Source organism: Streptococcus henryi DSM 19005 (genome assembly GCF_000376985.1).
Classification (GTDB): domain Bacteria; phylum Bacillota; class Bacilli; order Lactobacillales; family Streptococcaceae; genus Streptococcus; species Streptococcus henryi.
Window position 1 is genome coordinate 1 of record NZ_AQYA01000026.1, and the last position, 57,671, is coordinate 57,671.

Annotated in this window: 46 protein-coding genes and 1 pseudogene (1 of these 47 running past the window's edge); 44 read left to right on the plus strand and 3 right to left on the minus strand. The window is 37.9% G+C overall.

Features of this window, described 5'->3' with window-relative positions; translation table 11 throughout:
• Positions 1 to 279: 279 nt before the first annotated feature.
• The gene (locus tag F601_RS0102780; protein ID WP_018164147.1) at positions 280 to 1,344 is read right to left on the minus strand and encodes a PTS sugar transporter subunit IIC; all 1,065 of its coding nucleotides are present in this window, start codon (positions 1,342 to 1,344) and stop codon (positions 280 to 282) included.
• 321 nt (positions 1,345 to 1,665) lie between these two features.
• On the opposite strand from F601_RS0102780, the gene F601_RS0102785 reads away from it, so the two are divergent.
• From F601_RS0102785 to F601_RS0102880, 20 genes are all read left to right on the plus strand, one after another.
• On the plus strand, positions 1,666 to 2,958 hold the full coding sequence (locus F601_RS0102785) for an adenylosuccinate synthase (RefSeq protein ID WP_018164148.1): 1,293 nt from the start codon (positions 1,666 to 1,668) through the stop codon (positions 2,956 to 2,958).
• A 226-nt stretch (positions 2,959 to 3,184) separates the two neighbouring features.
• A complete protein-coding gene (locus F601_RS0102790; RefSeq protein ID WP_018164149.1) occupies positions 3,185 to 3,565 on the plus strand; it encodes a PH domain-containing protein in 381 nt (126 codons plus the stop codon).
• 171 nt (positions 3,566 to 3,736) lie between these two features.
• Positions 3,737 to 5,338 carry a degradosome RNA helicase CshA gene (gene cshA, locus F601_RS0102795; RefSeq protein ID WP_018164150.1) on the plus strand — a complete coding sequence of 534 codons (1,602 nt, stop codon included), beginning with the start codon at positions 3,737 to 3,739 and terminating at the stop codon, positions 5,336 to 5,338.
• A gap of 220 nt (positions 5,339 to 5,558) precedes the next feature.
• Entirely contained in the window at positions 5,559 to 7,517 is a 1,959-nt protein-coding gene (gene ligA / locus F601_RS0102800) for an NAD-dependent DNA ligase LigA (RefSeq protein WP_026183077.1), read from the plus strand.
• Positions 7,518 to 7,530: 13 nt separating this feature from the next.
• Positions 7,531 to 8,556: a diacylglycerol kinase gene (locus tag F601_RS0102805; protein WP_018164152.1), complete on the plus strand. Its 1,026-nt coding sequence runs from the start codon at positions 7,531 to 7,533 to the stop codon at positions 8,554 to 8,556.
• A 6-nt stretch (positions 8,557 to 8,562) separates the two neighbouring features.
• Positions 8,563 to 10,863 carry a type I pullulanase gene (gene pulA / locus F601_RS0102810; RefSeq protein ID WP_026183078.1) on the plus strand — a complete coding sequence of 767 codons (2,301 nt, stop codon included), beginning with the start codon at positions 8,563 to 8,565 and terminating at the stop codon, positions 10,861 to 10,863.
• A 157-nt stretch (positions 10,864 to 11,020) separates the two neighbouring features.
• Entirely contained in the window at positions 11,021 to 12,907 is a 1,887-nt protein-coding gene (gene glgB / locus F601_RS0102815) for a 1,4-alpha-glucan branching protein GlgB (protein ID WP_018164154.1), read from the plus strand.
• A 21-nt stretch (positions 12,908 to 12,928) separates the two neighbouring features.
• Positions 12,929 to 14,068: a glucose-1-phosphate adenylyltransferase gene (locus F601_RS0102820; RefSeq protein ID WP_018164155.1), complete on the plus strand. Its 1,140-nt coding sequence runs from the start codon at positions 12,929 to 12,931 to the stop codon at positions 14,066 to 14,068.
• Positions 14,058 to 15,191: a glucose-1-phosphate adenylyltransferase subunit GlgD gene (glgD, locus tag F601_RS0102825; RefSeq protein WP_018164156.1), complete on the plus strand. Its 1,134-nt coding sequence runs from the start codon at positions 14,058 to 14,060 to the stop codon at positions 15,189 to 15,191. Before F601_RS0102820 ends, glgD begins: the two co-directional genes overlap by 11 nt.
• Positions 15,188 to 16,615, plus strand: a complete 1,428-nt coding sequence (gene glgA, locus F601_RS0102830; RefSeq protein ID WP_018164157.1) for a glycogen synthase GlgA — start codon at positions 15,188 to 15,190, stop codon at positions 16,613 to 16,615. The genes glgD and glgA overlap by 4 nt, the downstream gene beginning before the upstream one ends.
• Positions 16,616 to 16,798: 183 nt before the next feature.
• Positions 16,799 to 19,195 (plus strand): glycogen/starch/alpha-glucan phosphorylase, encoded by a 2,397-nt coding sequence (locus F601_RS0102835; RefSeq protein WP_018164158.1) that lies wholly within the window; start codon positions 16,799 to 16,801, stop codon positions 19,193 to 19,195.
• Between the two features lie 360 nt (positions 19,196 to 19,555).
• Positions 19,556 to 19,759: a F0F1 ATP synthase subunit C gene (locus F601_RS0102840; RefSeq protein WP_026183079.1), complete on the plus strand. Its 204-nt coding sequence runs from the start codon at positions 19,556 to 19,558 to the stop codon at positions 19,757 to 19,759.
• A 41-nt stretch (positions 19,760 to 19,800) separates the two neighbouring features.
• A complete protein-coding gene (gene atpB, locus F601_RS0102845; protein ID WP_018164160.1) occupies positions 19,801 to 20,514 on the plus strand; it encodes a F0F1 ATP synthase subunit A in 714 nt (237 codons plus the stop codon).
• Positions 20,515 to 20,537: 23 nt separating this feature from the next.
• Complete coding sequence (gene atpF / locus F601_RS0102850) at positions 20,538 to 21,044, plus strand: F0F1 ATP synthase subunit B (protein ID WP_018164161.1); 507 nt, start codon at positions 20,538 to 20,540, stop codon at positions 21,042 to 21,044.
• Between the two features lies 1 nt (position 21,045).
• Positions 21,046 to 21,582: a F0F1 ATP synthase subunit delta gene (locus F601_RS0102855; RefSeq protein WP_018164162.1), complete on the plus strand. Its 537-nt coding sequence runs from the start codon at positions 21,046 to 21,048 to the stop codon at positions 21,580 to 21,582.
• Between the two features lie 14 nt (positions 21,583 to 21,596).
• Entirely contained in the window at positions 21,597 to 23,102 is a 1,506-nt protein-coding gene (gene atpA / locus F601_RS0102860) for a F0F1 ATP synthase subunit alpha (protein ID WP_018164163.1), read from the plus strand.
• 15 nt (positions 23,103 to 23,117) lie between these two features.
• Positions 23,118 to 23,993, plus strand: a complete 876-nt coding sequence (locus F601_RS0102865) for a F0F1 ATP synthase subunit gamma (RefSeq protein WP_018164164.1) — start codon at positions 23,118 to 23,120, stop codon at positions 23,991 to 23,993.
• A 172-nt stretch (positions 23,994 to 24,165) separates the two neighbouring features.
• The gene (atpD, locus tag F601_RS0102870; protein ID WP_018164165.1) at positions 24,166 to 25,572 is read left to right on the plus strand and encodes a F0F1 ATP synthase subunit beta; all 1,407 of its coding nucleotides are present in this window, start codon (positions 24,166 to 24,168) and stop codon (positions 25,570 to 25,572) included.
• A 12-nt stretch (positions 25,573 to 25,584) separates the two neighbouring features.
• A complete protein-coding gene (locus F601_RS0102875; RefSeq protein ID WP_018164166.1) occupies positions 25,585 to 26,010 on the plus strand; it encodes a F0F1 ATP synthase subunit epsilon in 426 nt (141 codons plus the stop codon).
• A 253-nt stretch (positions 26,011 to 26,263) separates the two neighbouring features.
• A complete protein-coding gene (locus F601_RS0102880) occupies positions 26,264 to 26,992 on the plus strand; it encodes a pseudouridine synthase (protein ID WP_018164167.1) in 729 nt (242 codons plus the stop codon).
• Between the two features lie 151 nt (positions 26,993 to 27,143).
• On the opposite strand, the gene F601_RS0102885 is transcribed toward F601_RS0102880, so the two are convergent.
• A complete protein-coding gene (locus tag F601_RS0102885) occupies positions 27,144 to 28,385 on the minus strand; it encodes an aminopeptidase (protein ID WP_018164168.1) in 1,242 nt (413 codons plus the stop codon).
• A 320-nt stretch (positions 28,386 to 28,705) separates the two neighbouring features.
• Here F601_RS0102885 and F601_RS12810 point away from each other — a divergent pair, with 320 nt between their 5' ends.
• The 14 genes from F601_RS12810 to F601_RS0102960 all read left to right on the plus strand — a co-directional run bounded on the left by F601_RS12810 (position 28,706) and on the right by F601_RS0102960 (position 47,906).
• Positions 28,706 to 28,834 carry a DUF4044 domain-containing protein gene (locus F601_RS12810; protein WP_018164169.1) on the plus strand — a complete coding sequence of 43 codons (129 nt, stop codon included), beginning with the start codon at positions 28,706 to 28,708 and terminating at the stop codon, positions 28,832 to 28,834.
• Positions 28,835 to 28,902: 68 nt separating this feature from the next.
• Positions 28,903 to 30,216, plus strand: a complete 1,314-nt coding sequence (gene obgE / locus F601_RS0102895) for a GTPase ObgE (RefSeq protein WP_018164170.1) — start codon at positions 28,903 to 28,905, stop codon at positions 30,214 to 30,216.
• A 464-nt stretch (positions 30,217 to 30,680) separates the two neighbouring features.
• Entirely contained in the window at positions 30,681 to 30,845 is a 165-nt protein-coding gene (locus F601_RS13290) for a hypothetical protein (protein ID WP_018164171.1), read from the plus strand.
• Between the two features lie 215 nt (positions 30,846 to 31,060).
• Positions 31,061 to 32,350 (plus strand): metallophosphoesterase, encoded by a 1,290-nt coding sequence (locus F601_RS0102905; RefSeq protein ID WP_248678563.1) that lies wholly within the window; start codon positions 31,061 to 31,063, stop codon positions 32,348 to 32,350.
• A 307-nt stretch (positions 32,351 to 32,657) separates the two neighbouring features.
• Positions 32,658 to 33,872: an FtsW/RodA/SpoVE family cell cycle protein gene (locus F601_RS0102910; protein WP_018164173.1), complete on the plus strand. Its 1,215-nt coding sequence runs from the start codon at positions 32,658 to 32,660 to the stop codon at positions 33,870 to 33,872.
• A 336-nt stretch (positions 33,873 to 34,208) separates the two neighbouring features.
• The gene (locus F601_RS0102915; protein WP_018164174.1) at positions 34,209 to 34,538 is read left to right on the plus strand and encodes a helix-hairpin-helix domain-containing protein; all 330 of its coding nucleotides are present in this window, start codon (positions 34,209 to 34,211) and stop codon (positions 34,536 to 34,538) included.
• A gap of 267 nt (positions 34,539 to 34,805) precedes the next feature.
• Positions 34,806 to 35,219 carry a cupin domain-containing protein gene (locus F601_RS12225; protein WP_018164176.1) on the plus strand — a complete coding sequence of 138 codons (414 nt, stop codon included), beginning with the start codon at positions 34,806 to 34,808 and terminating at the stop codon, positions 35,217 to 35,219.
• 4 nt (positions 35,220 to 35,223) lie between these two features.
• Positions 35,224 to 36,099 carry a hypothetical protein gene (locus F601_RS0102930; protein WP_155979147.1) on the plus strand — a complete coding sequence of 292 codons (876 nt, stop codon included), beginning with the start codon at positions 35,224 to 35,226 and terminating at the stop codon, positions 36,097 to 36,099.
• Positions 36,100 to 36,111: 12 nt separating this feature from the next.
• Positions 36,112 to 38,760, plus strand: coding sequence for a valine--tRNA ligase (locus tag F601_RS0102935; RefSeq protein WP_018164178.1), 2,649 nt, complete (start codon positions 36,112 to 36,114; stop codon positions 38,758 to 38,760).
• 122 nt (positions 38,761 to 38,882) lie between these two features.
• A complete protein-coding gene (locus F601_RS0102940) occupies positions 38,883 to 41,069 on the plus strand; it encodes an ATP-dependent nuclease (RefSeq protein WP_018164179.1) in 2,187 nt (728 codons plus the stop codon).
• The gene (locus F601_RS0102945; protein ID WP_018164180.1) at positions 41,039 to 43,012 is read left to right on the plus strand and encodes a UvrD-helicase domain-containing protein; all 1,974 of its coding nucleotides are present in this window, start codon (positions 41,039 to 41,041) and stop codon (positions 43,010 to 43,012) included. The genes F601_RS0102940 and F601_RS0102945 overlap by 31 nt, the downstream gene beginning before the upstream one ends.
• A gap of 91 nt (positions 43,013 to 43,103) precedes the next feature.
• A complete protein-coding gene (locus tag F601_RS13605; protein WP_018164181.1) occupies positions 43,104 to 43,229 on the plus strand; it encodes a hypothetical protein in 126 nt (41 codons plus the stop codon).
• 467 nt (positions 43,230 to 43,696) lie between these two features.
• Positions 43,697 to 44,938 (plus strand): DUF5677 domain-containing protein, encoded by a 1,242-nt coding sequence (locus F601_RS0102955; RefSeq protein ID WP_018164182.1) that lies wholly within the window; start codon positions 43,697 to 43,699, stop codon positions 44,936 to 44,938.
• 94 nt (positions 44,939 to 45,032) lie between these two features.
• Positions 45,033 to 47,906 (plus strand): DUF3427 domain-containing protein, encoded by a 2,874-nt coding sequence (locus F601_RS0102960; protein WP_018164183.1) that lies wholly within the window; start codon positions 45,033 to 45,035, stop codon positions 47,904 to 47,906.
• A gap of 24 nt (positions 47,907 to 47,930) precedes the next feature.
• Here F601_RS0102960 and F601_RS0102965 read toward each other — a convergent pair whose 3' ends face one another.
• Positions 47,931 to 48,323 (minus strand): (deoxy)nucleoside triphosphate pyrophosphohydrolase, encoded by a 393-nt coding sequence (locus F601_RS0102965; RefSeq protein WP_018164184.1) that lies wholly within the window; start codon positions 48,321 to 48,323, stop codon positions 47,931 to 47,933.
• 315 nt (positions 48,324 to 48,638) lie between these two features.
• On the opposite strand from F601_RS0102965, the gene F601_RS0102970 reads away from it, so the two are divergent.
• The 10 genes and pseudogenes from F601_RS0102970 to F601_RS12240 form a co-directional block, all read left to right on the plus strand.
• Entirely contained in the window at positions 48,639 to 50,303 is a 1,665-nt protein-coding gene (locus F601_RS0102970) for a sensor histidine kinase (protein WP_018164185.1), read from the plus strand.
• Positions 50,291 to 50,485 (plus strand): response regulator, encoded by a 195-nt coding sequence (locus tag F601_RS13455; RefSeq protein WP_248678565.1) that lies wholly within the window; start codon positions 50,291 to 50,293, stop codon positions 50,483 to 50,485. The genes F601_RS0102970 and F601_RS13455 overlap by 13 nt, the downstream gene beginning before the upstream one ends.
• Position 50,486: 1 nt before the next feature.
• Positions 50,487 to 51,050, plus strand: coding sequence for a response regulator transcription factor (locus F601_RS12230; RefSeq protein ID WP_248678567.1), 564 nt, complete (start codon positions 50,487 to 50,489; stop codon positions 51,048 to 51,050).
• A 66-nt stretch (positions 51,051 to 51,116) separates the two neighbouring features.
• Positions 51,117 to 52,151 carry an extracellular solute-binding protein gene (locus F601_RS0102980; protein WP_018164186.1) on the plus strand — a complete coding sequence of 345 codons (1,035 nt, stop codon included), beginning with the start codon at positions 51,117 to 51,119 and terminating at the stop codon, positions 52,149 to 52,151.
• A gap of 10 nt (positions 52,152 to 52,161) precedes the next feature.
• A complete protein-coding gene (locus tag F601_RS0102985; RefSeq protein WP_018164187.1) occupies positions 52,162 to 53,241 on the plus strand; it encodes an ABC transporter ATP-binding protein in 1,080 nt (359 codons plus the stop codon).
• Positions 53,242 to 54,906 (plus strand): ABC transporter permease, encoded by a 1,665-nt coding sequence (locus F601_RS0102990; protein WP_018164188.1) that lies wholly within the window; start codon positions 53,242 to 53,244, stop codon positions 54,904 to 54,906.
• A gap of 260 nt (positions 54,907 to 55,166) precedes the next feature.
• Entirely contained in the window at positions 55,167 to 55,853 is a 687-nt protein-coding gene (locus tag F601_RS0103000) for a Fic family protein (RefSeq protein ID WP_018164189.1), read from the plus strand.
• Between the two features lie 177 nt (positions 55,854 to 56,030).
• Positions 56,031 to 56,330 carry an AbrB/MazE/SpoVT family DNA-binding domain-containing protein gene (locus F601_RS0103005; RefSeq protein WP_018164190.1) on the plus strand — a complete coding sequence of 100 codons (300 nt, stop codon included), beginning with the start codon at positions 56,031 to 56,033 and terminating at the stop codon, positions 56,328 to 56,330.
• Positions 56,314 to 56,712 carry a type II toxin-antitoxin system VapC family toxin gene (locus F601_RS12235; RefSeq protein ID WP_018164191.1) on the plus strand — a complete coding sequence of 133 codons (399 nt, stop codon included), beginning with the start codon at positions 56,314 to 56,316 and terminating at the stop codon, positions 56,710 to 56,712. Before F601_RS0103005 ends, F601_RS12235 begins: the two co-directional genes overlap by 17 nt.
• A 3-nt stretch (positions 56,713 to 56,715) precedes the next feature.
• Positions 56,716 to 57,671 (plus strand): annotated as a pseudogene (locus tag F601_RS12240) (TOTE conflict system archaeo-eukaryotic primase domain-containing protein); it runs 1,743 nt beyond the window's last position.

Genomic DNA, 57,671 nt, shown 5'->3' on the forward strand with positions numbered 1-57,671 from the left:
CAGTATGAGACTTTTCTTCCAGTAAAACATGATTAGGGATACTGTCCACGAAAAGACTGATGAGTCTAACTTCATGGTTCATGGGAATATCGTAAGCAAGATTTAGTTCCAAACTTAACTGATTTGTGTTATACTCTTTATACATAGTCATGGCTTTCTAATTGTTTTGTCGTTATTATAATTATAAACCATGACATAGGAAAACGAGCATCTCCAACTGCGGAAATGCCCGTTTTTTTTGTGTTCTGAAGCTAGTTTTTGCCCAGCCTCTTTTAAGAATCACAAATCCAATTTTAAGTCTTGGTCACTAAAAAGTCCTTTTTTCTGGAATAGCTCAGCGATAAACCATGTGAGGATAGCTGGGAGGATGAAGGAAATGAGGAACATACCTATCCAGTCCATTGCAGTAATGGCAACCTTATCTCCTGAGGCTACTTCAGCTACCCAACCTGAATAGAGTCCCAGCTGGCCAACAAGCCCACTGGTTCCCATGCCAGAAGAGATAGCGGCACCATTCATTTCCATTTTGAAGATGAGTGTAGCGATTGGTCCGGTAATGGCTGATGTGATGATTGTTGGTAGCCAGATAACTGGTTTTCTTACAATATTTCCCATTTGTAGCATACTGGTTCCTAGTCCTTGAGCCACAAGTCCTCCCAGACCGTTAGCGCGGTAACTCATGACTGCAAAACCAACCATTTGAGCGCAGCAACCTGCAAGTGCAGCTCCTCCAGCCAGTCCAGTCAAACCAAGTGCAGCACAGATAGCAGCTGAACTAATTGGTAATGTCAGAGTAATTCCTACAATGACAGAAACTAGGATGCCCATGAGCAGGGGCTGCAAATCCGTTGCCCACATGATAAGACTGCCTAGTGCTATAGCAGCGCGTCCAATCTGACCAGCGACAGCCATTGCCAACAAAACCCCAGAAAAAATAGTAACTGCTGGTGTGACGATGATATCCAGTTTGGTTTCCTTGCTGACCGCTTTTCCGATTTCACAAGAGATAAGTGCGATAAGGTAAACTGCCAAGGGACCGCCAGCGCCTCCTAAGGAATCGGCTGCCTGACCAACTGCAAGAAGAGAGAAGAGGACTAAAGGCGGAGCTTGCAAGGCGTAACCTATAGCAACTGCCATGGCAGAGCCTTTAATACTTGAAGCAAAGGTCCCGATATCTGTGAAAAGGTTAAGTCCGCTTTGTTGTCCTATAGTTGAAAAAATAGTTCCAATCAGGAGGGATGCGAAGAGTCCATGAGCCATAGCCGAAAGAGCTTCGATGGCATAACGCTGGCCTGTGATGATAATATTTTTACGAATTAGAAATTTTTTGAGAGAATTTGACATGCTTATTTCCTTGTTTTTGATGCCGTGAGACTTGGTGTACAAACTATATTGTATACAAAAATATCGAAAAAGCAAATATATTCTAAATAAAGTTCGGATTTTACTGATATTTCTATTTTTCAGAAGAAAATATCAATTTTTTGCAGTAATTTTACAGAATATTGAACATAAAAGATAAGATTTTGCTGTCAAACATTGAAAATCAGGGTAAAATTTCGTATAATAAAGTGTAAAACAAAACTTGTGGGTGAAATTCCCGCCGTGACGTTTTTTCAGAAAGGATGGGAAGCTCTGCTATTGGGCTTGCCCGAACAGTAAGATATGACATCAGTAGTAGTTGTTGGTACCCAGTGGGGTGATGAAGGTAAGGGGAAAATCACTGATTTCCTCAGTCAAGACGCTGAAGTAATCGCACGTTACCAAGGTGGTGACAATGCTGGCCATACTATCGTTATTGACGGTAAAAAGTTTAAATTGCACTTGATTCCATCAGGAATTTTCTTCCCGGAAAAGATTTCTGTTATCGGTAACGGTGTGGTTGTCAATCCAAAGTCTTTGGTTAAAGAAATCAACTACCTCCACGAAGAAGGTGTGACAACAGATAACCTTCGCATTTCTGACCGCGCCCACGTTATCCTTCCTTACCACATCAAACTTGACCAGCTTCAAGAAGATGCTAAAGGGGATAATAAAATCGGTACAACGATCAAAGGTATCGGTCCGGCTTATATGGACAAAGCTGCGCGTGTCGGTATCCGTATCGCTGACCTCCTTGATAAAGAGATCTTTGCTGAGCGCTTAAAAGTTAATTTAGCAGAGAAAAATCGTCTCTTTGAAAAAATGTACGACAGCACACCACTTGAATTTGACGACATTTTTGAAGAGTACTATGAATACGGACAACAAATTAAACAATATGTGACAGATACTTCAGTTATCCTTAATGACGCTCTTGATGCAGGAAAACGCGTCCTCTTTGAAGGAGCTCAAGGTGTTATGCTGGATATTGACCAGGGGACTTATCCATTTGTAACTTCCTCTAACCCTGTTGCCGGTGGTGTTACTATTGGATCTGGTGTCGGCCCATCTAAAATCAACAAGGTTGTGGGTGTATGTAAAGCTTACACTAGTCGTGTTGGAGACGGTCCATTCCCAACTGAACTTTTCGATGAAGTTGGTGAACGTATCCGTGAAGTTGGTCATGAATATGGTACAACAACAGGTCGTCCACGCCGTGTTGGTTGGTTTGACTCAGTTGTTATGCGCCACAGCCGCCGTGTATCTGGTATCACAAACCTTTCTCTTAACTCAATTGACGTTCTTTCAGGACTTGATACCGTTAAAATTTGTGTAGCTTATGATCTTGATGGAGAGCGCATCGATCACTACCCAGCAAGTCTTGAACAACTTAAACGTTGCAAACCAATCTACGAAGAACTTCCAGGTTGGGAGGAAGACATTACAGGAGTTCGCAGCTTAGATGAGCTTCCAGAAAATGCCCGTAACTACGTTCGTCGCGTTGGTGAGTTAGTAGGTGTTCGCATCTCTACCTTCTCAGTAGGACCAGACCGTGACCAAACTAATATCCTTGAATCAGTTTGGGCAAATATTTAATTTAAGACTTTTTTAATAGAATAAAGACTTGGGATTTTTCCCAGGTTTTTTGTTTGGATAAACCATCATCGGTTGGAAACTGACTAAGGTGGCAAAAAAAGCTATAATATAGGTAAGAATTTGTATATGTAATAAAGGAAATAAGGTTGAGTAGTGATAATTATATGATAGCTTTGCTTGATTTCATGAATGGCTTTTTAATTTTTTAACAATGAAAGGAGTTGTTATGGGACTATTTTCTGGTTTAATTGGTAATGCATCGCAGAAAGATGCGACTAAAGTTGAGCGTCAGTTGGAAGATATTTTAATAGAAGGAGAACAGGTTGAACTAGCTTTTGTTTTAATTCGAGATCTAATTGTTTTTACAGAGAAACGCTTGATTTTAGTGGACAAACAAGGAGTGACTGGTAAGAAAACATCATATAAATCATTCCCTTATCGTTCAATTTCACGCTTCTCAGTTGAAACTTCAGGTCATTTTGATTTGGATGCTGAGTTGAAAATTTGGGTATCATCAGCATCAGAACCAGCTGAAGTCTTACAATTTAACAGTGATAACAATGTGGTGGAAATTCAACAAGCATTAGCGGCGGCAGTATTGAAGTAAGATTAATAGCTCTGCTATGTTCCAAAAACTTATGAAAACGTGTTTTTGAGAAAATCAAACTTATATCCTATCTTTTTAAAGGGCTTTATGTTAAACTAGAAAAGTTGTGAAAATGTCGCAACAATAAGTTTAATAAGGCAGCTTCGCACTGCCCTTTAGAAAAGAGAAACATTGAAATTTACAGAACTTAATTTATCTGAAACTATCCTTACAGCCGTGGAAAAAGCAGGCTTCGTTGAGCCATCACCAATCCAAGAATTAACGATTCCATTGGCGCTTGAAGGTAAGGACGTTATCGGACAAGCACAAACAGGAACAGGGAAAACAGCCGCTTTTGGTCTACCTACCCTTAATAAAATTAATACAAACCATAACTATGTTCAAGCACTTGTAATCGCACCAACACGTGAATTAGCAGTGCAATCACAAGAAGAACTTTTCCGTTTTGGCCGTGATAAGGGTGTTAAAGTCCGCTCAGTATACGGTGGATCTTCTATTGAGAAACAAATTAAAGCCCTTCGTTCAGGTGCCCACATTGTTGTTGGTACGCCAGGTCGCTTACTTGACTTGATCAAACGTAAAGCTTTGAAACTTGAAAATGTTGAAACATTAATCCTTGATGAAGCTGATGAAATGCTTAACATGGGATTCTTGGAAGATATTGAAGCAATCATCAGCCGTGTGCCAGAAAGCCGTCAAACTCTTCTCTTCTCAGCAACTATGCCAGATCCAATCAAACGCATTGGGGTTAACTTCATGAAAGAACCTGAGCATGTTAAGATTGCTGCAAAAGAATTGACAACAGATCTTGTTGATCAATACTATATCCGTGTTAAAGAAAATGAAAAATTTGATACTATGACGCGTCTTATGGACGTTGATCAACCAGAATTGTCAATCGTCTTCGGTCGTACCAAACGTCGTGTAGATGAGTTGACACGTGGTTTGAAATTGCGTGGTTTCCGTGCTGAAGGTATCCACGGTGACTTGGATCAAGGGAAACGTCTTCGTGTCCTTCGTGACTTCAAGAATGACAATCTTGATATCCTTGTAGCAACTGACGTTGCTGCGCGTGGACTTGATATTTCAGGTGTTACCCACGTTTACAACTACGATATTCCACAAGATCCAGAGAGCTATGTTCACCGTATTGGTCGTACGGGTCGTGCTGGTAAACATGGTCAGTCTATCACTTTCGTTTCTCCAAACGAAATGGGCTACCTTGCAATCATCGAGAACTTGACTAAGAAACGCATGAAAGGCATGAAACCTGCCACTGCAGAGGAAGCCTTCCAAGCTAAGAAAAAAGTTGCTCTTAAGAAAATTGAACGTGATTTTGCGGATGAAAGCATTCGTTCAAACTTTGATAAGTTCAAAGGCGATGCTGTTAAATTAGCTCAAGAATTCACACCAGAAGAATTAGCACTTTACATCTTGACTTTGACTGTTCAAGATCCAGATACTCTTCCAGAAGTGGAAATTGCGCGTGAAAAACCATTACCATTTAAACCATCAGGTTCAGGTTTTGGTGGTAAAGGCGGACGTGGTCGTAACGATCGTAACCGTGGCGGACGTGATAATGACCGTCGTCGTGGTGGCTATCGTGGAGATCGCAACCGTGATCGTGACGATCGTGATGGCGGACGTCGTGACTTTAAACGTAAGTCTAACAAAAACCGTAAAGACTTCGAAAATAAAGATAATAAACGTCCACACCGCACATCAAGTGAAAAGAAAAACGGCTTTGTTATCCGTAACAAAGGCGAAAGATAAGCACTGAACATCCTGCAAGCGCAGGGTGTTTTTTCTTATTCAAACTTACGCTTAAAATTCAAGAAAAATCAAAAATGATAGATCGTCAGTTTTAATTTGTTCTAGCCTAGTACTGCCTTTGTCACACTCGTTGTCTGATTTTAATTTTATTTGATTTTCAATGAGTATTAGATGTTCTCTAATCATGCCATCTGACCTAAATTGTGGTAAAATTAAACATATGGAGAAACGTATTAAAGAGCTGGTTGCATTGCTCAATCAGTACCGAAATGAATATTACACTTTGGATAATCCCTCTATTTCAGATAGTGAATATGACAAGCTTTATCGTGAGTTGCAAGAGCTTGAAAAACAGAATCCAGAGTTTGTTTTAGCAGACAGTCCCACTCAGGCAGTTGGTGATATCATCTTAGAAGGTTTTGAAAAGTATCAGCACGAAACCCCACTTTATAGCTTACAGGATGCTTTTTCACATGAGGAATTGCTGGCTTTTGACCGTCGAGTTAAAGGTGAGTTCCCTGATGCCAGTTATATGGCAGAATTGAAAATAGATGGCTTATCAGTATCCCTAGTTTATGTTGACGGTAAATTAATAACTGGAGCCACTCGTGGTGATGGTTCTGTTGGTGAAAACATTACCGAAAACATCAAGCGAATTAAGGATATACCTCATCAACTTGAAGAACCTCTTACCATAACTGTTCGTGGGGAAGCCTATCTTCCTCGTGCATCCTTTGATCGTATCAACCAGGAGCGCAGAGATACTGGCCAGGCAGAATTTGCAAATCCGCGTAATGCAGCAGCAGGAACATTACGTCAGTTGGATACATCAGTAGTTGCCAAGCGTGGTTTAGCCACCTTCCTCTATCAAGAGGCCAGTCCGACAAGTCGCTTGACCCAAGATGATGTCCTTCGAGAACTGACTGACTATGGCTTTTCTGTCAATTCAAGACGAATTGTCACGGCATCAATGGATGACATTTGGACATTTATTGAGGAAATTGCCGCTGAAAGGGATAGTCTCCCTTACGATATTGATGGCATTGTTATCAAGGTTAACAGCCTAGCCATGCAAGAAGAACTTGGTTTTACGGTCAAAGCTCCCCGCTGGGCTATTGCTTATAAATTCCCTGCCGAGGAAAAAGAAGCAGAGCTTCTATCGGTTGATTGGACAGTTGGGCGTACTGGAGTCGTAACGCCAACTGCCAATCTGAGTCCAGTTCAGTTAGCTGGGACAACAGTCAGTCGAGCAACGCTTCATAACGTGGATTATATTGCTGAAAAAGACATCCGTATAGGTGATACGGTAGTTGTCTACAAAGCGGGTGATATCATTCCAGCTGTGCTACACGTAGTAGCAAGCAAGCGTGATCAGCAGGAACCAATGCCAATTCCTGCTACATGTCCGTCCTGTCAAAGTGATTTGATTCATTATGAAGATGAAGTTGCCCTTCGTTGTATTAACCCACTTTGTCCTGCACAAATTTTGGAACGTTTGGCTCATTTTGTTAGTCGTGATGCCATGAATATTGCGGGGCTTGGTCCATCAGTCATGGAAAAATTGTTCAAGGCTGGTTTAGTACATGACGTTGCTGACTTGTATAAGCTGAAAGAAGAAGATTTCTTGACATTAGATGGTATCAAGGAAAAATCTGCTGAAAAATTCTATGCTGCAATTCAGGCTTCAAAAGGAAATTCAGCTGAAAAATTATTGTTTGGTCTGGGGATTCGTCATGTCGGGGCTAAAGTCAGCCGTCAACTTTTGGAGAGCTTTGGTGACATTGACAGCTTGGCTCAAGCGGATACTGAAGCAATTGCTGCAATCGATGGACTTGGCGGTGCAGTTGCACAATCCCTGCGTAGCTATTTTGCCAAAGAAGAAGCAGAGAAACTCCTAGAGGAGTTTAAGACTGCGGGTCTGAATCTAGCCTTCCTTGGTCAAAGAGCGCAAGCTGACGCTCAGTTGTCAGGCTTGACGGTTGTTTTAACAGGGAAGTTAGAGCGATTGACTCGAAATGACGCTAAGGAAAAATTGCAAAATCTAGGAGCAAAAGTAACGGGCTCTGTTTCTAGGAAAACAGATATCCTTGTTGCGGGCAGTGATGCAGGTTCAAAATTAGATAAGGCCCAAGCACTTGGAATTGAAATTCGAGATGAGGCTTGGTTAGAAAGTTTATAATTGAGGAAATAATATGGTAAGTCATCAAAAACGTGCACGTTTAATCTACAATCCGACCTCTGGCCAGGAAATTATGAAGAAAAATGTTGCGGAAGTGTTAGATATTTTAGAGAGCTACGGCTATGAAACATCTGCCTTTCAGACAACTCCAGAACAGAATTCGGCTAAAGATGAAGCAACACGGGCAGCTCTGGCTGGATTTGACTTAATCATCGCTGCTGGGGGAGATGGAACAATCAATGAGGTTGTCAATGGGATTGCTCCTCTTGAGAAACGACCTAAAATGGCCATTATTCCAACAGGTACAACTAACGATTTCGCCCGCGCTCTTAAAATTCCACGCGGAAATCCCATTGAAGCGGCTAAAATTATTGGTAAGAACCAACGTATTAAAATGGATATTGGTAAAGCATATGACAATACCTATTTCATCAACATCGCAGCAGCTGGGTCCTTCACAGAATTGACCTATAGTGTACCAAGCCAACTCAAAACAATGTTTGGGTACCTAGCTTATTTAGCTAAAGGTGTGGAACTTTTACCGCAAGTAAGCAAGGTTCCAGTTCGTCTTCGTCATGAAGAAGGTGTCTTTGAAGGCGACGCTTCAATGATTTTTGCAGCAATTACAAATTCTGTAGGTGGTTTTGAGCAAATTGCACCAGATGCCAAACTGGATGATGGGAAATTTACCCTCATCGTTGTTAAAACAGCTAATCTAATTGAAATTCTCCATTTGATTCGCCTCGTCTTAGATGGCGGAAAACATATTAATGATAAGCGAGTTGAATACATTAAAACAAGCTTTATCGAAATTGAACCTTTATCTAATGAGCGCATGATGATTAATCTAGATGGTGAATATGGAGGTGATGCGCCAATACGATTGGAAAATCTTAAAAATCATATTACCTTTTTTGCCAATACGGATGAAATTTCTGATGATGCTTTGATGTGGGATCAGGAAGAACTTGCCCTTGAAGCTATCGCACAGAAATTTGCCCATGAAGTAGAAGACTTAGATGCAGAGTTAGGGGAGTGAGTGCGTATGGAAAATGCTGTAATTGTGCATTACCATAGCCGACATGGGAATTACTTTGAACTTAGCCTCTGGCAATGGCAAGATGGTCATATAGGAAGCGACGCCTACTTTTCACGATTCGATAGTTTTGGAGCAGTCGCTTATCTCACTTATCCTGCTTCCTATTTTTTGAGCCATGTCTATGCTATGGTAAAAAATCAAAATTGGAGCCACAAAACCGCTGATTTTCGTATTAATCGCAATAGTGGTATTCCAAGAACTGAGGTTTGGATTGTCGATGGAGATGATACTCTCTATTATTCTCGACAAGCTGCAGTAGCTAGTCACGCTTATGGTCGACGTCAGCCTCATGCTTTTGAAATGGCTGTTAATAGCAAAGCTTTTGACAGCAAATGGGGATTTGATGGATGGCTAGGGTGCCATTACAATCAAACCCATACTGAATTCAGACTGTGGGCACCAACTGCTGAGAGAGTAGAGCTAGTTTTATATCATTCTACAGATGAAAAAGCCAGTGTTGAACGTGTCCTACCTATGGTTAGAGGAAACGAAAGTGATCTTGAGGACCATAAAAAGAATACTGTAGGTGTGTGGTTTGAGACCATTCAGGGAGACCTGAACTACCAAGCTTATGCTTATCGAGTATATTATCGCAAACGCACCTTTAAAGACACTAGAGATCCTTATGCCATTGCAACAACTGCTAATGGTAAGCGATCAATTGTCATTGCGACAGACCATTTGATACCTAAGGGATTTTCTGTAAAACACGGCGAAGAAGCTACTTGGCGTTTGAGTAATCCCAATAAGGCAGTCATATATGAAATGCATGTACGAGATTTCTCAAAGTCTAGCACATCAGGTGTCAAACTCGAAAATCGAGGAAAATTCTTAGGTACAATTGAGAAAGGAACCAAAAATCAATTTGGTGACACGACTGGATTTGATTATGTCAAAGAACTAGGAGTAACCCATATCCAGCTACAGCCAATTTTTGATCACCATCAGATTTTTGATGAAGCTGGGAACTATATCTATAACTGGGGCTATGATCCTGAAAACTTTAATGTTCCAGAAGCGAGTTTTACTAGCAATCCCCATGAGCCGGCTACTCGTATCCTAGAATTAAAAACAATGATACAGGCCTATCATGATGCAGGTATTGGTGTCATTATGGATGTAGTCTACAATCATACTTTTTCATCTCGTGATTCAGCCTTTCAGTTGGCTGTTCCAGATTATTACTATCGAATGAATCCAGATGGTTCCTTTCAAGATGGTTCAGGCTGTGGCAATGAAATGGCTAGTGAGAAAGAAATGTATCGAAAATACATGATCGATTCTATTCTCTACTGGACTCAAGCCTATAATATTGATGGTTTCCGCTTTGATTTGATGGGACTTCATGATATTGATACCATGAATCTCATTCGCCAGGAGCTTGATAAAATTGATCCCAACATTCTTATGTATGGCGAAGGTTGGGATATGGGAACTGGCTTGATGCCTGAGCAAAAGGCTAAAAAGGGAAATGCTGCCTTAATGCCAAACATCGGCTTTTTTAACGACGATCAACGCAATGCTGTTAAAGGTGCCGAAGTATATGGTGATTTCAAACGTGGTTTCGTCTCTGGAGCACCAGAGGAAGAAAAAGTAGCAAAAGCTATTCTTGGCAGTGATGAATTAGTCCATTATCTAGCACCAAATCAAGTTCTGAACTATGTGGAAGCTCACGACAATTATAATCTTAATGATTTACTCTTAGAATTACATCCAAATGATAGAAGAGATCAGCATATTAGACGTGTCGAAGTAGCAACTGCAATGAATATTCTGATGCAAGGGATGAGCTTTATGCAGTTGGGACAAGAATTTCTTAGAACAAAATTATATCCAACTGGCCCAGAGGGTGAACTAACCCATGCTGATAAGGAAAGAGCCATGAATTCTTATAACGCTCCGGATAAAGTCAACAAGGTAAATTGGCGTCATGTGACCTATTATAAATCAACGATAGAGTTTGTGAAAAAAATCATTAAAATGAAAACACAAACGCCATATTTTTCATATCAGACTTTTGAAGAAATCAGACGTCACATTTATGTTGATAGCGCGGTTTCAGGCTCTGGAGTGGTTTCTTTTATCATTCAAAACAAGAAGAAATGGAAAGTCATTTTCAATGTTTCTGGGAACCGCTTGCAATTAGAGAATTATAATGATATAATATTGTCAAATGATGAGAGCTATCAAAATGGTCAAGGCAAGGTTGATGATTTGACAGCTGTGGTCCTTGATATCACGGAATAACCTGAGGTTTCTCAGGTTATTTTTGTTTATTTGAAGTTTTTTATTATTTTTTATTTTTATTAAATTGTTTGAATTTAATGAAAAATCGCTGTTTTTTAGTCATTTTAACTTTTTTAAGAAAAAGATGAGATGCGGGGATTTTAGAAAGGGTGATGCAATGGATAAAAATGAAGCGCTCTACACCTTCGGGACAGGAGAGAACTTTCATATCCAAAATTACTTTGGTGTTCATAGAGACCACGAAGGTGATGAGCTAGGTTATGTTTTTAGAGTGTGGGCTCCGAATGCTGAAGATGTTCAGTTAATTGGTGATTTCACGGATTGGAAGGATAATCCACTTCCAATGACTAAAAACGAAGCTGGCGTTTGGGAAGTTTTTACGACACTAGCAAAAGAGGGTCAAATTTACAAGTATTTGGTCAAACGACAAGGTGGACAAGTTGTTGAAAAAATGGACCCAGTAGCACTTTACTTGGAAGAACGTCCAGGTACCGGAGCTATTGTTAGAACACTGGAGGATAAAAAATGGAAAGATGGTCTTTGGATGGGTCGTCGAAAACGTTTTGGATTCAAACATCGTCCAGTCAATATTTATGAAGTCCATGCAAATTCTTGGAAAAAAGATGAGGATGGCAAAGCGTATGGATTTGCTCAGCTCAAGGAAGAACTGATTCCTTATCTTGTCAAAATGAATTATACTCACGTTGAATTTATGCCGGTCATGGCACATCCTCTGGGGATGAGTTGGGGCTATCAGCTTATGGGCTACTTTGCCTTCGAGCACACTTATGGGACACCAGAAGAATTTCAAGATTTTGTTGAAGCTTGTCACCAAAATAATATTGGAGTTCTTGTCGACTGGGTACCAGGTCATTTTACGCAGAATGATGATGCACTAGCTTACTATGATGGCACGCCAACATATGAATATCAAGATCATCATCGTGCTCACAACTATCGTTGGGGTGCTCTCAATTTTGACCTTGGTAAGAACCAGGTACAATCATTCTTGATTTCAAGTGCTCTCTTCTGGATTGAATTTTACCATATTGATGGCATTCGTGTTGATGCTGTTAGTAACATGCTCTATCTTGATTATGATGATGGTCCATGGGCCCCAAATCAATTTGGAGGTAACCGCAATATTGAAGGCTATAATTTCTTGCGCCGTCTAAATAGTGTGGTTAAACACCGTCATCCAGATGTCATGATGATTGCTGAAGAATCAACTGCAGCAACACCAATTACTAAGCCGCTGAATGAAGATGGCTGCGGTTTTGATTATAAGTGGAACATGGGATGGATGAATGATATCCTCAGATTCTTTTCTGAAGATCCTATTTATCGCCAATATGATTTCAACTTGGTTACCTTTAGTTTCATGTATGCGTTTAATGAAAACTTTATCTTACCATTCTCACACGATGAGGTTGTCCATGGTAAGAAGAGCATGATGCATAAAATGTGGGGTGACCGTTATAATCAATTTGCTGGTTTACGTACCCTTTATGCTTACCAAATCTGTCATCCAGGTAAAAAACTTCTCTTTATGGGCTCAGAATTCGGTCAGTTCTTGGAATGGAAATACGATCATGAATTAGAATGGGATAACCTAAAAGAAGAAGACAAACTTAATTTGAAGATGCAAGGTTTCACAAGTCATTTGAATCAGTTCTATAAAGATAACAAAGCCTTATGGCAAATTGATGATTCTTATGAAGGCTTAGAAATTATTGATGCTGACAACACAGCCGAATCTGTTTTATCAATAATCCGTAAAAATGATAAAGGTGATATGTTGGTCTGCGTCTTCAATATGACACCAGTAGAACGTAAAGACTTTACGATTGGTGTACCAATTGCTGGTATCTATGAGGAAGTATTGAATACTGAATTAGAGGACTTTGGTGGTGTATGGAAACAAGGAAATCCAGTTACACGAACACAGCCAGGACTTTGGAAAGATTATAAAAATACCCTCAGCTTTACACTTCCAGCGCTTGGTGCAAGTATTTGGAAAGTGAAACGTCGCTTAAAGAAATAACCCTTAGGAAAGGAAAACTACATGAAGAATGAAATGTTAGCTCTTATTCTCGCTGGAGGACAAGGGACTCGTCTTGGAAAATTGACTCAAAGCATTGCTAAACCTGCTGTTCAATTTGGAGGTCGCTATCGTATTATCGATTTCGCACTTTCAAACTGTGCTAACTCAGGGATTAATAATGTTGGTGTCATTACACAATATCAACCTCTAGCATTGAATAGCCATATCGGAAATGGTTCATCATGGGGACTTGATGGTATCAACTCAGGAGCAACAATTCTTCAGCCTTATTCAGCGACTGAAGGAAACCGTTGGTTCCAAGGTACCAGCCACGCTATTTACCAAAATATTGATTATATTGATTCTATTAATCCTGAGTATGTTTTGATTTTGTCAGGTGACCATATTTATAAAATGGACTATGACGACATGCTCCAAACACACAAAGACAATCAAGCTAGCTTGACTGTCGCAGTTATCGATGTTCCACTGAAAGAAGCAAGTCGTTTTGGTATCATGAATAATGATTCAAACGACCGTATTGTGGAATTTGAAGAAAAACCAGCTAATCCTAAATCAACAAAAGCTTCAATGGGTATTTATATCTTTGACTGGAAACGTCTTCGTACAATGCTTGTAGATGCTGAAAAGAACAATGTTGATATGTCAGACTTTGGTTCAAACGTTATCCCAGCTTACCTTGAAACAGGTGAACGTGTTTACACTTATAACTTCCAAGGTTATTGGAAAGACGTTGGTACCATTGAATCACTCTGGGAAGCAAACATGGAGTACATTGGTGAAGATAACGAGCTTCATAGCCGTGATCGTTCTTGGAAAATTTACTCTAAAAATTTGATTGCTCCACCTAACTTTATTACTGATACTGCAGACGTGAAAGACTCACTTGTTGTTGATGGCTGTTTTGTTTCAGGTAAAGTAGAACACTCTATCCTTTCAACAAATGTTCAAGTAAAAGAAGGAGCAGAAATCAAAGACTCCTTCATTATGAGCGGAGCGATTATTGGTGAGGGGGCTAAAATCACTCGTGCCATTGTTGGTGAAGGTGCAAAAATCGGCGACGGTGTCGTGATTGATGGAACAGATGAAGTACAAGTAATTGGTTATAATGAAGTAGTGGGGGTACCAAATGAAGATTGATAAATATTCTGCGATTCTTGGAAGTACAATTGGCTTTCATGAAATGGAAGGCTTAACAGACGAACGTCCATTGGCTAGCTTGCCATTTGACGGTAAATATCGTCTCATTGACTTCCAACTCTCAAATCTTGCGAATGCTGGAGTTCGTAGTGTTTATGGTATTTTCCGCGGTCAAAACATCCGCTCAATCTTTGACCATATTCGCTCAGGTCGCGAATGGGGACTTAATACATTGCTCAGCCATTATTTCCTTGGCTTCTACAATGCAGGTATCGGAGAAGAAACTGCGGATAAGGATTACTATGAGCAAATTTTGACATACCTCAAACGTTCAGGTTCAGACCAAACAATCTATATGTCATGTGATATTCTTTGTAACATTGATTTGTCACAAGTTATTCACTTGCACAATGTCAGCAACCGTAATATGACAGTAGTTTATAAGAAATTGCCAAAAGAGGCTATTTCATCTGCAAATGATATCTTGGAAGTTGACGAAAGTGATACTGTTACTGGTAACTGTGGTGCTTTCTCAGGTAAAGATACTGAAAAAATGTCTGCTGGTATCTATGTTGTTAATACACCATGGCTTATTGAAAAAATGGAACAGGAAGTTCAATCTGAAAAACCGCGTAAACTTCGCTTCCTTCTTCGCGATTTGACTCCAACATCAAACACTTTGGCATTTGAATATACTGGCTATCTTGCTAATATCTCTTCAGTTAAAGCCTACTATGATGCCAATATGGATATGCTTGATTCTCACAAATTCTATTCACTTTTGTATTCAAACCAAAAAGTTTATACAAAAGTTAAGAATGAAGAATCTACCTATTTTGATAATGCATCAACTGTTAAGAACTCACAATTCGCATCAGGAAGCATTATAAAAGGTAATGTTGATCACTCAATCATTTCTCGTAATTGTCGTATTGCAGAAAACTCAAGTGTAATCAACAGTGTCATCTTCCCTAAAGCAATTATCGGTGAAGGTGCTGTTGTAGAAAATGCTATTGTTGATAAAGGTGTAACAATCGCTCCTGGCGTAACAATTCGCGGAACAAAAGAAAACCCTGTTGTTGTTGCAAAAGCTAGCGAAGTAGTTGAGGATATTATTAAATGAAAATAATGTTTGTTGCGGCAGAAGGTGCACCTTTTGCCAAAACAGGCGGCTTAGGTGATGTCATCGGGGCATTGCCTAAATCGCTTGTAAAAAATGGAAATGAAGTAGCAGTCGTTCTTCCTTATTACGATATGGTTGCTGCAAAATTTGGTGACCAAGTTGAAGATGTGCTCTATTTCTATACAGAATTAGGCTGGCGTCGAGCATATGTCGGTGTTAAACGTCTTGTTCGTGATGGTGTTACCTTCTACTTTATTGATAATCAAGATTACTTCTTCCGTGGAAGAGTCTATGGTGAATGGGATGATGGTGAACGTTTTGCCTTCTTCCAATTAGCTGCGCTTGAATTGATGGAGAAAGTTGACTTTATTCCAGATATTCTTCATGTGCATGATTATCACACAGCCATGATTCCATTCTTACTGAAGGAAAAATATCATTGGATTAATGCCTACAAGAACATTAAGACTGTATTTACAATTCATAACATCGAATTCCAAGGTCAGTTTGATCCAGGAATGTTGGGAGAACTTTTTGGTGTAGGTGCCGAACGTTATGAAGACGGAACTCTTCGCTGGAATGATTGTCTGAACTGGATGAAAGCAGCTGTTCTTTATTCTGATCGTGTTACAACCGTTTCTCCATCATATGCACAAGAGATTATGACACCTGAATTTGGTAAAGGTCTCGATCAAGTTATGCGCATGGAGTCAGGTAAATTGTCTGGTATTGTCAATGGTATTGATACAGACTTGTTAGATCCAGAAACTGACCCTTATCTTGTTGCTCACTTCTCAGCAGATGACCTTTCAGGTAAAGCTAAAGATAAAGCAGCTCTCCAAGAACGTGTAGGACTGCCAGTTCGCTCAGATGTACCTTTGATAGGTATTGTATCTCGTTTGACAGATCAAAAAGGTTTTGATCTTGTTGTCAACGAGTTGAACAACATCTTACAAAATGACTTGCAAGTAGTTGTTTTGGGAACAGGTTATGCTGATTATGAAAATGCCTTTGCTTGGTTTGGTCATAATTATCCTGAAAAGATGTCAGCAAATATTACCTTCGACCTAGAATTAGCACAGCAGATTTATGCTGCTTGTGATATCTTCTTGATGCCATCTGCTTTTGAACCTTGTGGTTTGTCTCAAATGATGGCTATGCGCTATGGAACACTTCCTTTAGTTCATGAGGTCGGCGGTCTTCGAGATACTGTTATTCCTTACAATCGTTATGAAAAAACAGGAACAGGATTCACCTTTAATAATTTCTCAGGCTACTGGTTAACAACTACCTTGAGCCTAGCATTAGATGTATACTACAATCACAAAGAAGACTGGCAAATGTTACAACAAAATGCTATGTCTACTGATTTCTCTTGGGATACCGCAAGTCTTGCCTACGAGGATCTTTACAAAGGTCTTTAAAAACTTGCAGTTCTTATTTTAAATGGAGTAATGAGCCCTTGTGACTGGGAGATGTGCTTATATGGCTATGAAAAAGAAATGCTTTTTTGAAAGTAATTTGTATTTGTAGCCAATAAAGACTCTTCAACCAGCCAACAAAGGCTCTTTGTACAAAAATGAAAACCAGAAAACGAAAGGAATTTCATGCAACTCACTAAAGAACAGTTTATTCGTGACTTCAAGGATACACTTCACGAGGAGCAACTCGTAAAAGTTCCGGCCGCAACGCCGTCAGAATTATTTACAACTTTAGCAAAATTAATTCGTAAATACTACACAAGCACTTGGTTAGATCGTAATCATGCTCTTTCAGATAATAAGCAAAAAATTGCTTATTATTTCTCAATTGAATTTCTGCCAGGTCGTATGCTTGAAACTAACCTCTTGAACTTGGGGATTCTTGACCTAGTTAAAGAAGGCTTTGCTGATTTAGATGTTGATTTTGAAGCAGTTAAAACTGCTGAGCATGATATGGCCTTGGGGAATGGCGGTCTCGGACGCTTGGCAGCAGCCTTCATGGATTCATTAGCAACTACTGGATATCCTGGTTTTGGTAATGGGCTCCGCTATAAATATGGTCTTTTTAAACAACGTATCGTAGATGGTTACCAAGTAGAACTTCCAGATTCTTGGTTTGGTTCAATTGGTAATGTTTGGGAAGTACGTAAAGACCATGATATTGTTCAAGTAAAACTCTTTGGTAACGCCTATCTTCAGCCAAATGAAGAAGGAAAACTTGTTCCAGTTTATGATGGCGCGCAAGTTCTGAATGCTGTACCTTATGATGTTCCACAAATTGGTTTTGAAAATGGTGTTATTAATAACCTTCGCCTTTGGGATGTTGAAATTCCAGAGGAATACGAGCTCAATTATCCAACGATTGATGCTTTGCGTACTGTTCGTGACATCACTTCAACACTTTACCCAGATGATTCTAACTTTGAAGGAAAACAACTTCGCCTTGTTCAAGAATACTTCATGACAAGTGCTGGACTTCAAACAATCATCAAATCTTACCTTAAACAAGGTCTTCCATTGGAACAAATCCATGAGAAAGTATCTGTTCATATCAACGATACTCACCCTGCGGTAGCACCAGCAGAATTCATGCGTCTTTTGGTTGACGAGTATGGTTTGAATTGGGATGCAGCTTGGAACGCAACTGTTCAGACCATGTCTTATACTAACCATACTATCTTGTCAGAAGCTCTTGAAAAATGGGATGCCTCACTCTTCAAGCACGTATTACCACGCGTTTATCAAATCGTTCTTGAAATTGATAATCGTTTCGTTGCTGAAATGGCAAATAAAGGTGTCGACCCTGCTGTTATTGAAAACACACGTATCGTTAAAGATGATCAAATCCACATGGCTAACCTTGCAATTATCGGTGGTCATTCTGTCAATGGTGTTGCAAAACTCCATACAGAGCTTTTGAAAGAAGATACACTTCACGACTTCTACACACTTTACCCTGAAAAATTCAATAACAAGACAAATGGTATCGTTCAACGTCGTTGGACACAGATTTCTGCACCAGAATTGTCTAAAGCTATTGATGAAACTATCGGTAAAGAATGGCGTAAAGACATCCATGAACTCCGTAAACTCAATGATTTTGTTGATGACAAAGCGGTACTTGAGAACTTCTATCAAGTTAAACAAGAAGCTAAGGCTCGTCTAGCTGCCTTCATCAAAGAATCTACAGGAGTGGAAGTATCAACAGAAGCTATCTTTGACGTTCAAGTTAAACGTCTCCATGCCTATAAACGTCAATTGCTTAATGTTATGCACATCGTCAAACTTTATAATGATTTGAAAGACAATCCTGATAAAGATATGGTGCCACGTGTATTTATCTTTGGAGCAAAAGCTGCGCCAGGTTACCATTTTGCAAAATCAGTTATCAAGATTATCAATGAATTAGCTAATCTTATAAACAATGATGAAAGCCTACAAGGTAAATTGAAAGTCGTTTTCCTAGAAAACTACCGTGTTAGCCTTGCTGAAATAATCATTCCTGCGGCTGACGTTTCTGAACAAATCTCTTTGGCTTCAAAAGAAGCATCAGGTACATCAAACATGAAATTCATGATGACTGGTGCCATTACCTTAGCAACATTAGATGGAGCTAATATCGAAATCAAAGATGAAGTTGGGGATGATAACATCATCATCTTCGGTATGGATAAAGATGAGGTTTACCGCCATTATGCTACCCATGATTATTATTCACGTGGTATTTATGAGTCAAATCCAGTCATCCGACGTGTTGTTGATTCATTTGTAAATGGTACGATTCCAAATATCCAAAATGAAGGTATGGAAATCTATGAAGCTCTCATCACTCATAATGATGAATATTTCTTGCTAGAAGATTTCCCAGCTTATGTGGAAGCTCAAGAACGAATTGATGCTCTTTATCGTGATCGTCAAACATGGTCACGTATGGCACTTCGTAACATTGCAAACTCAGATAAATTCACTTCTGATGATACCATCACAGAATATGCTGAAGAAATCTGGAAATTAAAAAAATAAGTCAGTTTGACTGAAATCCTATCTTAGATATCAAACAAGGTTAGTATTTAGTCTCCTTGACAAAGATTAATCAATGTAGAGGAGCGGTAGATGCCGTTCCTTTACTTTAATTTGAAAATTTAGTTACTAATTCTTGTCTTCAAAAAATGGGAATTAATACATTTAATATAGTTCCTATTTTTTGAAGTCGATATCTTGATAATCAGTTATACTTTTGTCGTTTATTATTAAATATGTAGAAAAAAGTCCTTTTTTGAATTTATAAAGTTCTAAGAAAGCGAAATCATTTCAGGAAATTCGTTGACTTTTCCAAAAAATAGGACTAAAATAGCTTGGTAAAAAAATTTAAAAGGAGAATTCATAATGAATTTAGGTATTTTGGCACTTGGTATTGCCTGTCTTGGTGTTGCGATTGGTGAAGGTTTTATGATCGGTAACATGATGAAATCCGCTGCTCGTCAACCAGAATTACTCGGTAAATTGCAGCCATTGATGTTCCTTGGAATTGCCTTCATGGAAGGTACTTTCTTCGTAACACTTGCCATGGCCTTTGTTCTTGGCTAGGGATAATTAATGTCAACTAACTAGAAAAGGAGGAAAGTCAGTTGGAAGAACATGCAAATCCTGTGCTAAGTCTTGGGCCCATTAACTTTGACTTAACGATTCTTGCCATGTCTGTTTTGACAGTCCTTGTCGTATTCATTCTTGTGTTTTGGGCAAGTCGTAATATGAAACTCAAACCCTCAGGTAAGCAAAACGTATTAGAGTTTCTTTATGAGTTTGTTTTTGGAGTTGCAAAAGACAATTTGGGTGAGCATTATGCTAAGAAATACATGCCTTTCTTATTCACCTTGTTTGCTTTTATTCTTTTGAGTAATAACCTTGGTTTGATGACTCATATTCAAAACAAGGAAGGTGGTTCTCTTTGGACATCGCCTACTGCCAATATGGCTTATGACTTTGGTCTTTCGTTTATTGTAACGGTAGTCTGTCATGTTGAAGGACTTAAAGAAAAAGGGTTAAAGGGTTATTTACAAGGATTCTTAGAACCAATTCCTGGTATGTTACCGATGAACATTCTTGAAGAAGTTACCAATTTTGTATCATTGGCTCTTCGTTTGTACGGTAACATTTATGCGGGTGAAATTTTGATAGGCTTATTGCTTAATCTTCGTAATGTTCATATAGCATGGGCTCCAATTTCATTTATCTTAATGCTAGTATGGATAGCCTTTTCAGTCTTTATTTCAAGTTTACAAGCTTACGTCTTTACCTTATTGACGTCAATGTATATTGGTAAAAAGGTTAATGGACATTAAGGTATAGAAGAGGAAAGAAATTTATGTTAAATGTATTTACGACTTTAGGAACAAGTACAATAGTAGGTAACTTAATAACTGTATCAGGTTCTTTTGTTCTTTTACTTGTTCTCATTCGCGTTTTTGCTTGGAAAAACATCACAGGAATTTTTGAAAAACGTGCAGACAAAATTGCCAGTGAACTAGATAAGGCTGAGGATGCAAAAATTGAGGCTCAAGAGTTGGTAAGACAAAGACAGACTCAACTTGATGATGTTAAAAATGTAGCAGATAAGATTATTCTCGAAGCAAAAAATAACGCTGAATCAATGAAATCTCGTATTATCGAAAACGCTGAAAATCAAGCAAGCGGCCTTAAGGCAAAAGCAAAGCTTGATATTGAAAAACAAAAAGCAGAAGCTTTAGTTGAAATGAGACATGAAGTGTCAGCTATTTCAATCGATTTAGCGCAAGAGATTTTAATGGAAGAGCTTACTCCAGATGCTCATAGTCAGTTAATTGAACGCTATTTGAATAATTTAGGTGAGTAACATGAGTAATAATAAAATAGTGAGTATAAGAAAGTATCGTCAAGATCTTATTGAGAGAGCTGAGAAAGAAAATAGCTTGGATGACTTACTATCTGATGTTAATGAGCTTGTTAAGTTGTTTCAAATTAGAGGTCTTGAGGATTTCTTCTCTAGGACATCAGTTGCTGATAGCGAAAAATTTAAATTAGTAGTGCTCATTCAGGGAGAATGTTCAGAAATTCTTGATCAGTTTTTCACTCAAATTACCACTAATGGTGATTATGATCTTTTGTATGATGTCTTACTAGATGTTCTCTACCAGTCACAATTTGTTACTGGTGAATTTGATTTATCTATTAAAACAGTTGTACCAATTACAGAAGAGCAAAGAGAACGTATGCTTAGACTAGCTCAGAAGAAACTTCGAATTCAAATCAGACAGATTGACGAGGTTATTGACCCATCTATCCTAGGTGGCTTTATTTTAGAGGCTAATCATAAAGTGATTGATGCGAGTGTTAAGACACAATTACAAAAAGCAAGAAACAAAATTTTATAGAAAGTGGTGTTATTTTGGCAATTGATTTACAGGAAATTTCTGAAGTAATTAAAAAGCAGCTAGATACCTTCAAACCACATTTCGATATCACAGAGACAGGTGTTGTTACCTATGTTGGTGATGGTATTGCGCGTGCGCAAGGTCTTGAAAATGCTATGAGTGGTGAACTTCTTGTGTTTTCAAACGGTGCATATGGAATGGCACAAAACCTTGAAGCCACTGATGTTGGTATTATCATTCTAGGAGACTTCTCTGGCATTCGTGAAGGTGATGAAGTTAGACGAACTGGAAAAATCATGGAAGTACCAGTTGGGGATGCCCTAATTGGCCGTGTTGTTAACCCTCTTGGTATACCTGTGGATGGTCTTGGAGAAATCATGACTTCAAAAACACGTCCAGTTGAAGCACCGGCTCCTGGTGTTATGCAACGTAAATCGGTATCAGAACCTCTTCAAACAGGTTTAAAGGCCATTGATGCATTGGTTCCAATCGGACGTGGTCAGCGTGAATTGATTATTGGTGACCGTCAAACGGGTAAAACATCTGTAGCCATCGATGCTATTCTTAACCAAAAAGGACAAGATATGATTTGTATCTATGTCGCAATTGGTCAAAAGGAATCAACAGTTCGTACTCAGGTTGAAACGCTTCGTCAATACGGTGCCTTGGATTATACAATTGTTGTGACAGCCTCTGCATCACAACCATCTCCATTGCTTTACATCGCTCCATATGCAGGTGTAGCCATGGCAGAAGAGTTTATGTACAATGGTAAGCATGTCCTTATTGTTTATGATGATTTATCAAAACAAGCGGTAGCTTATCGTGAATTGTCCTTGCTTCTTCGTCGTCCACCAGGTCGTGAAGCATATCCTGGGGATGTTTTCTACTTGCATAGCCGTCTCTTAGAACGTTCAGCTAAAGTTTCTGATGCCCTAGGCGGAGGCTCAATTACAGCTCTGCCATTTATCGAAACACAGGCAGGTGACATTTCAGCTTACATCGCGACAAACGTTATCTCAATCACTGATGGTCAAATCTTCTTACAAGAAAATCTCTTTAACTCAGGTATTCGACCAGCCATTGATGCGGGATCTTCAGTTTCACGTGTTGGTGGGTCAGCTCAAATTAAAGCCATGAAAAAGGTTGCTGGAACATTGCGTTTGGACCTTGCTTCGTACCGTGAACTTGAAGCCTTTACGCAGTTTGGATCAGATTTGGATGCAGCCACTCAGGCTAAACTCAATCGCGGACGTCGTACAGTAGAAGTGCTTAAACAGCCTCTTCATAAACCATTACCGGTTGAGAAACAGGTTCTTATCCTTTATGCACTTACACATGGTTTCTTAGATGATGTGCCGGTCAATGATATCTTAACATTTGAAGAAGATATGTATTCATATTTTGATTTACACCATAGCGATCTTTTTGAAATCATTAGAACAACTAAGGATCTTCCGGAAGAAGCTCAGCTAGACCAAGCTATTCAAGCCTTCAAAGATCAAGCGAAATTCGGTTAATAGGAGGGTGCTTATATGTCAGGCTCTCTTAGTGAAATTAAATCTAAAATTGTTTCGACACAAAAAACAAGTCATATTACTGGAGCCATGCAGATGGTTTCTGCCAGTAAGCTGACAAAAGCAGAACAAGCAGCCAAAGATTTCCAAGTCTATGCTTCAAAAATTCGTCAAGTGACGACAGATTTGTTGCATTCTGAGTTGACGCAAGGTTCGACTAATCCCATGCTTGCTAAGCGACCAGTTAAGAAAACAGGCTATATCGTGATTACATCTGATAAAGGTCTGGTTGGTGGCTACAATTCCAAAATCCTCAAGGCTATGATGGATATTGTGGAAGAATACCATCCAGAAGGAGATTACGCGATTGTTTCAATTGGTAGCATTGGATCAGATTTCTTCAAAGCACGTAAAATGAATGTCTCATTTGAGTTGCGTGGTTTAGAGGATCATCCAACTTTTGAACAGGTTAGTCAAATCATCTCACAATCGGTAGAAATGTACAAAAATGAGTTCTTTGATGAGCTTTATGTTTGTTACAATCACCATGTTAACAGCTTGACAAGCCAGGTTCGTGTGCAGCAGATGCTTCCTATCACTGACTTGGATGCTGATGAATCAGAAGAACCAGCTTCAGCAAACTTTGAATTGGAACCTAGTCGTGAAGCTATTTTGGAACAATTGCTTCCGCAGTACACAGAAAGTGTCATTTACGGAGCTATTGTTGATGCTAAAACAGCTGAACACGCTGCAGGTATGACTGCTATGCAGACAGCTACAGATAATGCTAAGAATGTTATTAATGAATTAACAATTCAGTACAACCGTGCCCGTCAGGCATCAATTACACAAGAAATTACAGAAATTGTTGCGGGTGCTAATGCACTGGAATAGGTTAGTTAATTTGAATTTCTGGCTTAGAAATATAAAAGCCTGAAACAAAACTAGTTCAGGCATATCATATAGGGTATTATTATGCCCGACCTTGCAGGGGTGAGATGGCAAATACTATTTCATTTGAAATATGATTTTGTCTCACTCTCTAAAAATCATAGAGGAGAATTAAATGAGCTCAGGCAAAATTGCTCAGGTAGTCGGACCAGTCGTTGACGTCGTATTTGAGACGGGCGACAAACTTCCTGAGATTAATAATGCGTTGATTGTTTATAAAAATGGCGATAAAGCACAAAAAATCGTTCTCGAAGTTGCACTTGAACTTGGAGATGGCATAGTGCGTACCATTGCTATGGAATCAACCGATGGGCTTACACGTGGACTTGAAGTTTTCGATACTGGCCGAGCAATTAGTGTACCAGTTGGTAAAGAAACTTTAGGTCGAGTCTTCAATGTTCTAGGGGATACAATTGACCTTGAAGAACCTTTCGATGAAGATATAGCGCGTGAGCCAATTCATAAAAAAGCACCTTCTTTTGATGAACTATCAACATCATCTGAAATTCTTGAAACAGGTATCAAGGTAATTGACTTGCTTGCCCCTTACCTAAAAGGTGGTAAAGTTGGGCTCTTTGGTGGTGCCGGAGTTGGTAAAACTGTCCTTATCCAAGAATTGATTCACAACATTGCCCAAGAACACGGTGGTATTTCAGTATTTACTGGTGTTGGTGAACGTACTCGTGAAGGGAATGACCTTTACTGGGAAATGAAGGAATCTGGCGTTATTGAGAAAACTGCCATGGTATTTGGTCAGATGAATGAACCACCTGGAGCACGTATGCGCGTTGCCCTTACTGGTTTGACAATCGCTGAATATTTCCGTGATGTAGAAGGACAAGACGTACTTCTTTTCATCGACAATATCTTCCGTTTCACTCAAGCGGGTTCTGAGGTATCTGCCCTTCTAGGCCGTATGCCTTCAGCCGTTGGTTACCAACCAACACTTGCTACTGAAATGGGACAATTGCAAGAGCGTATTACCTCAACTAAAAAAGGTTCTGTTACATCAATTCAAGCCATTTACGTTCCTGCCGATGACTACACTGACCCAGCGCCAGCAACTGCCTTCGCTCACTTGGATTCAACGACCAACTTGGAACGTAAATTGACACAGATGGGTATTTATCCAGCGGTGGATCCATTAGCCTCATCTTCACGTGCCCTTGCCCCTGAAATTGTTGGTGAAGAGCATTACCAAGTGGCAACAGAAGTACAACGTGTTCTTCAACGTTACCGTGAGTTGCAAGATATCATTGCCATTCTTGGTATGGATGAATTATCTGAAGATGAAAAAACTTTAGTTGGACGCGCTCGTCGTATTCAATTCTTCCTATCACAAAACTTTAACGTTGCTGAGCAATTTACAGGTCAACCAGGTTCTTACGTACCAGTTGCTGAAACTGTTCGTGGCTTTAAAGAAATTCTTGAAGGTAAATACGACCATCTTCCAGAAGATGCTTTCCGTAACGTAGGTCCAATTGAGGACGTTCTTGAAAAAGCTAAACAGATGAACTATTGATGAGGTGATCGCATGTCAAATACCTATATGACTGTTCAGGTTGTCACACCTGACGGCATAAAATATGACCACCATGCTGCTTTTATTTCGGTAAAAACTACGGATGGTGATATGGGAATTCTGCCTAATCACGTTAATATCATGGCTCCACTTGCTGTTCATGAAATGAAAATTCGTCGTATTGATGATGATAATCACGTTGATTGGGTAGCTGTAAATGGCGGATTGATAGAAGTTAAGGATAATTTTGTCACTATCGTCGCTGACTCTGCTGAACGTGAACGTGATATCGATGTCAGTCGTGCTGAACGTGCTCGTATCCGTGCTGAACGTGAATTGGAAGAAGCTCAAACGACTAAAGATATTGATGAAGTTCGTCGTGCTCAAGTCGCACTTAGACGTGCCCTTAATCGTATTAATGTCGGAAGTCACCAATAAACAAAGTCACTATATATAGACACAAGAAAACCGCAAATGCGGTTTTTTTCTTACTTTGAAGACTAATATCATGCTATAATAATACTCAAATAAAATCAAAATCAGACGAAGAAGTGAGACGAAGGTATTACTTGAGTAGGGCAAGTCGAAACTGGCATTGATCATTTTGATTTTAAAAGAGAATAAATTTTGAAATCTACTTTAAATAAATAGTGGATTAGATATCAGAAAAATCAAGAATCAAGGAGAATTCATGCGTTTAGATAAGTTTTTGGTGGAAGCAGGTGTTGGTTCTCGTACAGAAGTCAAACAACTCCTTAAGAAGAAGTTAGTTGAAGTTAATGGTGTTGTTGAAACGTCGGCCAAACGTCATGTAGATGAAAAAGTAGACCAAATTGTTTGTCAGGGACAAGTACTAGGTTATGAGAAGTTTGTTTATTATATGCTCAACAAACCCAAGGATGTCATTTCAGCTACTGAAGATAATCACCATAAGACTGTTCTTGATTTGTTGGACAAGACAGCTCATGATAAGGAAGTTTTTTCTGTTGGTCGTTTAGACATTGATACCCATGGTTTACTCTTGTTAACCAATAATGGTGCACTGGCTCATGCCATGCTATCACCCAAACGTCATGTGGATAAACTTTATCAGGCTAAGGTCCAAGGAATCATGACTGTTGAAGATATTGAGGCTTTTGAAAAGGGGATTGTTTTAGATGACTTTAGCTGCCAGCCAGCTCAGCTATTAATCAAAGAAGTGGATGAAAAAGCTAAAACTAGCTTGGTTCACATTACAATAAAAGAGGGTAAATTTCATCAGGTTAAGCGTATGGTTGCTGCACGCGGTAAGAAGGTTGTGGATTTACAGCGCTTGAGCATGGGACCACTAGTCTTGGATCAGTCGCTTTCTTTGGGACAATGGCGGCGCTTAACAGACCAAGAGTTGGTAGCCTTGGAGAATTTTAAAGTAGAGATTTAAGCACAAAAAAACTTGGATATTTTTCCAAGTTTTTTCTTGTAGATAGCTTATAGTCTTCGAAAATCAAAATGATAGATTGTTAAGCCTTCTTGCCGATTATTATGTATGTCTGCGTCGGCTTGCCTCCTCTAATTTTGGTTTTCATTGAGTATTAGATAGCCCATTCTCCGCCACGGAAAATTGGGACAACTTTTCCATCTGCTGTGATACCATCGATGTCCATTTGGTCGGAGCCGATCATGAAGTCAACGTGAGCAGTTGAGCGATTCAAACCTGCCGCATCCAACTCTTCGCTTGTCATTTCTGTACCACCTTCAATGCTAAAGGCGTAGGCTTGACCGATAGCTAAGTGGTTTGAGGCATTTTCATCAAAAAGCGTATTGAAGAAAGTCAAACCTGAAAGTGAAATTGGTGTTTTGTGAGGAACAAGGGCAACTTCACCAAGTGAACGTGCACCTTCATTTTCTTCAACAAGACGTTTGATAGTTTCCTCACCTTTTTCAGCAGTAACCTCAACAATTTTACCATCCTTGAAAGTGAATGTCATGTTTTCGATAACGACACCTGCGTAGCTAAGTGGTTTTGTAGATGATACATAACCATCCGCGCGACGGTAATCTGGTGCTGAGAAAACTTCCTCAGTTGGCATGTTAGCAATGAATTCTTCACCTTGAGCGTTAAAGCTACCAGCAGCTTCCCAAACATGATTTTTTGGCATTCCAAGCGTCAAGTCTGTTCCAGGAGCCATATAGTGGAGGGCATCAAATTGCATATCGTTAAGGATTTTAGCTTTTGATACTAAACGTGCTTGGTGTTCATCCCAGGCTTTGATTGGATCTTCTTCGTAAATGCGGTTCATTTTGAAGATAGCATCCCAGAGCGCATCAACTTGCTCCTCTTCACTTGCTAAATTAGGAAAGACCATAGCTGCCCATTCTGGACTTGAAGCGGCAACAAGATTCCAGCTGACTTTATTTGATTGTGTAGCGGTACGTTGAGCATCGAGGGCTATAGCAGTAGCGCGTGTAGAAGCTGATAAACGTTCTGGGTCAACACCTGCAAAAGCATTTGGATCTGCTGAACGAACCACTAAACGGCTTGCTTTTTTCTCAAGGAAGTAGTTTGATTTTTCAACAACGTAGTCGGCAACAGTTGTTACACGGTCTTCACTTGCGTGAAGCAATTTTTCACGTGTAATCTGATCATCGACATAGTCAACAACAACTTCAGCAGCACCGCGCGCATAGGCAGCTTTAGTCAAAAGACGGGCAAACTTGCTGTGTTCAACAGCAATGGTGATAATAAGGGTATGTCCTTCCTGGACATTAACACCTTTGGCGATGAGTAAGTTAGCGTATTTTGCTAAATTCTCTTCAAAGTTTGGTAAAACCATTAAACTTTCCTCCAAAAAGAAAACAACTTATGCACATAAGGACAGAAAGCTGCTTCTTATTTATTTTTACTCATACTCAAATTAAATCAAAATCAGATGAGCAAGTGAGACGAAGGCGATACTAGGTAGGGCAAGTCAAAACTGACATCTCTCATTTCGATTTTAAAAGAGTATTACTGAAATACTCTAGCATATTTTAAGACTAATCTCAAGGAATTTTGGAAACGATTTAGGCCTTGTTCTGAGCAGTAAGTGTTTGCTTTATTGGACAAATCGTGTTAAGATAGAGCTAACAAAATACAGTAGAAGAGGTATTAAAAGTGGCTTTTGGAGAAAATGGACCGCGTAAGAAAACAGCATTTGAAAAGTTAACTTTGATTGTTGTTATTTTGATGGTTCTTGTAACCGTAGGTGGATTGGTTGCGACTGCAATTGCATCTATCCTTTAAGACGCTGCTAGGCGTTTTTTTATGCTCGCAAACAGCGCGGGCCATTACACAAAGATAGGAAAAATAGTATGAGTATGTTTTTAGATACTGCCAAGATTAGTGTTAAAGCTGGTCGTGGTGGTGATGGTATGGTGGCCTTTCGCCGAGAAAAATATGTCCCTAATGGCGGACCTTGGGGCGGCGATGGCGGCAAAGGCGGATCTGTCGTTTTTAAAGTTGATGAAGGGCTTCGCACCCTCATGGATTTCCGTTATAACCGTAAATTTAAGGCCAAAGATGGTGAAAAAGGGATGACAAAAGGAATGCACGGTCGTGGGTCAGATGATCTGATTGTGCGTGTTCCGCAAGGGACAACTGTTCGTGATGCTGAGACTGGTAAAGTGATTACAGACTTGGTTGAAAATGGACAAGAGTTTGTTGTCGCTCACGGTGGTCGTGGTGGTCGTGGAAATATCCGTTTCGCAACGCCTCGTAACCCTGCACCAGAGATTGCTGAAAATGGTGAACCAGGTGAAGAGCGCGATCTTGAGTTGGAACTTAAAATCTTGGCAGACGTTGGTTTGGTAGGATTCCCTTCAGTTGGTAAGTCAACGCTTCTAAGTGTGGTTTCTGCCGCAAAACCAAAGATTGGTGCTTATCACTTTACAACAATTGTGCCAAATCTTGGTATGGTTCGTACTAAATCTGGTGAATCATTTGCCATGGCTGACCTTCCGGGTTTGATTGAGGGTGCCAGTCAAGGTGTGGGTCTTGGAACGCAGTTCCTTCGCCACATTGAGCGTACACGTGTTATCTTGCATGTTATTGATATGTCTGCTTCAGAAGGACGTGATCCATATGAAGATTATTGCCAAATCAATAAGGAGCTCGAAACATACAATCTGCGTCTTTTGGAACGTCCACAGATTATTGTTGCTAATAAGATGGATATGCCAGAAGCAGAAGAAAACTTGAAAGAGTTCAAGAAAAAATTGGCAGCAGAATATGATGAGTTTGATGAACTGCCAATGATTTTCCCAATTTCATCACTTGCTCACCAAGGATTGGAAAATCTTCTAGAAGCAACTGCAGAATTGCTTGATAAGACAGATGAATTCTTGCTTTACACTGAAGATGATATGGAACAAGAAGAAGTTTATTACGGCTTTGAAGCTGATGAACGACCATTTGAAATTAGCCGTGATGATGATGCGTCATGGGTGTTGTCTGGTGAGAAACTTGAAAAACTCTTTATCATGACCAATATGGAACGTGATGAATCAGTCATGAAATTTGCTCGTCAATTGCGTGGTATGGGTGTTGACGAAGCCCTTCGTGAACGTGGTGCCAAAGACGGAGACATCGTCCGAATCGGCAACTTCGAATTCGAATTCGTGGATTAACTCGACACTGCTCATTGATAGCAAAGCTATCTAATGAGCAGACGGCAAGCACTATTGTGTCTTGCCTAGTCGCCTTACTAGCTCGAAAAGTGATTGGTATCGAATCACTTTTCTCACGTCGTAACTCAGTAAGCTGATGCGGTCTGCCTACCAACCTTACTAATTTCGTCAAAACTGTGGTGTCGACAGTTTTGACTTGGTGTCGTAACTCTCGCTTGTGGTAAGTGTTGTGGTGACATGTTAAGACGGCAAGCCCTATTGTGTCTTGCCTAGTCGCCTTACTAGCTCGAAAAGTGATTGGTATCGAATCACTTTTCTCAGGTCCTAACTCAGTTAGTTGATGCGGTCTAGCTACGAAATTTTTGAGATTAAAGGGTATAAATGTCCCTGTCAAGCAAGTGTTAGTGTATATCTTGCTTACAGGTGGGTTAGTAAGTTAATCAAGTCTAATTTTGGAGGTTTTTATGGGTGATAAACCGATATCTTTTAAGGATAAGGATGGTAATTTCGTTTCGGCGGCCGATGTTTGGAATGCTGAAAAGCTAGAGGAATTATTTAATACCCTCAATCCCAACCGTCGTCTTCGTTTGGAACGTGAAAAATTAGCTCAGGAGCAGGGTGAGGCTTAGTTCTCATCCGCTTCTTTTTACTATAGTCATTTGATTAACTTTGATACGTCGTCACTATCGGCTTGCCGTACTCAAGTACTGTCTTCGCCTCTGTTCCTTGTCTGAAAGCTAATTGATTCGACTATATTTGGAAAGAATTGGTAACAATGAAATTTACAAAACGCTTTAATTGGTTGTTCTTGTTTATATTTTCTTGTATTTTTGTTAGTTTCTTTTTGAGTTGGAAAAATAGCTCAGCAGATAGTCAAATTGCCATCGATAAAGAAGATGAGGTCTGGGTTGTGACTGACCTCCATTATCTTTCTCCTGAACTTCAGGATGGGGGCAAGGCATTCAGCATCATGCAAAATACAGCAGCTGGGAAAGATCTTGTCTATGGTAAAGAGCGCTTAGAAGCTCTGCTATTTCAAGTGAAAAAAGAAAATCCTAAAGTCTTGATTGTCAGTGGGGACTTGACGTTTAATGGTGAATATCAGAGTCTTGTGGAAACTGCGGGATACTTCCAACAGATTGAAAAAGCGGGAACTCAGGTTTTGGTCATTCCAGGGAATCATGATATTGCGTCTGGCTGGGCGAGAGAATTTCGTGAGGATAAGCAGTATAAGACGAAACAGATTTCGGCCAGTGATTTTGAGTCGGTCATGGCAGATTTTGGTTATGCGGATGCTGATGCGCGTGATCAAGCTTCGCTCACTTATGTCACAAAGTTGCAGTCTGGTCCTTGGTTTTTGATGATTGACAGTAATATCTATTCTGATGCTGAGGGAAAAGGTGCACCTACGACCAATGGGCGTCTTAAAAAGGAAACCTTGGCTTTTATTGAAGAACAATTGCAGGATGCTCAAGAAGAGGGAGCATTTGTGGTTCCTGTTATGCATCACAATGTTTTAGAGCAACACCCCATGTCGACACGAGGTTTTACTTTAGATAATGCTTCAGATTTGCGTCATTTGTACTCAAAATACCAGCAAAAAATTGCCTTATCGGGTCATATTCATACTCAAAATATGGCATCTTGGACTATGGAGGATGGGCATACTTTAACAGAAATTGTCACAGGTGCATTTTCGCTTTATCCTGCTAGTATTGGGCGTTTGACTTTTAAAGATGACAAAGTAGATTATGAGCAGACTCGTTTAGATATGAAAGATTGGGCAGAGCAGGAAAAGATTAGTCAACCTGACTTATTAGAACATGCTGACTATTTGAAAGATGTCTTTAATAAGTCTAGTAACATCATGGTTCATACGATGATGAATGATGAGGGCTGGTATGATGGTGAAAAGGCTGAGGAAATTTCAGAAATGATTGAACCGTTGAATTTAGCATTTTTTACTGGTGATATGTTGACTGAAGATTGGCTCTCAGAGAATGTTTATACTAATGATATTTATCACCTCCTAAGAGATAGCGGAGAGAAAAAATTCTTATACCGTTATGTCAATCAAATGATTTCTGAGCGAGCAAACAAGCCTGCTCAGAAAGTAAGCATTAATCTGCCCTAAATAGGCAAGGAGTTATGAATGATTGATACAATGACTAATTATGAGAAAGAGAGTCATTGTATTTTTTCATAATCTTAAAGGTAAATAATATTCTTTTAAAATCAAAATGATAGCTGTCAGTTTTGACTTGCCCTACTCTAATACTACCTTGGTCTCACTTGCTCGTCTGATTTAATTTTAGAATAAGATGTGGTGGAAAATAATTGAATGGCCTGATTTCGTTTACATAATATTTCTCCATTTTCTTAGCTTCACTTTAAGCAAAACATGGTATAATATTTTTTAGCATTTTAATGAAGGAAGTACTATGGCAGGAAAGAAACGTTCGTTTGATAGTCGTGTTGATTATTCCGTAATTTTACCGACTTTTTTTCTTCTCTTAATTGGTCTGGTGGCAATCTATATCGCTACGGCAAATGATTATCCCCATAATGTGGCCAATGTAATGACCCAGCAAGTAGTTTGGATAGGTTTAGGGAGTTTTATTGCCTTTATCGTCATGCTCTTTTCTGCTGAGGTTCTTTGGAAATTGACTCCATTTTTTTATGTCTTGGGATTGGGCTTAATGATCTTACCCTTGATTTTTTATAGTCCGGAATTAGTAGCCTCAACAGGTGCTAAGAACTGGGTTACAATTGGATCGGTAACCCTATTTCAGCCCTCTGAGTTTATGAAAATCTCCTATATTTTGGTTCTGGCGAAAACAACAGTTTGGTTTCAGCAAAAAGTTAGGCAGACCAGCTTTAAACAAGACTTTCAGCTGTTAGGCTTATATGCTCTGTTAACTCTGCCAATAATGGTACTTTTAGGACTACAAAAAGACTTTGGTACGGCTATGGTCTTCATGGCCATCTTAGCTGGAACAGTCCTGTTATCTGGTGTTTCTTGGTGGATTATCTTGCCAGTAATTGGTCTTGCGGCCCTGGCTGTTGGTATTTTCATGACCGTCTTTCTCATGCCTAATGGCAAAGAATGGCTTTATCAACTTGGCATGGACACCTACCAAATTAATCGTATCTCAGCTTGGCTAAATCCTTTTGATTTTTCTGAGAGTATTGCTTACCAGCAAACGCAAGGTATGATTTCGATTGGCAGTGGTGGTCTTACTGGTAAAGGTTTCAGTGTTATCGACTTGGCTGTTCCGGTTCGTGAAAGTGATATGATTTTTACTGTGATAGCAGAAGATTTTGGATTCATTGGCAGCGCAAGCGTCTTGGCACTTTATCTGCTCTTGATTTATCGCATGTTGCGCGTGACATTCGCTTCTAACAATCGCTTTTACACCTATATCTCGACCGGTTTTATCATGATGATTCTCTTCCACATCTTTGAAAATATTGGCGCAGCTATTGGCATCCTGCCCCTAACAGGGATACCACTGCCTTTCATCTCACAAGGTGGTAGCTCCTTGATAACCAATCTTATCGGAGTTGGCTTGATTCTCTCAATGAGTTACCAGAATATTCTTAGTCAAGAAAACGAGATTGAGAAGTCATTAAGCCGACGCCGACGCAATAACTAAGACTTGCCTTCGGTATCTTTTGGGAAATAGCAGAGCTTAAAGCATTTCTAAAGCTTATTGCAGGAAAATGAGAAGTGGCTGTTTGATTTCTCAGCCAAACTCTGATAAAATAGTAATGTTCAGAGGTATTTTGAATCCCATTTGTTACAGGAAGCGGTGGAACTGAGAAATCCGCACAAATGTCAAAATGAGTTACTGAACCTAACAACGAAATACAACAAAGTTGCAGATATCTTCAGATATCTGAATCTGGGTGGTACCGCGGATTACTTTATGAAATTCGTCCCTGTCTAGCATAAGCTGGATAGGGATTTTTAAATGAAAGGTTGAAAAATTTTGGCAAAAAGAAAAAATCGTAAAAAAGAGTACATTCTAGGATTGAAACGTCAAGGATTAGTAAAAACAACTGTTGACGTTGTTAAAGTCTTGACAGAGAAAACTGAAGAAGTGAAAAAAGAAGTGAAAGCTAAGGCAAATGACTTTGAAAGCTTTGCAAAAGAATTTGAAGGTGTCGCAGCAAGCCGCCTTGAAGCTTTTTATGAGCAAGGTATCAAGTCAGCCAAAGACTTTGCAAACTGGACAGAAAAAGAGCTCTTGACACTCAAAGGAATCGGTCCAGCAACCATCAAACAGCTAAAAGAATTTGGTATAAAATTTAAAAAATAAAGAAAAGATTTGGTTTGCTTAATAGCCTCAAATCTGATAAAATAAGAGCATTCAGAGGTGTTTTGAATTCCATTTGTCACAGGAAGCGGCGATACTGAGAAATCCGCACAAATGTCAAAACTGGTTGCTGAAGGTTACAATGAAATAAACAAAGTTGCAGGTATCCACAGATATCTGAAATTGGGTGGTACCGCGGATTATCTAAAGAAATTCGTCCCTGTCTAGCGTCAGCTGGATGGGGATTTTTTTATAATTTTGGAGGCTTATATGGAATTTATTTTTAATGAAGATATTGATTGCGGATTAGAAAAAAATGGGCGAGTTTACTTGACAGGAAATCTTAAAAAGCCCCAAGATACAAAACATATCTCGACTACAAATTATGAGATGGGAATTAGTAGATATAATTCTTTTAAGGCTGAACAAGCACATACACATAGATTTAATCAGGAATATAATTATATTCTGCAAGGTGAAGCTAAGGTGTTTATTTTTGAAGAGGACCGTGAATATCATTTTAAAAAAGGAGATATGTTTTATATATCCCCAGGTATGTCTTATATGGTAAAGTGCCTATCCGGAACTGAAATTCTTTTTACAAAAGTACCTGGTGGGAATGATAAAGAGTTATTTAATATAGAGAACAATAAAGTGTGGATTAACTGGACAAAAGAATGGTAATGGAATGACAATGAAGTTTATAAAAGAAATTTTAAATTTCTCTATGGAAGATTTGAAAGCAGTCTGGAGTTTGTTCGCAACTTTGTTTGGAGTGGTATCAGTTGTTATACCAGATGTATCTATTTACATATTCCTCTTTATATTATTCCTCTTATTATCATTTGCGGTCATTATTAAGAGTTGGAATAAACTAAGAAAAAAAATTATTGATGTCGATCCTAGATCAAACAAGAATTTTTATATCATGGTTGATGATTTTATCGTTAATTTTAGATATAATCTAGAAAAATTGGATAAGAAAGATACGACTTTTTCAGTGGCACTTGGATTTGATAGAAGTTTAAAACTATCAAATGTTTCGAGTGGATCTATGTTGGAAGATTTTCTTAACTATTTGGCTGAAGAGCATAATATTACAAATGAATTATTACAGGCTGAAATTGATAAAGCTAGAAAGCGTCAGAGGATTGAAAATCCACAATTAGGAGATATACTTTACGTACCTATTCGTTTGTCGGAAAAATCAGTGACCCTTTTGTTTGTGGTTAATTCTCAGAAAAAAGAAGTAGATTCAATTATTAGGAATGACTTAATTAAAGGTGAGGATTCAAGAATTATTATTATCAAGTTATTCCGAAAATGTAAAGAATTGGGATTGAGTACGTTGATGTTAGGAGCAATTGGCACGAATAAATTAGATTTTCCATACAAAATAATTGTTACAGAGATTATAAATGCTTATATCTATTGTGTAGAAAAGAAGTATAATCCTAAGAAAATTTATCTATCTTTACGTGAACAAGATATGAATGAACAGTCTTTAGAGAAAAGAGAAATCATCAACTATATTGCACAATCTATGAAATTTAATATTGGATAAAGGAGAACTAAAATGAAAGAACTTTCACCAAAATACAATCCAGCCGAGGTTGAGGCTGGACGTTACCAATCTTGGTTGGACCAAGATGTTTTCAAGCCATCAGGTAATCCTGATGCCAAGCCATATTCTATCGTGATTCCACCGCCAAACGTGACTGGTAAACTTCACCTTGGTCACGCTTGGGACACGACTTTGCAGGATATTATCATCCGTCAAAAGCGCATGCAGGGCTTTGATACCCTCTGGTTGCCAGGTATGGACCACGCTGGTATTGCCACTCAAGCTAAAGTTGAGGAGCGCTTGCGTGAGCAAGGCGTTTCACGTTACGACCTTGGTCGTGAGAAATTCCTAGACAAGGTTTGGGAGTGGAAGGACGAGTACGCAACAACCATCAAAGAACAGTGGGGCAAGATGGGTCTCTCTGTCGACTACTCTCGCGAGCGTTTCACCCTTGACGAAGGTCTGTCAAAAGCGGTGCGCAAAGTCTTTGTTGACCTCTATAAAAAAGGTTGGATCTACCGCGGTGAATTTATCATCAACTGGGACCCAGCAGCCCGTACTGCCCTATCAGACATCGAAGTTATCCACAAGGATGTCGAAGGTGCCTTCTACCACATGAATTATATGTTGGAAGATGGCTCGCGCGCGCTTCAAGTCGCGACTACGCGACCTGAAACCATGTTTGGGGATGTGGCTGTCGCTGTCAATCCAGAAGATCCTCGTTACAAGGACTTGATTGGTAAAAATGTTATCCTACCAATCGTAAACAAGGCTATTCCAATTGTAGCTGACGAGCATGCTGATCCAGAATTTGGAACAGGTGTCGTTAAAATCACACCAGCCCATGACCCTAATGACTTTGAGGTCGGTCAACGCCACAACTTGCCACAAGTTAACGTCATGAACGATGACGGGACCATGAATGAGCTGGCTGGTGAATTTGCTGGTATGGATCGCTTCGAAGCCCGTAAAGCGACTGTTGCTAAGCTGGAAGAAATCGGTGCCCTTGTTGAAATTGAAAAACGTGTTCACTCAGTAGGTCACTCAGAGCGTACGGGTGTTCCAGTTGAGCCACGTCTTTCAACACAATGGTTCGTTAAGATGGATCAATTGGCTAAGAATGCCATCGCCAACCAAGACACAGATGACAAGGTAGAATTCTACCCACCACGTTTCAACGATACCTTCTTGCAATGGATGGAAAACGTTCACGACTGGGTTATCTCACGTCAGCTTTGGTGGGGTCACCAAATCCCTGCTTGGTACAATGAATCAGGTGACATGTACGTTGGCGAAGAAGCACCAGAAGGTGATGGTTGGATTCAAGACGAAGATGTTCTTGACACCTGGTTCAGCTCTGCCCTTTGGCCATTCTCAACCATGGGCTGGCCTGATGTGGAAGCGGAAGACTTCAAACGTTACTTCCCAACTTCAACCTTGGTTACTGGTTACGACATCATTTTCTTCTGGGTGTCACGTATGATTTTCCAATCGCTTGAATTTACTGGGCGCCAGCCATTCCAAAACGTTCTTATCCACGGACTCATTCGTGATGAGGAAGGGCGCAAGATGTCTAAATCGCTTGGAAATGGTATCGACCCAATGGATGTCATCGAGAAATACGGTGCCGACGCCCTTCGTTGGTTCTTGTCTAATGGCTCTGCCCCAGGACAGGATGTCCGTTTCTCCTACGAGAAGATGGATGCCTCATGGAACTTCATCAACAAAATCTGGAACATTTCCCGCTATATCCTCATGAACAATGAGGGGCTCAGCCTGGAGCAAGCGACTGCTAACGTGGCTTTGGTGGCCAATGGCGGAGCTGGGAACGTGACGGACCGATGGATTCTGCACAACCTCAATGAGACCATTGCTAAGGTCACTGAAAACTTTGACAAGTTTGAGTTTGGGGTTGCCGGTCACATCCTTTACAACTTCATTTGGGAAGAATTTGCCAACTGGTATGTTGAATTAACCAAAGAAGTCCTTTACAGCGACAACGAAGATGAGAAAGTCATCACACGTTCAGTCCTTCTTTACACAATGGACAAGATCCTTCGTCTCCTTCACCCAATCATGCCATTTGTGACAGAGGAAATCTTCGGTCAATACGCAGAAGGTTCAATCGTGACTGCGGAATACCCAAGAGTAAATGCTGCTTTTGAAAATGCTGACGCTCATAAGGGTGTTGAAAGTCTCAAAGATTTGATCCGCTCTGTTCGTAATGCGCGTGCAGAAGTGAACGTTGCCCCATCTAAACCAATTACCATCTTGGTTAAGACAAGTGATGCTGAACTTGAAGCCTTCTTCAATGCCAACGTCAACTACATCAAACGTTTCACAAACCCAGAAACCCTTGAAATCAGCTCTGCAATCGCTGCCCCAGAATTGGCTATGTCAGCCGTTATCACAGGCGCAGAAATCTTCCTGCCGCTAGCAGACCTGCTCAACGTAGAAGAAGAGTTGGCTCGCCTTGACAAAGAACTAACCAAATGGCAAAAAGAGCTAGACATGGTCGGCAAAAAACTCGGCAACGAACGCTTCGTCGCCAACGCCAAACCAGAAGTCGTTCAGAAAGAAAAAGACAAACAAGCCGACTACCAAGCTAAATTCGATGCGACACAAGAGCGTATTGAAGAGATGAAGAAGTTGGTGAAATAGAATAAATAGAATAAATAGAATAAATCTAGAAAGTAAATTTTCCTAGGTTTATTTTATTTCGTAGAAAAGAAAGCGCATCCATGGTAAAATGTAGCTATCATAAGATATAGACGAGGTGAACTATGAAGATTGACAAGATAAATATTACAGGTTATAGAAGATTTAAAGATTCAACCATTAATCTGGATTATGGAAACTTTTCTGTATTAGCAGGTGCAAATAATAGTGGTAAAACCTCTTTAGTACAACTGCTTGATTATATATTCAATAATAACTCAAAAAAATTATTAAAATTCAATGATTTTTCAATTGAGATGAAAACCTTATTGGATGAGAAGATTGAAAATTTGAGTATTGATTTGAGTAATAAGGAAGAAGAATTTCTACAGTTTTTAAAATATATTGGGGAAAATATTAGAATTAGTGTTAAGCTTAGTATCTCTTATAAAAAGGATGAATCAATAGGTCTTTTTGCTAATTATTTAATGGATTTAGAGTCAGATATGACCAGTTTCTTTTTTGAGTATATTTATAAATTCAATATTGACAAAATAAAAAAAGACTTTACTCAATCTGAAGTAAGATCTAAAGAAAAATTGAGAGAGATTATTGAAAGTAGTACTGAAGGGAGCTACTTTTATTCGGATGAAAATTTTTCAAATAAGAGAAAAATTGACTACAATGAGTTTAAAAACTTGTTTAATTTTGAATATGTATCAGCAGATAGAGAATTAGATGATGAAAGTTTGAAGAATAAGAAGATTACTACAACAATTATATCTAGCACAGACCCCAAAAAGATAAGTATGAATTGGGAAAATGAATTTAATCAATTGGAGAAAAGTATACAAAAAAATTTAACTGATTCTGGTATAAAAGAGAAATTTCAGGAGAGAACTGAGGAAGCATTAGAAGATTTAAAGGAGAATCTGGATAATGTTTCAAAAAATGAAATAAATGCACTCACGGCCGATTTTGATTTTAATGGAAAAACTTTATTGAATTTACTCAAAAATAGTATTTATATTAGTTATGCTCATAAATCTGGGGAATTTCGATTTAACTTATCTGAGGAGTCACAAGGTCTTGGGGTAAGTAATTTAATTTACATTAGCTTACAAATCAATAGTTTTTCAAGAAAAATTAAGGAATCAGGTGCTAATACAGTAAATCTGTTTGTTATTGAAGAACCTGAAGCTCACATGCATATACAAATGCAGAAAGTATTGGTAGATTATATAGATACTATTTTTAAAGATAATAGAAATATTCAAGGTGTTATCACAACTCATTCAACTGAGATTGTAAAAAATGTTGATATAAATAATGTTAAAGTGATACGATCGCAAAATAATTATATGAATCGTATTGTTGACTTGCATCAATTTATTGAAAAAAATAAGGATAGAGAATTCTATGAAACATTTTTTAAACTAAATTTTGCAGATTTAATTTTTTCTGATGCTGTTATTTTTTATGAAGGTGATGCAGAACGTATGTATTTTGAAAGATTAGTTACTCGGAAAAATACAAAATATCTAAACCTATCTAGACAATATATCAGTTACTGTCAATGTGGGGGTGCACATGCACATAAATATTTTCCATTAGTAACCGAATTAGGAATGAAAGCCTGTGTGTTTACTGATATAGATTATGGTAAGGAAAGAGATTCTCTTGATGAAATACAGAAAGATAAGACCACTAATTCGACATTAAATTCATTGTTAAAAAGTAATAATAAGAATGTTGGTGAAATTTATAAACAACAAAAGTTTAGACGAAATAAAAACATTGAAGTATTCACACAGACTCAAAATGATGGGTATGCTCGGACATTAGAAGAAGCAATAATATATAAATTGATTATTCCAACTTCAAAATATGGAAAAGAAGATAGACGAAAGTATAAATCAAACCTGAATTACGGAAGAAGCTATAGTGGAAAATCAATCTTAGATACTAAATATTATAAAAAGAAAATAAGAACGTATAATACTAGAATAGATTATGGAAAAAATCATTTTATAAAATTAAAATTACAAAATAAAAGAGGTGTATTTATTGAATTTGACCGAGAATTTTGGGAAAACCTTAAGTGTGAGTCAAAACTTGATTTTTCTGTTCCATCTATTAAAAATAAAAAGCTTAAAGGTAAAGTTTTGATAAACACCAGAGATATTGTGAATAGTTTAATAAAAACAAATTTTATGTATTCGATTATTATGAATAACAAAGAAATTGAAGTATTACCTAATTATATTGAGGAGGGATTATCGTGGCTGAACAAACAAATTTCTATAGGATAAATGCTCCTGCTGGTAGTGGAAAAACTCACTATATTAGTAGAACAATAAATAAAATCATAGAGGAGTCACCTTTTGCTAGTATTCTATGTATAACATATACAAATAGGGCAGCAGAAGTGATGAAAGAAAGAATAATTTCTCCAAATATTTCAATATCAACTATCCATGCTTTTTTAAATAATTTTTTGGAACCATTTTTTAAAAATAAAAAAGTTGTTACATTTTATATTGAATTTTTTAAACAAAAAATAGAAGAAGATTTAGAAAAAACTAAAATAGTTGAACGCTATAAGGAAAGATTTAATATAGCTACGGATATCTCGTTGGAAACTGTGTCTAATAATCTTGATAGTCTTTACTATAATGAAAGACAATATTCTTTCCCATTAGACGGGGGACTATCACATGATGACTTGTTAGATTTTTCATTTAAACTAGTAGAAAAATTTCCGAAAATAGGGTTTAAGCTACGTGAAATGTATCAATATATATTTATTGATGAGGTACAAGATACAAGTGCTGAAATTTTAAAGTTCTTTTACAATTCAACTAAAAATAGCAAGACCAAAGTATATTTTCTTGGAGATAAAATGCAGGAAATTTATAATAAATATGATGGATCATTTGAAGTTGAATTCAATTCTTTTGATAATTCTATTTCAGCACAGTTTAATAGAAACTATCGCTCATCAAAAGAAATTGTTGATTTATTAAATGGATTATATCTTTCAAGTAGCAGAATAAATCAAGATTCCCATAAAGGAGTGGTAGGTAATTTCCCTAAAATAATTTTGACAAATGATATTGAAAAGTTTCTCGTTGATAATAGTAAGAAGTATGAGGATTTTTATAAATTAAGGACAGTAAATATAAAAAGATTTGAGAATATTAATAATACTGAAAAATCTGCTGGTAAAATTTACAAAAATTATCAGAAATTATATCCTAATAACAGTCGTATTAGTGTAATGGATGTATTAGGAAATAATAATTTTGAGGAAAATCCAGATGAGTTAATGTCGTTTTTAAGCTTATTATTTAAAATAAAGCATGATTACAGCAATAAGAATTATGGTGATGTAATTCGAGTAGTAAAAGGTGTCAGAAAAAAAATACACTATGGTAAAACTATCTCTGTATTTGAAGAGGGATTATTAAAGATAAATTATCACACAGACAAAGTGAAACTAAAAGACAAAATGGATTATTTAGTTGAGGTATTAGAATCTGAAGAAAGACTTGGGGTAGTAATACAGAAGTTAGTTGAAAATAAAATTATCAATAATGTTTTTTACAATTTTATTTTCTTATATGAAAGGAACGGAGAATTCCTATATACAGATTTATTTTGCGATTCAGTGGAGTTATTTAAACTAATAGATGATTATAATCGAAATCCGATGGTTTCGACACAGCACGGAGTTAAAGGTGAAGGACACAAAAAGATATTATTTGTAGCAGAAGATTCTTCAAATCCCGGAATTAAAATTTATGATTTCTTTAATCTATTTACAAATTTTTCAACACAAGGGTTGAATTTTAACCTGGACAACTTTCAAACTTTTTATTACGATTTAAATAGGAATATTTTATCTTTAGAGCAAAAAATTGGCAAAAAAATAGAAAAAATTACATCAAATGATAAGGAAGAATTCTTTAGAGATTTTCAATATATTTACAATAAGTATTTTAACAATGACTATTATAAATATATTTGTCTGAAAAATAATACACTAAATTTTCAAACTAATACAACCGTTAAAAATATAAAGATTATTTTTAATAAAAATTTAGTAAAATCAATATTAACAGCATATAAACTTTTTTATGTAGGTTGTTCTCGATCAGAAGAGGAGTTGGTCGTACTAGTTGATGAAAATCAGATTGATAATTTAAATCAATTTAAAATTGTATTTCAAAATATAGGATTTCAAGTTAATTGACATTTGGTAGTATATACAGTATGTATTGGATTAAATCTTTGATTTGTTGCACTGATTATTAGAAACAGTAATGAGTTTTGGGGTGATGTAAATGAGTGATGTTGCTAAAATTACTGACAAAGAACTCAAGAAGAATGAAGAAACACTTAATTCGGTTGAAGAATTTTTGAAGATTTTAACTAGTAATGTTTTTATTTTAAAGGGAGTGTTCTTATGAACGAGTTACAAGATGCTTTTTTTCTGATAAGCTAGCAGATTTAAATGATATTCAGCAAGCTGATTCTGCTATGAAAGAATGGCTACAAGAAGGACAAAAAGCATATTCACACGAGGAAATGATGAATCGTTATAGTTGATTTTATTATCTCAATTTAGTAAAAAGTATTTAGATAACTTTGCTATTTAAGTTTTCTTTCAGTTTTGCTTAAGCTAGTCTAGCTATACTATAACCCTCCTAGCAGTAGACATCGACCAATCACTACGTATTAAAGTACTAGTTCTTGGGATGTCTTTGCATAGATATTCGTAAGCGACTAGAGTCACAACGACTATCGTAAAAACTTTTCTTTTTCATTAATCTCTAAAGTAAGGTCCTTAACTACACACACAATGCCCAGCCTGAATAGGTTGGGTTTTGTGGTATAATGTGCATGAGGAAGTGGAAAAAGGAGAAGGTTAATTCTTATGAAAAAGAAGATTGTTGATAAAGATTATTGTCCTTGTGATAGTGGGAAAGTTTATGAAGATTGTTGTAAATTAAAAGATATCGAATGGACAATTTCAGATGGAAAAATAACAAGGACGCAAAGATTAGTACCTGAGATTGAAGAAATTTTACTTGAAATAAAGGAGAATTTTAAGCAATTGTACGGACGTGAAATGAATAAAGAAGATTATTATTTTGGATTTGCGCCTAATTTTAGGAATGATTCAATGTTGCATATAATGGAGTCAATGAGGGCTGCCAATATTCCTGAGGAGATTATTTATGCACATTTTAAAACAGATGGCCTTTTACCAATTGAAGAACTAAATCTTGATAAGATACCAGATGGATATCTTGCAGAATTTGAAGAATATACTGAAGAGTACGAGAATGCAATGAATTCTGATATTGTTGATGAAATAAGTTCTATTAAGTATGTTGCCATGATGAATTCAATAATGGAAGTATTGGTGTTAGATACAGGAGAAAGTTTAAAGGTAGGTCTTACAGATTTTATTCATAGACATTCTGAAGGCAAACAAATAACAAATTTTGAAATGAAAACAGAGTTAGATTATTGTATGTTTTCTGCACTGAAAACGATAAAAACACTAGAAAGTGTATCTATACTAAAATCAGAATTTGTTTCGGAATCTATTTATGCTCTAGGACGTAGTATATTTGAAAACTATCTTTATTTATGTGCAATAAATCAGGAAGAGAATTTTTTTAAAGAAAAAATGTATCCCAAAATTGATAGTAAAAAATTTGCTTTTTCAAAAAATTCAAACGGGAAGTATAATTATAATAAAGTGGTGAATCGACAAACTGGAGAAACCCACAATGTTAAGGTTTTGCTAAGTGATCTTAAAAACAAATTAAATGATACTAGGTATAAAGAATTATATGATGTTTTTTATCAAACTGCATGTCAGTTTGTACATGTGGATATTTTGACTGCAGAAAGCTATTTTGAATGTCATGATCCATATGATGAATTAAATCCATCTTTGGTGGCAAATGTGATTATTAATACTTTAAGTTTATTGGTGTTAAAGGAGATAAGCAACAATAGATGTGTCCAAAATCAATTTAAAATAGACTGTGAGTATTTGACAAGTAATATATCGAACAAAATTTCTGAATGTTTAGTTCTTATACGTGCTGATAAAGAAAGGCCAAATGCAATCATTGATGTACTACATAATCGCCTAAAATAAATTGTATATTAATTTCGACAGATATAAATCCGTTCTTTACATCCCCCTCATTTTTTTAGATAATAATATTATCGAACAACGAAGGAATTATAATATGTCTGGGAATCTATTGTTTCAGGATAATCTGCTGCATTCTTTGCAGTATGGGTTTATTGATAGGGAAGTTTTTCAAGAGGGGATTTATGCTCCCAAGATTTTGATTAATGATGTGACCAGGCATCGTTATGTTTTGAATGACTTGCAGGAGGCGCTGAGTAAGTCCAAATCCTTTTCCTTTAGTGTGGCTTTTATTACCCAGTCAGGCTTGGCCCTGATTAAGAGTCAGCTTTCTGATTTGGCTGATGATGGCATTCGCGGGCGAATCTTGATTTCACCCTACCTTGATTTCAATGACCCGATTGCCATGAAGGAATTGCTTAAGCTGAAAAACGTCGACGTCCGGATGACGCCGACTAATTTGCAGATGCATGCTAAGTTTTACCTCTTTGAACAGGAAGATAAGCAGGTTATCATTTCTGGAAGCTCAAATCTGACCCATATCGCTTTAAAAATTAACTACGAATGGAATGTCAAATTGACCTCAACTCAGAATGGTGATTTTATTCAAAATGCCAAGGACGAGTTTGAAAAAATTTGGGAACAGTCTCAGGTGTTAACCCTAGAGGCCATTAATGCTTACGCTGCCCGCCGTAAAACCGTTATTCAGACCGTCACCATCCAAGAAGAAGTTACTGCAGAGTATCAGGGGAGAATCAGACCCAACAAGATGCAGGAGCAGGCTTTGGAAGGCCTAGCAAATGTCAGAAAAAATGGGGCTAAAAAGGCCCTAGTCATCAGTGCAACGGGAACAGGGAAAACTTACCTTTCTGCCTTCGACGTTAAACAGTACAATCCTGGCAGGATGCTCTTCATTGTCCACCGTGAACAAATTCTTCAAAAGTCTCTCAAGGATTTTCAGAAGGTTTTAGGCTTTGAAGACGAGGAGGGATGCCTCTATAAAAGCGGAGCCGATATTTCCCAGAAAAAATACGTCTTTGCGACCATTCAGACCCTTTCCAGAAACGCCAATCTTCAATCTTTTGACCCGGCTTTCTTTGATTATATCCTCATTGATGAGGTGCACAAAGCTGGCGCAGATTCCTATAAGAAGGTGATGGACTATTTCCAGCCTGACTTTTACCTGGGCATGACGGCAACCCCGGAGCGGACTGACGGTCAAAATATTTATGAGCTCTTTGATTACAATATCGCTTATGAAATTAGACTGCAAGAAGCCCTGGATAATGACATGCTTTGTCCTTTTATTTACTATGGGGTTTCTGATATCAAAGTCGATGGTCAGCTCATTAATGAAAAATCCACTTTCTCAAATCTAGTGTCTGAGCAACGGGTTAAACACATTTTGGATAAGGTTTCTTATTACGGTGTCAGTGGTGAGACGGTGAAGGGCTTGATTTTCTGTTCGTCAGTCAGAGAAGCCAATGAGTTAGAAAACCTCTTTAATGCAAAAGGTTTACGGACTCGTGCCCTATCTGGGATTCACAGCCAAGAGGAGCGCCAGCAGGTTGTTGCGGATTTAGAATCTGGCAAGCTAGACTATATTTTGACAGTGGATATCTTCAATGAAGGAATCGATATTCCTAGTGTCAATCAGGTGGTCATGCTTCGAAACACCCAGTCTAGCATTATCTTCATTCAACAGTTGGGCCGTGGTCTGCGTAAACATGATTCCAAAGAGTATGTGACCATTATTGATTTCATCGGAAATTACCAGAACAACTACCTAATTCCAGTGGCTCTCTTTGGTGACCAGTCCATGAATAAGGACAATTACCGCCGTGAAGTGCGTGAGCCCAACACCTTAAAAGGTTTGACCACCATCAACTTTGAAAAGATTGCCAAGGAGCAGATTTTTTCATCCATCACCAATACGACACTTTCATCTATCAAAATTTTACGTGATGCCTTTAAGGATTTGGAAAATAAGCTGGGCAGGACACCTTATTTGGTAGATTTTGTCAAACTTAAGAGCATTGAACCGCTTATCTTCTTTGAAAATTCAAGTTTTAATAACTACGCTGATGTTATCACTAAGTTTTCAGATGAGACCATTTCTTTGTCAGAAATTGAGAAAAAGTTCCTCAATTTTATAACCTTTGAAGTGCTCAATGGTAAACGCAAGCATGAATTGTACTTGCTCAAACTATTACTGGAAAATGGTGGACAGGTGTCGTCTGATAAATGGTTTGAGTATGTGTTGGAACATGACTTAGATATTCGTTCAGAGGTTCTGGAATCAGTCAATCGTGTTCTAGATTTGTCATTTCTCAAGGCTCAGGAGCAGAAGAAGTATGGTACAGATGCTTTGGTGTCCTTGGTTGATGAGACTTATCAACTTAATGAGTCAGTTCAAAAGTCACTGAAAGAAAATAATCAGTTTGCTCTGCTATTTTCCGATGTCATCGAAACAGGAATCCTAAAAGCCAAAGACTACCCTCAGGTCTTTACGCTAGGGCAGAAGTATTCGCGTCGTGATGTGCTCAAGCTGATGAATGTCCGCAAGGATGAGCCACCTTTGAATATTGGGGGCTACAAGATTGACCAGGAAAACAATTCTTGTCCGATTTTTATCACCTATCATAAGAGTGAGGATATTAGCGATACCATCAAGTATGAGGATGAGTTGCTCAATGAATCGACCTTGAAATACTTCTCAAAGAATAAGCGGACACTGGAATCTAACGACGTCTCTACTATTATTAATTCTAATGAAAATGGCTTGCGCTTGGAACTCTTTGTCATCAAAGATGATTCAGAAGGCGGAGAATTTTATTATCTGGGGCCACTCAAGTATGTGGAAGGCAGTGCAGATGAATTGCTTAGGAATGGAGACTCAGTCGTCCAAATGCGATTTAAACTCGAATCACCAGTCGAGACAAATCTGTATAAATATTTGACGGATAAATAAAGAAATAGAGATTCGCTTGAATCTCTATTTCTTTTGTAAACATTCAACTGCAGGAATATCAACTGGAGCCCAGTTTAATTCCATGAGTCGATCAACGGGTAACCATTTGGAATCCTGATGTTCAAGAAGTTCTAAATCACCTGAAATTAATTTGGAAAGGTAAGTTTTCATAGTGACAATTCCAAAGTCATATTCATAAGAGGCTTCGTTAAGGTAGGAAACAATCTCGACTTCAGAATCAAATTCCTCTTTGATTTCACGAATGAGAGCTTCCTCAGGCGTTTCACCCTCCTCCAGTTTTCCATCAGGAAATTCCCAAAAACCAGCTAGGCTTTTTCCTTCAGGTCTTTGAGCACAGAAGATGAGTCCATCTTTTTCAATAGCAGCAGCAACAACATTGATAACTTTTTTTGACATTAATTTTCTCCATTTAGTTAAAAATATGATATCAAAATTTGGTGGAATGATAAAGGTTTTAAAGTTAAGTTTCCTTCAAGTTTTCTTTCAGTTTCGCTTAAGCTAGTCTAGTTATACTATAACTAGACTAGAAATAGGAATCCTAACACTTTTCTTTTTCATTAATCTCCTAAAGTAAGGTCCTTGAACTATCAGGGACCTTGCTTTTTTGTTTTCAAATATGCAAACGTTTTCGTATAAAAGTGTTATAATTGATTTGTTTATTATTTCAATGAACAAAATGTATATTTTGAGCAAAAATAGAGTGAGGAAAATATGAGTGAAAAAGAGGGGATTATTCCTTTTAAAGTCAAGCTTCGTAAGGAGATTTTAAGAGGTTTTCAGAAGGCCTCCATTTTTATTGGATTTAGCTATTTTGTGGTACTGATTCTATTTATTTTTATGGTGCAGTTTCGTCAATTGGTTGAAGGACGAAACACCATCATCTCGCATTTTGAACAGATGACTTTGCAGACGGATCAGATTTTTAAGAACCTAGAGGGACATGGGCTAGGCGACTTTTTGTCTGGAGAAATAGCAGAGCGGGAAATGTTTAGGCAAGTTTATCAGGAGACTGGGCAACTCCCTTTTCGCTCTGCCTTGTCCATCTATACAAAAGATAATCAATTAGTCTTATCAACAAAGCTACCAAATCGAGATGGACTAAGCGATGATTCTTATGTGAAGATTGCTATGAAGAATATTACTAATCAGGCAGAGTATCGGATAAGCAAGGACTATCAAGGGAATCGCTATTTGATAAAGATAAAGCCACTAGTTGAGGGTGAGGAGACAATTGGTTATCTGGTTCTTTATATAGATGGTAGTGACTTTGAAGCTAGTGTACAGGCAGATTCAACTCAGTATATCATTGCCGACAAGTACCAAAATCTATTTAGTTCCAACAGTATGAAGTATACTAGTCAAGAATTGAAAAAGGTGGATGAGAGGCAGTTTTTGGATATTCTAACGATTAGAGATGGGAAAATCTACTTAAATAATCACTATCAGCTGGGCAATCATCTGGTGCTCTATTCCTATATTTCTGTTGTCCCTATATCCTATTTGATTATAGTGACTGGACTCTTTGTCGTCTTTATCATGGTTATTTTGATGACCCTTGCCCTTCGCTTGTCAAGAAGAATTGTTATCCATAGTAGTGATAGCGTTGATGTTTTAGTGGCTGATCTGGAGAAGATTGTGAATGGGTACAAGGCAGAGCTAGAAGTTAATACGGATGATGAGTTTGGTTATTTGGCTAAAAAAATAAACGGTATGCTAGACACCCTGCAACGGCTCTTTTATCAAACTTTGAAATCAGAGAAGGAGAAAACGGTTTTTCAAAGGAAATTACTTGAAGCACAATTTCATCCTCATTTTCTTTATAATTCACTTGAGTCAATTAAAATTTTGATTCGTATCAATCCGGAAAAGGCAGAGCAGATGATTTTGTCACTCAATCGAGTTCTACGATATAGTATTGCTTCTGATAGGGAGAACGTTCCTTTAGAGCGTGATATGGCTATCATTGAAGATTACTTGGCGGTTAATAGTATTCGTTTTGATCTTTTGTATTTTCAACTTGACTATCCAGAGGAATTAGAGCAGTTGCTTGTACCAAAACTATTCTTATTGCCTTTGATTGAAAATTCGCTCAAATACGGTATGGAATTTAGACATGACTTAATGTTGAGAGTCCAGGTAACTTGTGATGAGCACCAAATATCATTTTCTGTTAGTGATAATGGACCTGGTTTTAGTCAGGATTTTAAAGAGCATTTTTCAGAATATGTAAAGGATGGACAAACTGAACACGGCTTAGTCAATTCATATAGTCGCTTGTCCATGTTATATCCAAGTAGCAAAATAAGATTATGGCAAGAAGAAGGCTTGCAGGGAGTAGAACTAACATTTGAAAGGAGACAAGCATGTTACGAATGATTATAGTAGAAGATGAGTCATTAATTAGGAATTGGTTGACAAAGGCGGTGCTTTATAATCAATTGGGAATTGAGCTAGTGGCAACTGCAAGAGATGGTCAAGAAGGTGCAGAATTAATTCGTGAATTGAAGCCGGATATAGTCTTGACTGATATCATGATGCCCAGAAAAAACAGCTTTTAATATGTTTGAAGAAACCAAAGACATCTCTTATGAGAAGATAATTCTATCATCTTATAGTGACTTTCAACATGCTAAACAAGCGATAAAATATGGCGTATTCAACTTTTTAGAAAAGCCCTTAGATGTCGAAGAGTTACGAGATACCCTATGGCAAATTTGTTTAGATATGAAGCAGGAAAGTCAGCATACTGGATTTGATAATTTACCAAAAATCGAATTACCTCAGATACACCAAGAAAACTGGTCTGCACTTTTAGTAGAATATGTTCACCAACACTACAATCAAGCTATTTCAACTGAAGAGATAGCCAAAAATTTTGGCTACAGCGAGAGTTACCTCTACAAAAAAATAAAAGAAGAATTGGGTATTACCTTAAAAGACTATCTCAATCGCTATCGCATCAAGCGGTCTATTCAAATCATAACTGATCAACCTGATTTGAAAGTTTATGAGGTGGCAGAAGCCGTGGGATTTTCAGATTACAATTATTTTGGTAAGGTTTTTCGTCGCTATACAGGCTTAACTTTTACAGAATTTAAAGAGAATTTTACTCATAGAGGATAGAATTGTTCTATAAAGAAAGCGTTTTCTTTTATAGAATATAGGTAACAAATACAAAGGAGCATGATTATGCGTAAAAAAATTCTATCTCTTGTTGTCGCTTCAACAGCAATTATTAGTTTAGCAGCCTGTGGTTCTAAGTCCGATAATAAGAATGCGGATGGAACAAGTGACAAACTTGTTGTCTATTCTCCAAACTCAGAAGGGTTAATCAATGCAACCATTCCAGCTTTTGAAGAAAAATATGGAATTAAAGTTGAATTGATTCAAGCAGGTACTGGTGAACTGTTCAAGAAAGTAGAGAGTGAAGCTAGTAAACCAGTTGCTGATGTTATCTTCGGTGGTTCCTATACTCAGTATGCACAACACCCAGAATTATTTGAGGAGTACACTGCAAAAGAAAACGATCAAGTCATTGAAGCCTATCAAAACACAACCGGTTATTCAACGCCTTATACTCTCGATGGTTCAGTTATTATTGTTAATCCAGATTTGACAAAAGGTATGTCAATTAAAGGGTACAAGGACTTGATAAATCCTGAGTTGAAAGGAAAAATTGCTACAGCTGACCCAGCTAATTCATCTTCAGCTTTCGCTCAATTAACTAATATGTTGCTTGCTACGGGTGGCTACGATAAAGAAGAATCTTGGAAATATGTAGAAGACTTGTTTACACTGATTGATGGAAAAATAACATCAAGCTCATCTAGTGTTTACAAATCAGTTGCTGATGGTGAGATGGCAGTTGGTCTATCTTATGAAGATCCAACAGTTAAATTGCTAAACGATGGAGCAAACATTGAAGTTATTTATCCTGAAGAGGGTTCAGTATTCTTGCCTGCCAGCGCAGCCATTATCAAAGATGCTCCAAACAAATCAAATGCTGAAAAATTCATTGATTTTCTTGTGTCAAAAGAAGCGCAGGATGCTTTGGGAACAGAAACAACAAATCGTCCAGTCCGTCAAGATGCTGCTGTCAGCAAAAATATGAAATCACTTGATGACATTAATACCATTATTGAAGATTATGACTATGTTATCAAAAATAAAGAAGATATCGTGAAACATTACAATGACATCTTTGTGGATATTCAATCAAAATAGGGGTGTTATAATGAGTCAGATTACCATTAAAAATGCTAAAAAAATCTACAACGATACGCCTGTCATTGAGAATCTCAATGTCACTATCCCTGATGGAACACTCTTTACTCTTTTAGGTCCTTCTGGTTGTGGGAAAACGACCCTTCTTAGGATGATTGCAGGTTTTAACTCCATCGAAGGAGGAGATTTCTACTTTGGAGAAGAACGTATCAATCAGATGGAACCAAGTAAACGAAATATCGGAATGGTTTTCCAAAATTATGCTATATTCCCTCGTTTAACGGTTAAGGAAAATGTTGCTTTTGGTTTGAAACAACGCAAAATGTCTAAATCAAAATTGGAAGAACGTGTTGATAAATATTTGAAATTGATGCAGATTGATCAATTCAGAGACCGTAAGCCAGAAAACCTAAGTGGAGGGCAGCAGCAGCGTGTAGCATTGGCGCGTGCTCTAGCTATCAGTCCAGATGTGCTTTTAATGGATGAGCCTTTGAGTAACTTGGATGCTAAACTAAGAATTGATATGCGTCAAGCTATCAAGGAAATACAAAAAGAAGTTGGAATTACAACCGTTTATGTTACCCATGATCAAGAAGAAGCAATGGCAATTTCAGACCAGATTGCGGTAATGTATCTAGGTGAAATTCAGCAAATTGGTAAACCAAAAGAACTCTACCACAGACCAAGTAATGAGTTTGTCGCAACCTTCATAGGTCGCACCAATATGATTCCAGCTCAGCTTTTACACGAAAATGGTCAGGCTTATATTCGCTTGTCGGATGGGCACACTATCCCCTACCCAGCCTTGAATAATGCTAATGATCAAGAGGTTCGTATCAGTGTTCGTCCTGAAGAGTTTGTTCGCAGTGCTGATGGTCCAATCCTAGCAACCATCAAAGATAGTACCTATCTAGGACTAAATACTGAATATATTGTGGAAACTGGTTTCGCACAGAGAATTCAAGTGACTGAAGAGTCAACTTTGGATGAGGACTTTGGACCAGGTGATACTATTCGTCTACAAATTAATGCTCAAAAAATGAATGTTTTTTCAGCTGATGGTAAGGTGAATTTATTGGAGGTGATTTAGATGAAAAAAGGCCTTCAAAATATGAATATTTGGCTATTGTCATCCATTTTCATATTCATTTCTTACATACTCTTCCTCATTTACCCAATTGTTACCATCCTAAATCAAGCTTTGTTTGTTGATGGACACTTATCATTCGGTAACTTTTTAACCTTCTTTTCAAAAGAATATTATTTTACAACACTTTTTAATAGTTTTAAGGTTTCAGTTGCTGCAACTATCTTGTCTTTGGTTGTGGGAACCTTGTTAGCTTATTGCTTTGCTATGTTCCAATTCAAGGGGAAAAAGGTTCTCCAAATTTTGATTATCATTGCTTCTATGTCAGCACCCTTTGTTGGCGCCTATTCATGGATTCTACTTTTGGGACGAAATGGTGTTATTACTAATTGGTTGTCCTCAACTTTGGGACTTCCTAAATTAGACATTTATGGATTTTCGGGAATCGTACTTGTCTTTACTCTACAGTTATTCCCGCTAGTCTATTTATACGTCAGTGGTGCATTGAAGAGCATGGATAACTCTCTCTTAGAGGCTGCGGAAAGTATGGGAGTTAAAGGGATAAAGAGGTTGACTCACATAGTCTTACCGCTTCTAGTACCAACTTTACTGGCTGCAGCCTTGTTGGTGTTCATGAGAGCCTTCTCAGATTTTGGGACACCGATGCTGATTGGAGAAGGCTATCGAACATTTCCAGTTCTTGTCTATTCACAGTTTATCAGTGAAGTCGGTGGAAACTCAGCTTTTGCGTCTGCTTTGGCAATCATTGCCATTACTATTGCTTTGCTTATTTTCCTTGTTCAAAAATATGTTGCTCAGAAAAATAGTTTTAGCATGAATTCTCTTCATTCAATTGAACCTAAAGTCATTTACGGATTACAGAAATTCTTGGTCTATCTCGGTGTCTATGGAATCATTGGTCTGGCAATTTTACCGCAAACTTATTTGATTTATACATCGTTTTTAAAAACATCAGGAATGATTTTCGTTCCCGGTTACTCATTAGATAGTTACCGCCAGGCATTTGATAGAATGGGAACTAGTATTTTAAATACTTTACGTATTCCTCTTATGGCTTTAGTGTTGGTATTGGTTTTTGCGACTTTCATTTCATATCTAAGTGTTCGTAAACGCAACCCATTCACTTCTCTAATTGACAGTATGAGTATGATTCCATACATCGTTCCAGGAACTGTAATGGGTATTGCATCTATTACTGCTTTTAATACAGGTATTGCAAACTCAGGTTTTCTGGCAATTGTAGGAACATCATTGATAATGGTAATTTCTTTAGCAGTTCGACGTCTTCCTTATACGATACGTTCTTCAGTTGCCTCACTGCATCAAATTTCACCTAGTATTGAAGAAGCAGCGGCAAGTTTGGGAAGTTCAAGACTCAATACATTTGTTAAAATTACTATCCCAATGATGATGTCAGGAATAATTTCTGGAGCTATTCTCTCTTGGATTACCATGATTTCAGAGTTATCAACATCCATTTTACTTTATAATATCAACACCAAAACAATGACTGTTGCCATCTATACAGAAGTTTTAAGAGGAAACTACGGTATAGCAGCGGCCCTCTCAACTATTTTGACGACATTTACAGTTCTTTCATTACTATTATTCATGAAAGTATCTAAGAGTGACAGTATCACAATGTAGCTAGTTTGTGGTGTGAAACCTAGCTTAATTATTTAATATATAAGTTTTTAAAATTTAGAACTCTTAAATAAGCTCAACTACCTGGTTGGGCTTGCTTTTTTGGTATAATAGAGTAAATTAAATTATTTCTTTAGATTGGAGGAGTTATGCAAGCAACTTATAATATCGATAACTCAGTCCTTTCTTATAAACATAAGTGGGATCTTTGGTTAATTGCCTTTGGGCTTTAGAAAGTTAATGGTATCAGTCCTTCAAAATATATGGAGCAGTTGGCTGACAAACAGGCGCGTGGTGAATACACTTACGAGCAGGTTTACGAAGAAATCACCAAGTATCACCAGTCAACGGATGCTAGTACTCTTGAGGCAGATCAGGTATCTCTTCGTATCGTTGAGATGCTGTCGCAAAATGGGTTCAGTCTGCGACCAACTACCCTGCTTCATATCCACAAGGAGCTCTTTCAAGGAGTCTTTGATAGCAGCATTCCAGTCGGTGAATATCGTAAAGTTAATATCACTAAAAATGAACCTGTTCTCAAAGGAGATACCGTCATTTATTCTGATTTTCCAATGATTCCAGCGTCTTTGGATTCTGATTTTCAGCAGGAAAAAGAGTTTAATTATGCTGGTCTAGATGAAAGAGCTATCGTTAAACGCATTCAAACTTTCATATCAGATATTTGGCAGATACATCCATTTCGAGAAGGAAATACAAGAACTGTTACTGTATTTTTGATTAAATACCTCCGTGCCCTTGGATTTGAGATTGATAATGGGCCATTTCAAAACAATTCCAAATATTCCCGAGATGCCCTTGTTTTAGACAATTCGAAACTTCTCCAGAAGTGTCCAGAATACCTCACGGCATTTTTTGAGAATCTTCTCTTGGATGGAAAGAACGATTTGTCGACGGAGAGGATGTACGAGGAGTTGGGTATATATAGATGATTAAGAAGACACAGTATTACAGCTGTGTTTTTAATATCTTTTGGATTTCACATTCAGCTGATTCCAAGGAGAATCAAAAAGGTAGAGTGCTGGATTTTATTAATAAAGTATCAAATAGCAAAAAAGTTGACACACAATGTATATACGTGATAAGATTAAGGAAAAGGAGGTGTTCGTATGCTTTTGGAACAAGATATTATTCAGTTAAAAGAGTGGGGAAATAGTAGTGCTTTTCGGATTCCTCAGAAATTATTGAAATCTTTAGGTTTTGAATCGAATCAAGAATTTTCAATCAAAGCAGTTGAGTCTAGTGGACACAGACAACTAGTTATCGAACCAGTCCTTAGTCAAGAAGAAAAAGTTTCTATTGTTGAGTCAATGTCAGGTATTCTAGCAGAAGCAGATCCTATTGATGTTAAAGAATATCGAAGAAACCGAAAAGAGGAAAGGCTGAAAAAGTATGAAAGTCTTACTTGATGTCAACGTCATTATCGATTTTTATCTAAATAGGGATGAGGCATCTAAAGAAATTATTCTCAAATCAGTATATGGTATCTATACAGCGCATATTTCTACCAATATGTTGACAGACATTTATTATATTTTGGATAAGAATGGGAAAGAAGCAGGACCAATAGTAGAGAAACTCTTGCAGATATTTCAAGTTCTAGATGTCACAAAAGATGATTGCTTGCGGGCCTTGACTCTAAAGATGCCAGATTTTGAAGATTCGGTAGTAGCTGCTGTTGCTCTATCCAACAACATTGATATCCTTGTTACAAGAAATGAGTCTGACTTTAAAGGTAGTGGCCTTGTCGTTTATTCTCCAGATGAATTCCTAGAACGTTTAAGAAGGTGATTTATGCCCTATTTTTACGAAAAATCTACGAGCAGAGTTGCTAAGCGACTCGCTCGTTTTCTATATTACGGGACCGATAAAGTTCTGAATCTGTTTGAATATCAGGATAGCCAGGAACAATTTATCATCAGTGACCAGCATCTAGAGACCTATTTTACGCCTCGACGAAGTGAATTATCGGCTAGTGAAAAGCTAGTATTGTATTTTTCACTTTTCAAAGGTCGTTTGGATGTTTATGCCAAATCTTATATCAATGACCAGGGAAAAATTCAATATTATCCTTCCTACAATTATGGTTGGCGTAATCTGCCAGCAGAGAAAAGGACCTGTCAGCCTTTAACTGACCAAGTGCTGAAGGAACACCTTCAAGGTAAAACCAGTATTGGCATTTTTCCGATGACTAAGGATGACACCTGCTCTTTTCTTGCTATTGATTTTGATAAGAAGGATTGGCAGGAGGCTGTTTCAGTTTTTAGGGAAATAGCAGAGCAGTACAGCTTTCAATCGCATGTTGAAATTTCACGGTCAGGTAATGGGGCGCATGTATGGTTCTTTTTTGAAGAGGAAATTTCTTGTCAACAGGCTAGAAATTTTGGGAAATCCTTGCTTGAATTGTCAATGCAAGCCTCAAAATCCGTCAGTTTTTCTTCATTCGATAGAATGTTCCCAATCAGGACCTCTTACCCAAAGGAGGATTTGGTAATCTCATCGCTCTGCCCTTGCAAGGAGAGGCCTTTTCAAAAGGACGTACTGTTTTTGTTGATAAAGACTTTAAACCATATGTTGACCAATGGGAATATCTACAAGGTGTTGAAAAAATCAGTCAAGAGAAGATTACCAACTTCCTTGGGAAAAAATTTCTTAGTCAGCAAAATGATAAGTGCTTGGAGATTTCATTATCAAATGTTCTAAGTATCAGAAAAGACGAGATTTCAGCTAAAACCTACCATTTTTTGAGA

Coding starts and splice junctions, on each gene's coding strand:
- F601_RS0102780 (WP_018164147.1), bottom strand. CDS start 1,344: ATGTCAAATTCTCTCAAAAAATTTCTAATTCGTAAAAATATTATCATC.
- F601_RS0102785 (WP_018164148.1), top strand. CDS start 1,666: ATGACATCAGTAGTAGTTGTTGGTACCCAGTGGGGTGATGAAGGTAAG.
- F601_RS0102790 (WP_018164149.1), top strand. CDS start 3,185: ATGGGACTATTTTCTGGTTTAATTGGTAATGCATCGCAGAAAGATGCG.
- ligA (WP_026183077.1), top strand. CDS start 5,559: ATGGAGAAACGTATTAAAGAGCTGGTTGCATTGCTCAATCAGTACCGA.
- F601_RS0102805 (WP_018164152.1), top strand. CDS start 7,531: ATGGTAAGTCATCAAAAACGTGCACGTTTAATCTACAATCCGACCTCT.
- pulA (WP_026183078.1), top strand. CDS start 8,563: ATGGAAAATGCTGTAATTGTGCATTACCATAGCCGACATGGGAATTAC.
- glgB (WP_018164154.1), top strand. CDS start 11,021: ATGGATAAAAATGAAGCGCTCTACACCTTCGGGACAGGAGAGAACTTT.
- F601_RS0102820 (WP_018164155.1), top strand. CDS start 12,929: ATGAAGAATGAAATGTTAGCTCTTATTCTCGCTGGAGGACAAGGGACT.
- glgD (WP_018164156.1), top strand. CDS start 14,058: ATGAAGATTGATAAATATTCTGCGATTCTTGGAAGTACAATTGGCTTT.
- glgA (WP_018164157.1), top strand. CDS start 15,188: ATGAAAATAATGTTTGTTGCGGCAGAAGGTGCACCTTTTGCCAAAACA.
- F601_RS0102835 (WP_018164158.1), top strand. CDS start 16,799: ATGCAACTCACTAAAGAACAGTTTATTCGTGACTTCAAGGATACACTT.
- atpF (WP_018164161.1), top strand. CDS start 20,538: ATGTTAAATGTATTTACGACTTTAGGAACAAGTACAATAGTAGGTAAC.
- F601_RS0102855 (WP_018164162.1), top strand. CDS start 21,046: ATGAGTAATAATAAAATAGTGAGTATAAGAAAGTATCGTCAAGATCTT.
- F601_RS0102865 (WP_018164164.1), top strand. CDS start 23,118: ATGTCAGGCTCTCTTAGTGAAATTAAATCTAAAATTGTTTCGACACAA.
- atpD (WP_018164165.1), top strand. CDS start 24,166: ATGAGCTCAGGCAAAATTGCTCAGGTAGTCGGACCAGTCGTTGACGTC.
- F601_RS0102875 (WP_018164166.1), top strand. CDS start 25,585: ATGTCAAATACCTATATGACTGTTCAGGTTGTCACACCTGACGGCATA.
- F601_RS0102880 (WP_018164167.1), top strand. CDS start 26,264: ATGCGTTTAGATAAGTTTTTGGTGGAAGCAGGTGTTGGTTCTCGTACA.
- F601_RS0102885 (WP_018164168.1), bottom strand. CDS start 28,385: ATGGTTTTACCAAACTTTGAAGAGAATTTAGCAAAATACGCTAACTTA.
- obgE (WP_018164170.1), top strand. CDS start 28,903: ATGAGTATGTTTTTAGATACTGCCAAGATTAGTGTTAAAGCTGGTCGT.
- F601_RS13290 (WP_018164171.1), top strand. CDS start 30,681: ATGGGTGATAAACCGATATCTTTTAAGGATAAGGATGGTAATTTCGTT.
- F601_RS0102910 (WP_018164173.1), top strand. CDS start 32,658: ATGGCAGGAAAGAAACGTTCGTTTGATAGTCGTGTTGATTATTCCGTA.
- F601_RS12225 (WP_018164176.1), top strand. CDS start 34,806: ATGGAATTTATTTTTAATGAAGATATTGATTGCGGATTAGAAAAAAAT.
- F601_RS0102930 (WP_155979147.1), top strand. CDS start 35,224: ATGACAATGAAGTTTATAAAAGAAATTTTAAATTTCTCTATGGAAGAT.
- F601_RS0102935 (WP_018164178.1), top strand. CDS start 36,112: ATGAAAGAACTTTCACCAAAATACAATCCAGCCGAGGTTGAGGCTGGA.
- F601_RS0102940 (WP_018164179.1), top strand. CDS start 38,883: ATGAAGATTGACAAGATAAATATTACAGGTTATAGAAGATTTAAAGAT.
- F601_RS13605 (WP_018164181.1), top strand. CDS start 43,104: ATGAGTGATGTTGCTAAAATTACTGACAAAGAACTCAAGAAGAATGAA.
- F601_RS0102955 (WP_018164182.1), top strand. CDS start 43,697: ATGAAAAAGAAGATTGTTGATAAAGATTATTGTCCTTGTGATAGTGGG.
- F601_RS0102960 (WP_018164183.1), top strand. CDS start 45,033: ATGTCTGGGAATCTATTGTTTCAGGATAATCTGCTGCATTCTTTGCAG.
- F601_RS0102965 (WP_018164184.1), bottom strand. CDS start 48,323: ATGTCAAAAAAAGTTATCAATGTTGTTGCTGCTGCTATTGAAAAAGAT.
- F601_RS0102970 (WP_018164185.1), top strand. CDS start 48,639: ATGAGTGAAAAAGAGGGGATTATTCCTTTTAAAGTCAAGCTTCGTAAG.
- F601_RS13455 (WP_248678565.1), top strand. CDS start 50,291: ATGTTACGAATGATTATAGTAGAAGATGAGTCATTAATTAGGAATTGG.
- F601_RS12230 (WP_248678567.1), top strand. CDS start 50,487: ATGTTTGAAGAAACCAAAGACATCTCTTATGAGAAGATAATTCTATCA.
- F601_RS0102980 (WP_018164186.1), top strand. CDS start 51,117: ATGCGTAAAAAAATTCTATCTCTTGTTGTCGCTTCAACAGCAATTATT.
- F601_RS0102985 (WP_018164187.1), top strand. CDS start 52,162: ATGAGTCAGATTACCATTAAAAATGCTAAAAAAATCTACAACGATACG.
- F601_RS0102990 (WP_018164188.1), top strand. CDS start 53,242: ATGAAAAAAGGCCTTCAAAATATGAATATTTGGCTATTGTCATCCATT.
- F601_RS0103000 (WP_018164189.1), top strand. CDS start 55,167: ATGGAGCAGTTGGCTGACAAACAGGCGCGTGGTGAATACACTTACGAG.
- F601_RS0103005 (WP_018164190.1), top strand. CDS start 56,031: ATGCTTTTGGAACAAGATATTATTCAGTTAAAAGAGTGGGGAAATAGT.
- F601_RS12235 (WP_018164191.1), top strand. CDS start 56,314: ATGAAAGTCTTACTTGATGTCAACGTCATTATCGATTTTTATCTAAAT.